Raw genomic sequence first — 57350 nt, forward strand, 5'->3', positions numbered from 1 at the left:
TTATGATCATCGATGCGGTGGTCGCCATCCCCTACGCCCGGATCCGACTCGAAAAACGCCCCCGGAAATTTGTCGCCATTCGCGTTTCCAATATCCTTCTCAACGTGGGGCTGAATTTCTATTTTCTCTGGTTCTGCCGGAACATTCACGAAGGCAATTTTCTACCTTTTCTAAAAGGTACCTGGTTCTTCAACTACAATCCCGCATTGGGAGTGGGTTATATTGTTTTTGCCAATCTCATTGCCAATCTGGCCACGATTCCCATGTTATGGGGAGAGCTTCGGGATTTTCGCTTTCGCTGGGACTGGAACGCCTTCAAGCCCATGTGGATCTACGCGTACCCCATCCTTATTCTGGGCCTAGCAGGTAATTTCAATCAGCTTTTTGACCGGCTGGTGCTCGAACGCTGGTTGCCCGCAGGATTTTATCCGGGTCATACCTCGAAGGAAGCGTTAGGAATCTACGGCAACGTATACAAGCTTTCCATTTTTATGAGCCTGGTGATTCAGTCATTTCGTTACGCGGCTGAACCCTTCTTTTTCTCAAAAGCAGAAGATAAAAATGCTCCGGGTGTATTTGCGGACGTCATGAAATGGTTCGTAATTGTCTCAGTATTAATCTGGGTAGTTGTTTCGCTGAATCTGGATGTAGTGGCCCATTTGTTCCTGCGGCGGAAAGAATACTGGGAGGGCTTGCCGGTCGTACCTGTGTTATTATTGGCGAACCTGTTTCTGGGGGTGTACTACAACTTAACGGTCTGGTTCAAACTTTCGGATAAAACGCAATACGGTACCTTACTGACATTCATCGGAGCGGCGGTTACATTAGTCGCCAACTTTGCACTGATTCCCTGGCTAGGCTACATGGGCTGTGCCATTGCCTTTGCTCTTTCCTGTCTGGTCATGATGGTCACCTGTTATGTACTGGGCGACAAATATTATCCCATTCCGTATCACGTAACTTCGGCCGTGGGGTATATTACAGTAGGTGGATTATTAATTGGACTTTCTTCCTTGTATACGTTCGCTAACCTCTTCGTTTCTGCCTTGGTGCATGGCCTACTCGTGGTGGTCTTTTTGGTGGGTATACTGGTTGTGGAGCAAAATGCGTTACCACCCGCCATCCGGAAAAAATTAAAGTTTTTACCCGTCAAAAATGGTTAAAAGTCTAACTAATGAATTTATTGTACTATTTTTGTGACTCTTCACAAAAAAATAATACAGAGATTTCAGGCTTGTCTTCCGAATATGATTTGGTGAAGGAGGGATTTTCAGCTCTATTTTTGGAAAGTATTGTTAAAATCTGTTAAAACCGCGTCAGACGGGCTCAGACACGGCTTGGCGTTTTTGGTATTTTGCTGGAAGAGATTAATTTTGAATGCTACAATAAAAAAAACACGGATAGGAGATACTACATGAAGCACAGCTTTACGTTAACTAAACTGGAAAGTAAATGGCAAAAGTCCAATTTAGCGACAGTGAGCTGGTTTCGCTGTACATCCGTGGAAATGAGCGTGCCTTTGAACATTTAGTCAATCGCTATAAATCGAAGGTTTACACGACTATTTACCTCATCGTTAAGGATTCATTCGTTGCAGAAGATCTTACGCAGGATACCTTTATCAAGGCCGTAGATACGCTGCAATCGGGGAAGTACAACGAAGAAGGTAAATTCCTTCCCTGGATCATTCGAATCGCACACAACCTCGCTATTGATTACTTCCGCCGGGAGAAACGCTACCCTGAAGTGGTGTTCGAGGACGGCAGCAATGTGTTTAATACGTTAGAATTTGCAGACGACTCCATTGAGGCGGCTACCATCCGAAAGGAAACGTATGAACACCTGAAGGAACTCATTACGCGGCTTCCCGAGCCACAACGCGAAGTGCTGGTGATGCGGCACTACGAAGACATGAGTTTCCAGGAGATTGCTGACGCCACGGGCGTTAGTATTAACACCGCCTTAGGCCGTATGCGTTATGCTCTCATTAACTTACGGAAAATGATGAGTAAACACGTTCGGACGTATGATACAAACCTTTACACAAAATGACATTCTTCGGTACGCATACGAAGAAACAAGCACGGAAGAAAACCAGCAGATCGAAGAACTGCTCATGCACGACCATGAGTTACTGCTCTTCTATCTGGATATCATGGATCTGAAAGCCGGCTTAACTAAAGTAGAGCTGCAGCCATCCACCCGCGTTACGGATACTATTCTGGAATACTCGCGAGCGAGTCGCCAGAAGAACCAATCCCGTCAGGAATCGTACTGATTCAGCGGGATTGGTTTTTTATTATCTTCGCGTACCCCCTCTCTCTTCGGGAGTCGGGGTTTTTTTGCTTATGACTAAGAAAGAACGTTACGCTGGTGTATTGGCGTATTTTACCGAACACTTCCCCCAGCCCGAAACCGAGCTGAGTTACCGGAATCCTTACGAGTTGCTGGTATCCGTAATCTTATCGGCCCAGTGTACCGACAAACGGGTCAATCTCGTGACGCCTGCGCTGTTCGAGCAGTTTCCGACGCCTGAACTGTTGGCCCTAGCCACGCCCGATGAGGTCTTTATGTACATTCGATCCATTTCGTATCCAAACAATAAGGCCAAACATTTGGTTGGAATGGCAAGGATACTGGTCGAAGCGTTTGGATCGGAAGTGCCCGTCCGGATTGAAGATTTACAGAAAATGCCGGGGGTAGGTCGGAAGACGGCCAATGTGATTGCTTCCGTTATTTACAATCAGCCAACCATGGCGGTCGACACCCACGTATTTCGGGTATCGCACCGGATAGGGCTGGTTAGCAAAACGGCTACGACGCCTTTAGCCGTTGAAAAAGAGCTGATGAAGTACATTGCCAAGGAGCTGGTACCGAGGGCTCATCACTGGCTGATTTTGCACGGGCGATACGTTTGCGTAGCCCGTTCGCCCAAGTGCCTGGAATGCCCGCTAACGGAATTCTGTCAGTACTTTCAGAAAAATCTCCTGGTACCTGGCGGAAGGAAGTTAAACGAATAATTACTAAAGGAGAACGGTTTTTTGTGCACTTTTGCCGAAGTCCGATTTATCTACAAGCGTACGCATACATCCTATGTTCAATCTTACACCGGCCGTACGAGTTATCCTGATTCTTAATGTAGCGGTATTTGCCGCTCAGAACCTGCTAGTACCCAATTTGGATGAATGGCTAGGACTGCACAATTTCAGTTCTCCTCTCTTCAATCCGATTCAGATGGTTTCGCACATGTTCCTTCACGGCAATCTGGGTCACATTTTCAGTAATATGTTCGCCCTGATTATGTTTGGTCCCGGACTGGAGCAATTGTGGGGTACCAAGCGGTTTACCTTTTTTTATCTGTTTACGGGAATCGGGGCAGGGTTACTGTATTCGGGAATCAATTATTATGAGATAAGCCAGTTGAAAGAAGCGGCTCTATTGTTCATTCAAGACCCGGATCCCACAAACTTCGTAGGTTTTGTCAATGATTACGCCCCTCAGCTCAATTCAATACCTGAAGTACGACGGTACCTGGAAAATCCGGACGTAGCTCTGTACCAAAATCAGTGTATTTATTTGACGAAGCAGTACGTCGCTTTAGCCTTAAATGCTCCGATGGTAGGGGCTTCCGGAGCTATTTTCGGATTACTAATGGCCTTTGGCATGTTGTTCCCCAATACTACGTTGTTTTTGTTGTTCATTCCCTTTCCAATCAAGGCTAAATATTTTGTAGCTTTATATGGAATATTTGAGTTATACTCTGGTTTACACCGCACTCCCGGCGATAACGTGGCACACTTCGCTCACATCGGCGGAATGCTTTTTGCTTTTATTTTAATTCGGTACTGGGCCGGACAACGGAAAAATTTCTATTGATCAGGCATTATTTTTTTTAAGATTTACAGGAGCCGTATGCGTTAGCTTTCATAACTAAGTATAGGGTAACCATGGGAACTATTAACGCTATTTTTTAGCTATGAGCGGCTTTGTCGACGATATCAAGGAGGCTTTTTCCAGAAGAGACAATGGGTTGATTCAGTTGATTCTGATCAACGTTTTTGTGTTCTTGGTTTTGTTAGTAATTCAGGTAAGCTTCAGTCTGGCCGGAAAACCGGGTATCTACGGGATGATTCTCGACCAGATAGCGATGAAACCTAATCTGGGCCACATTCTGTATAAACCCTGGACCCTACTGACGTACTGCTTTGTCCATCAGCAGGTACTGCATATTTTATTCAATATGCTGTTTCTCTTCTGGTTTGGTCAATTGGTACAGGAGTATCTAGGGAGCCGTCGGTTGGTAAGTATTTACTTGCTGGGCGGCATTTTTGGTGGATTGATCTATCTGACCTTATACAACGTAGTTCCTTACTTTCAGGCCAATCTGGAAGAACTCAATATTGGAGCTTCGGGAGCCGTATACGCTGTCATGCTCGGAGCAGCCACGCTACTACCAAATTATACCTTTCACGTACTGATTATTGGTCCCGTTCGGATCAAATACATTGCAGCCTTCTGCGTTATCGTTTCTTTCGCCCAGATTCCGGGTACGAATGCGGGCGGGAACATTGCTCACCTGAGCGGAGCTTTATTTGGTTATCTGTACATCCGAATGCTACGCCGGGGAATTGATCTGGGCCAGCCCGTTGAAGCCGTACTGGATTTTTTCAAACGCCTGTTCGCCCGCGAACCGCGACCAACGATGCAGGTCAAGTACCGTTCACAAACGCGGACGAGCTTCACGACGTATAGCACCACTACCGAAGATTATCCCGGCGATGAAGAAATAGACGCGATTCTGGACAAGATTTCGAAATCCGGCTACGAAAGTCTTACGCGGGAAGAAAAGCAGAAGCTTTACAAGGCCAGTCAGAAGAATTAAAGGAAGCACCCCTCGCCTACCGAGGGGTTTTTCAATGCGGGATATACAAGGAATATACGGTACCCAACCGGTTTTTACCGTACCTTTGTCCTCGTTTTACCAAAACCCACAGAAGGCTGCGAAACATTTCGTGACTTTCAAGGGTTTAAGACTCACAGTTCATCTATGAATCATGGAATGAGCGAGTGCTAACGAGTAACTCATTCAGTTCCTGAATCCCCTTATGCAATGCTTATTACGCCTGGTCCTTTGCTAGCTCAAATTGACACCCCTGAGGAATTGCGGAAGTTGGATAAATCGCAATTGGTTCAGGTCTGCCAGGAGTTACGTCAATTCATTGTTGATAATGTCTCCGTCTACGGCGGACACTTTGGAGCTAGCTTAGGGGTGGTAGAGCTCACAGTAGCCCTGCACTACGCCCTGCATACGCCCGAAGATCAGATTGTTTTTGATGTCGGGCACCAGGCTTACGGCCATAAAATTCTTACCGGTCGCCGCAATCGTTTTCATACCAACCGTTTCTACGGGGGCCTTTCGGGCTTTCCCAAACGCAAAGAAAGTCCCTATGATGCCTTTGGTGTGGGACACTCTTCCACGTCGATTTCAGCGGCGTTGGGCATGTCGGTAGGAGCCTTGCACAACGGTAATACCCAACAGCAGCACGTAGCTATTATTGGCGATGGCGCTCTGACGGGCGGTATGGCCTTCGAGGCCATGAACCACGCGGGTTCGCTGAAGGATACGAATTTGCTGATTGTCCTCAATGACAATTGCATGAGTATCGATCCGAACGTAGGAGCCCTGAAGGATTATCTGACCGATATTACCACGTCTCATACCTACAATCGGGTGAAGGATGAAGTCTGGAACCTGCTCGGTAAAATGAGTAATTTCGGACGGACGGCTCAGGAAATCGTTTCGAAGATCGAAAATGGTCTTAAAGCGACGTTACTGCATCAGAGCAACCTGTTTGAATCGCTGAATTTACGGTATTTTGGTCCCGTAGACGGGCATGACGTCGATCATCTGACAGAAATCTTCTCGGATTTGAAAGCTATTCCGGGCCCCAAAATTCTGCACTGCGTAACCGTCAAGGGCAAAGGATACGGTCCGGCGGAGAAGGATCAGACCAAGTGGCACGCTCCCGGAAAATTCGATAAGATTACCGGGGAGATTTTCAAGAAAGTATACGAGAAACCCCAGCCACCGAAATACCAGGAAGTATTTGGTAATACGCTGGTGGAACTGGCGGAACAGAATGCTAAAATCGTAGGCGTAACGCCCGCCATGCCGAGTGGTTCTTCCATGAATATCATGATGAAAGCCATGCCGGAACGGGCTTTCGATGTGGGCATTGCGGAACAGCACGCGGTTACGTTTTCAGCGGGTATGGCTACCCAAGGCCTGACGGTATTCTGTAACATCTACAGTACTTTCATGCAGCGGGCCTACGATCAGGTTGTACACGACGTTTGTATTCAGGAGTTACCCGTCGTTTTCTGTCTGGACCGGGCTGGTTTTGCCGGAGCCGACGGACCGACGCACCACGGAGCGTACGACATCGCTTTTATGCGTTGCATTCCCAATATGATCGTAGCCTCTCCCATGAACGAACAGGAGCTACGAAACCTGATGTACACGGCTCAAAGTGACAGCGTACAATCCGGTACTCAATCCATCACGATCCGGTATCCTCGGGGCGAAGGCGTAATGCCCGACTGGCGTACACCCTTCGAACTAATCGAAATCGGTAAAGGTCGTAAGGTACAGGATGGCGAAGAAGTGGCTATTCTGACCATCGGACCGATTGGTAATTACGTACCTAGTGCCTGCCAACTGCTCGAAAAAGAGGGGTTGACGCCTGCTCATTATGACCTGCGTTTTGTGAAGCCATTAGACGAAGCTCTCTTACACGAAGTGTTCCAGAAGTTTGATAAAGTTATTACCGTAGAAGATGGTTGTGTGATGGGAGGTATGGGTTCAGCAGTGCTGGAATTCATGACGGAACATGGGTATACGGCTAAAGTAAAACGGCTGGGTATTCCGGATCGCATCGTTGAACACGGCGAGCAGCTTGAATTGCACCGGGAATGTGGATTTGATCCTGAAGGAATCGCCCGGGCCGTACGCGAACTGGCCGTTCTGACTTTAGCCTAATCGATAAGAAATTAGTAAAATGCTGTGAAAGCCCGTTCCATAGGAATGGGCTTTTTACTTGGTATTTTATACATTTGAAGGAGAAGAAGCTCAACTGCCATGGAACAATCACCCGACGAAAAACTGGAGCGTATCATCGAGGCCCGGATGAAGCTTAAAGCCCGGTTCGAAGAACGTATAAACAATACGCCCTCCATCGCCGACGAACGGCCCCAGGGGAAGGGCCCGACCAATCGTCACGGAATGCCGCAAGTCCCCGTTGGACAAACCATTACGCAAAAGTGGCCCGTACTGGACCTGGGTTATCATCCCGATATTTCACTGGACCGCTGGCGATTGACCATCGACGGTGAAGTAGAACATCCTGTGATTCTGAAATGGGACGATTTCATGGCGTTACCGCAAACCGAGGATACCTCCGATTTTCACTGCGTAACGACCTGGTCGAAGCTGGACATGGTCTGGAAAGGCGTTCGGCTCATGGATCTGGCAGCCTTGGTACAACCCAAGGAAACGGCTACCCACTTGTTATGTTACGGCTACGATACTTATACGACAAACGTTTCGCTGGAAGAAGCCCTGAAACCCGACGTATTACTAGCCCATACCGTATACGACGAACCGCTCGCCCTCGAACATGGTGGTCCGGTCCGGATGATTACACCCCAGCTGTACGCCTGGAAAGGATCGAAATGGATCAAACGGATTCAGTTTTTACCGCAGAATAAATTAGGTTTTTGGGAAGAGCGGGGGTATTCCAATACGGCCTATCCCTGGCGTAACGACCGCTATAGCTGATGAAACACTGGAGCCTGATGGGAGCCTTACTGCTCCTGAGTGTAGGAGCCTGGGCCCAAGGGCCGGGTAGATTAACGCTGGGAGTAGGAAATAGCCGTGAGATTCGTCTGGGAAGTAATCCTGAGATGGGTCATCAATGGACCTACGTGTTGAGCGACTCAAGCGTAGTGAAGATTACCAGTAAGTATCAGGCCAATAAGCCACTTCGCCCCGGTGCTGGTGGTGAACAGATCTATACGGTCAAGGGCTTACGCAAAGGAACGACGCTCTGGATTCTTAACTACGTTCCCTCTGACCCTAAGCAAAAGCCCGCTCGTACGGTTCATTATCTGATTACCGTACACTAAGGAATCGTGCTATTTTTTGTACCTTGCGGCCCCAACCGAGCCGCTTTGGCTCGGGTACACCTAAGAAAAAAAGCTGATTCGCTGTTACAGGGCGTACGAAAGCCCGGATAGTCGAAGTTTCTCAAGATTTAGCCCTATGACCATCCACCGAGAAGGTATTGCTACGTTGTCCCTGGCTCTGGCCATCTTGCTGGCCATTAATGCTACGATTGCCTACCTATTTCCAGCCCAGACTCTGACCCGTCAGGTCGTGATCGTAGTAAGTATCATTGTCTACTTAATCATTCTACAGTTTTTCAGAAGTCCCCGTCGTAAAACGGTTCAGGATTCCAAGCATATCATCGCCCCAGCGGACGGAAAAGTGGTCGTGATTGAAGAAACGGTTGAAACGGAGTATTTCAACGGTCCCCGCCGGCAGGTAAGCATTTTTATGTCGCCGATTAATGTGCACGTCAATCGCAGTCCGCTTTCCGGCATGGTCTCCTTTTTCAAGTATCATCCCGGAAAATACCTGGTAGCCTGGCATCCCAAGTCCTCGACGGAAAACGAACGTACGACCATCGTGGTACGACATGAATCCGGCGTAGAAGTGATGTTTCGTCAGATTGCCGGGGCTTTGGCCCGCCGCATTTGCTGGTACGTAAAAGAAGGCGATGCGGTCACGCAGGGTGAAGAATTTGGCTTTATTAAATTCGGTAGCCGGGTGGATATTTTTCTCCCCCTAGACGCTAAAATTCTGGTTAAACTGGGAGATAAACCCGTGTCTGGTCAAACGGTAATTGCCGAGCTAGCCTAGTTTCGCTTTCCATATATCATTCGAAAGAGCAGCTTCAGGCTGCTCTTTTTTTGTGCCTACGCCTGAAAAGCCGGGGTCTTAACGTTTTTTAAGTAAACTTTTTTGAAAAAACTTTTTTGCCTTTCCAACTTTCTGGTCTTCAAGAGGGTCTTTACCATACCTTTCCTGTAAAAGCCAATTTTTAAAATGAATAGTTATGAAACGCATACTCGCTCTGGGAGGGCTCTTGCTGGTTTTAGTATCCTGTGAAAAAGAGAAAATTTACCGGGATGACAGCGAGCGACTTCGTGGAATGGAGCAGGAGATCCTGGCCTTCATTCAGGACAAAGCCTGTCAGAGCGAGCGAGTGTGCGGTAGTATTGCCTTTGGTAGCAAACCCTGTGGTGGCCCCTGGAAATATCTGGTGTATTCGCTGAAGGCCGCCGACGTAGCCCGACTGGAAGAGAAAGTACGGAGCTATAACCAGTTAGAAAAGAAAGTAAATACCCGGGAAGGAAAGATCTCGGATTGCGTACAGGTAACTCCGGTAACGGTAGACTGCATTGATGGGCAATGCCTGCCTTATACAGTAAAGGACTGAGTGACAGGTAGGTAAGGTAAACCGGAAATCATCCAATAAAGAAGTAGTAATCGGCTGTTCCTGCTCGAGCAACCCGGATCGTCGCGTCTTTAACCCTTTATTCACCTTATATCCTACGACTACTCGATGAAAAAGCCTCTACTCGTATTCATTCTGGCGGCATTTGGCCTTAGCTCCTGCGAAGACCAGTGTCAGCAAACCCGTGTATACCGCCAGCTCTCCCCCTTTCAAGTTTCCTTGAGTGAATTACGTCAGAATGGGGTAGCCATTAAGGAAGCTACGGGTTTAGAAAATCCTGGCAAAATTTACGCCAAGGATAACTTTCTCTTCATCAATGAAGTAAAGAAGGGGATTCACGTCATTGACAATACGGACCCGGCCAATCCCGTCAACCTATCGTTTATCAGTATTTTAGGTAATGCCGATATGGCGGTGAAGGGCAACACGCTGTACGCCGATAGTTATACAGATTTTCTGGTTTTTGATATTTCCAACCCCCGGCAACCCCTACAATTGCAACGGATTACGAATGCTTTTCAGAGCGGTATGGTAGAAGGGATTAGCTGGTCTACAAACGCGTCGAATTGGGGAAATACCCAGCAGGAGGCTACGGTGATCACGGATTATACCCCTAACCTGGTCACTCAGGTGACGGAAACGGACTGCGAAGGCAATGCAACGAATCCAGGGGGTTGGGGCGGCTGGCTAAATAGTTTTGCTTCATCTTCGCTGTATTCCGACAGTAAAAGTTCTGGGGGAAGTCAAGGAAGCGGTACTGGTGGCTCGATGGCTCGTTTTGCGATTGTGAATAATATCCTGTACGCCGTCACCAACCAGAATATGCAGCTTTTCGACATTACGCAACCTAAAAATCCGCAAAAGGGTAATGCCGTTACGCTAGGCTGGGGCATCGAAACCATTTATCCGTATAAAGACCGCCTGTACGTAGGTTCGACGACGGGTATGCATATTCTTTCCAATGCCGATCCAAATAACCCCGTCCGCGTATCTACGCTAAGCCACGTACGAGCCTGTGATCCGGTGGTAGTACACGATAACTATGCTTTTGTGACCTTACGGGCTCAGCAAGGCAGTGCGATGTGTGGACCTTCCCAGAACAATCAACTGGATGTGATCGACGTCTCGAACATGTACAGCCCGAAACTATTGAAAAGCTTTCCCATGCAGGAGCCTTACGGATTGGGCGTGGACCACCCGACCTTGTTCGTTTGCGAAGGAAAATACGGTCTGAAAAGCTATGATGTGAGTGATCCTTTACAACTGGATAAGAAAATGCTCAACCACTTCAAGGGCATGGATGCGTACGATGTGATTCCGCTCAGTACCAAAGTGCTGATGCTGATTGGAAAGGATGGTTTCTATCAGTACGATTACAGTAATCGAAACAATCCCAAGCTGTTAAGCAAAATTCCCGTACGACGTAAAGATCTCTAATTAGCCTTATGAGACATCTAGTGTGGCTAGTACTGCTGATTACTGGGTTTGCTCAGGGGCAGACGAATCAGTTGTACCTACGCGGCGGCTTGAGCCGATCGCACTTTACGGGAGAAAGTGCTTCTTCAGAAACGCAACTCTGGACGAGTAACGAAATAAGTTACCCCGGTATTTGGCCTGCTCAAACGACCCGTGCAAGCAACTTTCTAGGACGTAGATTTCAATCCGGATTTACGGGCGGCTTGGGCTGGCGGCATCGGTTGAGTACGCACTGGGCCTTTCGTACGGAGTTGAACTATGAGCAAGGCGGGGGAAGAATTGATCCATTGCGGAACACGCCAACGAAACAGATCGCCTACGGCCCGCCGATTCGTTTCCTCCGGGATCTCATCAGCCTGCCCTTACTGGCCGAATACAATCAGTCCCTGAATTCCCGCTGGCGGCTCTATGGATTCGCAGGCCTACAAGTAGCGTATCAGTTAAAGGCTTTGGAAAAAGGAAGAATTGATGAGCCCTGGAGGTCCAGTCTGCCTACTTTTTACGAATACACGTACAACCGGAATGAAACCTACCGACAGACGGAGCTCGGCGGCCTACTGGGCCTGGGTACCCAGGGCGAATGGTTTGGTCAGCAGGTAGGCCTGGAAATTCGGTACCAGACTGGTTTGTTAAACGTAGTTAGTCCCACCATGATCGGACGGGGTCGTATGGAATCCTTTCAAGCTTCTGTCCTTTACTATTTACCCTTATGAAGCAAATTTTATTCTTTATGCTGTTGAGTAGCTCCGTGTACGCTCAGGTCAACCAACGCCGGGGGTATACGAACCATACGGAGATGGGTATTTTGCTGGGCCGGGTAGCCTTCAACAACCAGCCGGCCATAAGCAAAGCCAGTTTTTCAGCACTGACTTTTAACGGATACCGGTTTATTCCCGCTCTGGCCGTAGGACTTACTGTCGGCGTGGATGCGTACCGAACCCAAATGATTGTACCGCTATCGCTCGGCTTACGGGGCGATTTCCTGAAGAATCAAAAAGTAACGCCTTTCTACGCCATTGACATTGGAAAGGGCATGACCGGACTCATCAAAAACAATACGCTTTCGTATAAACGAGGCGGTCTTCATTTGAACCCGGCTCTGGGCTTACGCTTTGCTACGGGAGGTAGTTCGAGTTTGAGCTGGAGTGTAGGGTACAAACGCCAGTTGTTATCCAGTGGTACTGAAAACGGCTACGGCGAAGGTGTATATTATGATTACGCGTACAATCGCTTCTCGATGCGAATGGGAATGAGCTTTTGAATAAAAAAGAGCCGGCATGAACCGGCTCCTGTTGACTTTTTATTTGGTGTTAAGGCGAACAAGCCCGGAGTCTTTGCTCCGGGTTTTGTGTTTCTTACCAACGCCATTCCTTGCCCAGCATGAGTTCGTCCTTCAAACCCTGTTTTTCCAGAAACGCTTTCGTTTGTTCGGAAGTGAGCTTACGAGCGGGCAGTTCGGGAGTATTCGCCAGGGCGTACAACATCATGGCGGTATAACGAACCGTATTCCGCAAGCCTTCTTTATCCACTTTATCAAACGTATCGAGGTTGGTGTGGTACGTACGACCTACCGTTGGGGGCAAGTGACCCAGCGGCGTTAGCGTGGGAATACCTTCCAGCATAAAAGGCTGATGATCGGAATGCAAACCAGCCCGGTTCATGATTTCATTTTTGTAGTTAGGCTCTACGGCTTGAATCTGACTGCCGACCTGATTGCAAAAAGCTTCCATGGCATCCCAGCCAGAAATATTCATCCCGGAAGGCTGATTGGTCATATCCAGATTGATCATGTACTGAATACGGTCGAGCGTATTGGTTTGTTTGGCGGCCTTCACGTACGCTTTAGAACCCAACAATCCCTGTTCTTCGCCCATGAATAAAACGAATTCAATCGTCCGGCGAGGTTTCAGGTTGAGTTTTTTCAGGGTACGGGCAATGTCCATAATGGCAAACGATCCCAGACCGTTGTCGATGGCTCCCGTAGCCAGATCCCAGCTGTCGAGGTGGGCTCCGATGACGATTTTATCTTTACTTCTTCCCTTGAGCGTCGCTACGATGTTTCGGGCCTGTACTTTCCGGCTGTGGTTTCGCATATCCACCAGAGCCATGAGTTTTTCTTCCGTCATCCATTCCCGAATCCGCTGACCGCTTTCCAGTGAAATACAAACGGCTGGAATGGTAATCAGCGAGCCAGTTACGGAAGCGGTGCCCGTCAGCAGGACATTTCCCGGAACGGTGTTCACCATTACGATGCCCGCGGCTCCGTAACGGGTGGCCAGAGCCGTTTTTTCCGAGCGGTGCAAGTTTTTCGTTCCTGGAGCGGCTCCCAGTAAACCAAGGTTAGCTAGTACCACCCGACCCGAGATGCGGGCTTTTTGAGCCTCAAAATCAGCTTCCAGGCCGTTTCCAACGTCGACGAGATCCGCACTTACATTCGCCTCCAGGGGTGAGTGAGCCAGGGCTACGACGGGAATGTCCTGGAAATTGTCGCTTTTGCGGGGAGCAATAGCTAGGGTTACGGTATCACGACTCCAGGCTTCCAGGTCGAAAGGCTGGTACGATACATCACGAAAGCCGTAACTTCTGAGTAGATCGTAGGCATAGGTTTCCGCTTTTTGTCCATTCGGACTACCCGTAAGCCGATGTCCGATCAGACGAGTAGCCTCGCCCAGTTTCTCGTAAGCTTGGGAACGCTCGTCAACTTCACTATTGATTCGGCTAAATACGCTACCAAGCTCATCGGGAAGAAGAGTGGAAGTAAGACAAGCCAGCACCACTGCGACCAAGGCGTAGCGGTATAAAAGGGATTTCATCGTGGGTATACAGTTCAATCGTTAAGGAATGAGAGTAGGCTTGTGACAAAAACCGTGCTTGCGGATAGGAAAGTTCACTAATTTGCTCCCATGGACGAACAAAAATAAACATTACAACTAGCTTATACAGAGGTTTGAAGGGGATTGTCAAAAATAAATTTTCAAAAAAAGTAAGCAAAATCTTGACGAGGGTACCTCTTTATGCTACTTTTGCAATCCCAAAGCCAAAGATACCGAAGTGGTGGAATTGGTAGACACGCACGTTTCAGGGGCGTGTGTCTTTACGGACATGCGGGTTCGAGTCCCGCCTTCGGTACCACTTTACAAAAAGCCGGCTCTAAGCGGGCTTTTTGTGTTTTATGCCCCTACCCTGCGTGCAATAAAAAAGCTGTCAGCGAGAAGCTGACAGCCTAGTATATGTATTGCATCAGAGACTTCTTCCTATACTTCTACGCCATTTAATCCTAACGCACGAGCCGTCCGATCGCGGGATTTTTCCAACAGAGCTGCATCTTTAGCTAGCGATTTTCCGTAGGAAGGAATCATTTCCCGTAGCTTCGACTGCCAAGCTTCGGAGCTTGATTTTTCGGCGAAACAACGCTTGAGTAAGTCCAGCATGATGGCAACGGACGTAGAAGCTCCCGGCGAAGCTCCTAACAGGGCGGCAATGGAGCCGTCAGCGGCACTAACGACCTCCGTACCAAATTCCAAAATTCCGCCTTTCTTGGGGTCTTTTTTGATCACCTGTACCCGTTGACCAGCCACTTCGAGTTTCCAGTCTTCCAGACGGGCCGAGGGCATATAATCTTTGAGAGCGTTCAGTCGATCTTCCGGTGACTGACGTACCTGATCAATCAGATATTTGGTCAGCGGAATATTCTGAATACCTGCCGCCATCATGGGGCCAATGTTATTCAGCTTGATTGATTTGGGTAAATCGAGGTACGACCCGTTTTTCAAAAACTTCGTCGAGAAACCGGCGTAAGGTCCGAAAAGCAATGCTTTCTTCCCATCAATCACCCGCGTATCCAAGTGAGGTACCGACATCGGAGGCGAACCTACGGCTGCTTTGCCGTATACTTTAGCCTGGTGACGTTCGATAATGGCCGGATCGGTACAAACCAGCCACTGACCGCTTACCGGGAATCCACCAAAGCCTTTTCCTTCCTTGATTCCTGATTTTTCCAGTAAGTGCAGCGAACCACCACCCGCTCCAATAAAAACAAAAGGCGTTAGTAAATCACGCTTTTTACCACCTTTCCGATTCTTTACCTCCACTTTCCAGCGACCGTCGCGTTGGCGATCAATGTCGCGAACTTCGTGATTGAGTGAAAGCGATACGCCGGGCAAACCCTTCAAATAGTTAAAGATACGCCGAGTAAGTTCACCGAAATTGACATCAGTACCAATGTCCATTCGCGTGGCGGCGATTTTCTCATTCGGGTCACGACCCTCCGTGATGAGCGGGGCCCACTCGCCGATCTCCGCAGGATCTTCGGAGTAGAGCATGCCTTTGAAGAGGTGATTCTTCGTCAGGGCCTGATGCCGTTTCTTCAGGTAATCCACATTGTCATTGCCCCAAACAAAGCTCATGTGCGGTGTATTGACAATGAAGTCCTGCGGTGAAGTAACAATATTTTTTTCCACCAGATACGCCCAGAATTCGCGTGATAATTCAAACGACTCGGCGATCTTAATGGCTTTGTTAATTTCAACGGAGCCGTCGGGTTTTTGCGGCGTATAGTTCAATTCGCAGAAGGCCGAGTGACCGGTACCCGCATTGTTCCAGGCATCGGAACTCTCCGCAGTCACTACATCCAGGCGTTCAAAGATTTCAATCGTCAGGTCGGGTTGCAATTCTTTGAGCATCATCCCCAGGGTGGCACTCATAATCCCGGCACCAATCAATACGACGTCAGGGTCATTATTTACAGATTTTTTACTGGTATTCATAGGGAAATACGGTTACTTTCAATGGAATGAATCGGAGCCTTTCCGTTATGCTAACAAGTTTGTAATCAATCAAATAAAGAAGTTTGTGCCAGGTTTTAGCCTTGCTAATTACTCCTCTGGCAGAAAGCACTTAAAATGGGCTTTCAAAAATATCGGTTATCCACAAAATTTTAATCCTTTTACCGCAGGATGTTGGTATTTTGTTATAGTTTCTCCTGAAAAAAGGCTTGTAGACCCTTTTGAATACGGTTTGAATTAGACGTACACACGCGTCAAAAGAAAAACCAAGTATTCAACTTTCCTTGGTAAGGAAGAGTTTTCGAAAACGCTAATAAATACATACCAGCTTCCGGTGTGTACCCGCGGATCTTTACCCACAAGCACCTGATTATCACAAATTGTAGACGTTGAAAGTTCCGGGAAACCCTGGAAAAAGAGAGGAGTTTTCAGTTTAGAGCTTACCGATTGTACCAGGGGTGTAACCCATGGCTAATCATATTCAACCCCTTTGGGGTTAGCATGCTCAGTTGTATCGCATTACCCAACCCTGAAGGAGTTCAATAGGATTAGCCCCGTATGCAATGCGGGGATCAAGGGTGAATTTAAACCTGAAATAAAAAACTCCCTTTCAAAGCGATTTGAAAGGGAGTTTTTTATGGAATGCAAAAGCAATCTTATAAGTCGATGGCTTCGCCGTAAGCTGCTTCGGTAGCACCTTTCACCGCTTCCGACATGGTCGGGTGCGGGTGAACCGTACGCAGGATTTCGTGAGCCGTTGTTTCAAGCTTACGAGCCGCTACTACTTCAGCAATCATTTCCGTAACGTTGGTACCGATCATGTGAGCACCCAGCCACTCGCCGTATTTAGCATCGTAAATAACTTTTACGAAACCATCGCGGGCACCGGCTGCGGTTGCCTTACCAGAAGCTGCGAAGGGGAATTTACCCACTTTCACATCATAACCCAGTTCACGGGCTTTCTTTTCAGTCAGACCTACAGAAGCAATCTCGGGTGAGCAGTAGGTACAGCCCGGAATGTTACCGTAATCCAACGCTTCGGTATGGTGACCGGCAATGTGCTCAGCACAGATAATACCTTCAGCAGTAGCTACGTGAGCCAAAGCCTGACCAGGTACACAGTCGCCAATCGCGAAGAAACCAGGAACATTGGTTTCGTACCACTGATTGACCGTGATTTTACCTTTATCCGTAGCGATGCCTACGTCTTCCAGACCAATATTCTCAATATTAGCTACGACACCAGCCGCAGAAAGTACCACGTCAACGTCGAAGAATTTCTCTCCGTCCGGCGTTTTTACTTTCACTTTGCAACCTTCACCGCTCGTATCCACTGATTCAACGGCCGAGTTGGTGTAGATGTCGATACCAAGTTTTTTGTATTGCTTGGCCAGTTCTTTCGATACGTCTTCGTCCTCCACGGGAACAACGCTCGGCAGAAACTCTACGATGGTCACTTTCGTACCCATGCTGGCGTATACGTAAGCAAACTCCACACCGATAGCTCCTGAACCAATGACCAGCATTGATTTAGGCTGCTTTTCGAGGGACATGGCTTTGCGGTATTCGATTACCTTTTCGCCGTCGATTTTGATGTTGGGCAACTCACGAGCCCGACCACCCGTAGCGATTACAACGCCTTTGGTAGCTGTGTAGTCCGTTTTCGCTCCGTCAGCGGCGGTTACTTCAACCGTTTTGTTGGCTTTTACTTTGCCGTAACCCATGATGACGTCGATTTTATTCTTCTTCATCAGGAAAGCTACGCCTTTGCTCATGGAAGTAGCAACACCCCGTGAACGGCTAATGACAGCACTGAAATCAGCGTTGTAAGATCCGTCCTGAATCGTAATGCCGTAATCTTTGGCGTGTTTAATATATTCAAAAACCTGAGCAGACTTTAAAAGAGCTTTTGTTGGAATACAACCCCAGTTGAGGCAGATCCCTCCGAGGCTTTCTTTCTCTACAATTGCGACTTTCATGCCCAGTTGGGAAGCACGTATGGCAGTAGGATAACCGCCAGGGCCACTTCCTACTACGATCAAATCATACTGTTGAGCCATTGTTGCGAAATCTTTTTAAAAGGTTTGGGCCGAAGCCACACAAAAATAGAAGAAAACCCGCTGGAAAGAGTCTTCCAATTGGAAGTTTCCCAGGAGAGCAAAATCAGAGATATGGTATAAAGGCGTTTTTTGGTAGACAAACCCCTAGAAAATATCTTCCCTTTTAACAGCAAAAGTAGGTAAAAAGGTTTCCTTTCCTCACCCGTACAAGGTAAGGCGATCCGTGCTGAAAACCATCGACTTAGGTAAATCGTCAGAACTTGGGACAGGCCAGTTCCCGCTTGCGTTTACGCGGATAGGGCTTGGGATCGAAGAAGGCGTCGAGCGTATACGAAATGGACAACTCGTGGGCTCCACCCGAAGCCATACTCAGGGTGGAAATGGTGGCGTCGTAACTGTAACCAATGGAAAAGTTGTCCTGCCGATAACCTACCAGAAAGACCAGGGCGTCGTGATTGTTCAGACCGCGATCGTACTGTTTGATGGGAATACCCCGGTACCAGATACCCAGCGTCAGCGGATCGTAGGTCATGTACAGCCCTAAATCCAACTGATCAAATTTCCCCTGTTTTTTGTAGAGAATGGCGGGGGAAAGACTGCGTTCACGTCCCATGTCGGCTCCGAGGCCATTGCCCAGCTCCCAACCCATCAACGGAATTTTGAAACCACCCTGCAAACTGATCTTCATGGGTAACCGCTCGGGTGTAGCCGAGAACGACTGATTTGGTCGGTTAAGGTGGTGAACCGATATACCCGCCCAGAACTGATCGGAATAAGTTAGTAAACCACCCGAAAAATCCAGGTAGTTGATCCGAGGACCCGTATCGGCTACGGGGTCATTATAGATGGGCGTAACACCGCCGGTACCGTTAAGTTCGTAGTTAAAAACCAGGTTGTAATAATTGACGCTCCGGTTCACGTACGAAGCCTGGATCCCCGCCCGTAACCGTACCGATTCGCTCAGGCGAGCCTGGTATGCGTATTGTAAGCCTACATCCAGGGTACGGAGGTTGCTAAACTGGGCGTCGTTCATGACCATCAAACCCACGCCGGAATTGATCTTGTCCAGATACGTATCCACACTGGCAATGGTCGTTACGTAGTTGGCATTAAGGGCTGGCCACTGATTACGGTAATTGAGGGTAGCACGCGGAGCCAGAGCCGAGCCCGCAAATGCCGGATTCAGGTACATCGGAGCCGCGTAGAACTGCGACAGCTGCGGATCCTGGGCCTGCGTTTGCAGTATACTCAACAGCACAACGGCGACTATAAGGAGATGTTTTATCATGGCGTACAACCAAAAACCAGACTCATCAGATTAAGGGGTCATTCAGGTTCGGTAGAAAGTTGGGGCGTGCGGGGAAATCGGTTTCCTAAAAATTCCGATCTAGCGAAAAATTTTCAAAAGTTCGGCAAGTTGCATAAACCTTCACAAAATTTGTAGTAGAAGTTTCCGTTAATTTCCAGGAAATTGATCCACGAAAAAGTAGCCGTTCGAACCAACCTCTCACCGAGCGTGTCTTCTTCATCGAAGGTTAAGAAACCAACGTCGAAATATTCAACGTACTCATCTCGTGATTCGTCTCTTGCTACCGCCACCGCAAAGACCTTTCCCGATCTACGTCGTTTAAAACGTAAATAAAGCCACATCGGGTATGATTCGAAAGATATATTTTACGGTGCTTCTATGGATTACCTGCTTTCTGGTCGCCCAAGCTCAGACGGTCAAGCCGTCGATTCGGGTAACCGGTCGCAAGTGCGAGCCCGAACAGGGCTGCGGTGGGGATTCCACTCGCTTTGAAGTAACGGGCGTGACGGCTACCAGCTGGCTGTGGACCTTTGAAGATCCCAATACTTCCGATCCGCAGGCGAAGAGTTCAACGAAAGCCAAACCCGCTCACCTGTATTTGCAGCAGGGTTCGTACCGGGTTTCGGTACGGGGAAAACTAGCTTCCGGAGACGAGTATTCAACGGATACAACCATCAAAATTTCTACCCTGCCCCCCGCTTTCGAGTTTTTTCAGGGCAAAGAAGATACGACCATTTGTAAAGGCAGCGAGTTAGTACTCGATCCTTACGATTCACGTTTTTTTCAGGGTACGCCTCCGGCTGAAGGTTCCGTCAAGTATTTATGGTATCCCACGGGAGATACGACTCGTACGATAACGGTGACGGAAAAGGGCTGTTATTCAGTGGAAGTAATGAATCGCGATAGCTGTACCGTAACCGACCGAATTAACGTCAAGATTTGTGGTGAATCCGATCAGCAGGCTTCTAAATGGTACTTTGGTTCGAATGCCGGCATTAGCTTCGAAGGAGGTCAGCCGACGGTCATTACGGACGGAAAGATTAATACGCCCGAGGGAAGTTCATCGATTTCCGACCGGAAAGGCAACCTACTATTTTATACCGACGGACGAAAAATTTACGACAAAGACGGTAACGTCATGACGTCCCGGGATGCCAGCGATACCACGAGTTTGAGCGGTAGTCCGAATTCGACGCAAGCGGCACTAATCGTTCCGCAACCGAGCTGTCGGGGTTGCGAGACTATTTACTACGTTTTTACTACCCGGGATGTAAACGATTCGACCCGATGTCTGCAATACACGCGAGTGGATATGCGGGGCAATGGCGGAAAAGGGGTGATTCTGGACAAGAATATACAGACGGGAGACTGTAATGTAAGTGAACGCCTCACCTCCATCGAAAATCCGAAGGATTCTACCTATTGGGTGCTTTCACACGGGCTTGGTAATAACAAATTCATTCTAAAGCGGCTGACCAAGAGTGGTCTGGAAGATGCGGATTCGCCGGAAATTGGTATTCCGCATACCTCGAAATATCAGGGCGAAGGCCAAATCAAATTCGCCAGCTCGGGCGGTAAAATGGGCGTGGTCATTCCGGGTTCCAACGGCAGTAAGAACTACGCAGAAATTTACAACTTCAATGATTCCACGGGAGCGATCACGCCACCGCCGATTACGCTGGATTTAGGCCCTGCTCCACCTTCCGCTTACGGGATTGAGTTTTCACCCGATGGGAAGCAGGTCTACGTTTCATTACGGGGCAATGACAGTACCGAATCCATTCTGTATCAGTACGACATCAGCAATACGGATTCAACCATCATCGCCTCGACCCGTATTGAAGTAGCTCGTTCTGAAAAGGAATTCGGTGCCTTACAGTATGCTCCCGACGGTAAAATCTACATGGCCGTCAAAGGCAGTCAGTACCTGGGTGTAATTACACCGCCTTCGGCTGATTCGACGGACGTGGAGTTTGAATTGGATGGCTTTAACCTCGGGGGAAAATTAAGTCAACTGGGTTTGCCAAACTTCGTACAAAGCATTATCGAACCGCCTTCGGGTCCGGGAATCAGCGTCGCAGATGTCTGTTTTGGCGACCCCATTGAGTTCGGTACGGGGCCCATTTGTGATCCGCTGAAAGATAAGTACGAATGGGATTTTGGCGATGGAAAAGGAAAATCGACCCAGCAGTCGGGTCAGTATACCTACGCTGCTGCGGGTACGTATACCGTTACGCTACGACAGTACAACGCCTGTAAAGATACGACCATGACGCAACAGGTGACGGTCAATCCCACGCCCATTGCCAATCTGGGGCAGGATCTGAATGTGTGTGCTAAAAGTGTGGTACTGGATTCCAAAAATAACTTCCCCAATAGTCAGTACATCTGGCAACGTAATGGTCGGATTCTGGCCGTGGATAGTACGGCTTCCAGTATTCGGGTGGATTCTTCCGGACAGTATGTCGTGTTCGTACTCATCGGCGATTGTTTTAGTGCTGATACCATTCAGGTAACCCTGGAAACGCCACCCAATTATAGCCTTGGGCCGGATCAGAAGCTTTGTACGGGCAAAACGCTGGAATTGGATGCCCTGCCGGGCGGTTTGTCATACCTCTGGAACACGGGAGCCAATACGCAACTGATCACGGTTGATCAGGCGGGCAATTACTCGGTAGTCGTTACCATTCCGCGAACGAATGCGATTAGCTGTGAAGTATCGGATACCGTACGAGTGGACCTATTACCGCTACCCAATGTAAGCGTGATTCCTAAGACGTCGTTGTGTCAGCCAAATAACCAGACCATTACGCTTACCGGTGGGCCCAACGATCAGTTCCGTTATCTATGGACGCCGGGCAACGAAACGACGCGGGTGATTTCCGTCAATCGAATCGGAACCTATACCGTGGAAGTAAGTACGCAGGATGGCTGTAGTGAAGCTCATAACATCGAAGTCATCGACTTATGCGATCCGCAGATTCTCGTACCGGACGCCTTTTCGCCTAATGGCGATGGGCAGAATGATCGCCTGCAGGTCGTGACTAATCATATTTCGGATCAGGATTACGAATTCCGGGTGTACGACCGCTGGGGTGAGATGATTTTCCGTACTACGGACCGCAAAGAAAGCTGGGACGGAACCTACAAAGGCCGTACCTATCCGCCACAGAGTTATGCCTGGGTGGTGCAGTACCGCAGTACGTATTACCCCGAGCGAGGCGTCAGTACCCAGCGAGGAGCGGTACTACTTGCTAAATAAGTTTTCAGAAAGCCTTTTAGAAACGGTCAGCTTTTTCGCTGGCCGTTTCTATTTTTGAGTAAAACATCTACGCCTGTTAAACCGATGAAGTGTATTCTTTCTTTGCTGCTACTGATCGTCATTAGTACGTCTTTTATGCCCGCCCGAAAACTGGTATGGGCCGACGAATTTAATACGGATGGAGCCCCCGACCCTAAAAACTGGACGTTTGAACAAGGTTTTGTTCGAAATGAAGAGCTCCAGTGGTACCAGCCCGAAAATGCTTATTGCAAAAAAGGGTTACTGATTATCGAAGCTCGGAAAGAAAATAAGCCCAATCCGAACTACGAAGCAGGTAGTACCGAATGGCGAAAAAGTCGCAAGACGATTGACTATACCGCCGCCTGTTTGATTACCAAAGGTCTTCATCAATGGCAGTACGGACGTTTTGAAATGCGGGGAAAAATTAACGTAGACCCGGGGCTATGGCCCGCGTTCTGGACACTGGGTGTCAAAGGCGAGTGGCCCTCCAACGGTGAAATCGATATTATGGAATACTACCGCAATACGTTACTGGCCAATGTGGCCTGGGCTACGCCGACGCGGTACAAAGCCAACTGGAATTCAACGAAAGTACCGCTCAGTGATTTTAAGAAAAACTGGGCGAATCAGTTTCACATCTGGCGAATGGATTGGGATGAGAATTCGATCAAACTGTACGTCGACGATCGCTTGTTACTAACGTCCGACTCGCAGAAAACCGTCAATCCCGACGGTTCTCATCCCTTTGATCAGCCGCATTACTTGCTACTGAATTTGGCTATTGGAGGCCAAAACGGCGGCGACCCTTCCCAGACGTCCTTCCCGGCCCGCTTTGAAGTGGATTACGTGCGGGTGTATCAGTAGCGATTTGTAAGGGATCCGGACGCAAAAGATCACGTCCGGATTAGAAAAGTAAACCCATGCATTACTGGTGCAAGCTCCAAACGTGTACCTACAATCCAGCCGTTGAAAACTGCCCAATGATGGGTACAGGTTTGGAAACCGGCACCAGTGTTCGCCGCTTCAATCGTATATCCTAACTCCGAAGGAGTTCAATATACTTAGCCCCGTATGCAATACGGGGAATCGAATCGGTATCTATCCCCCCCACAGGCATCGCAACGCCCACAACAGAACTAAAATCCAATCGAATTTCCTCCATCTACTGGTAGGGATACACCCGTGATGTAGGCAGCCGCTTCGGAGGCCAGAAAAACGGCGGCATAGCCAATATCGCTGGGTTTACCGAAACGATTCATGGGGGTACGGCGTAAGGCCCGGTTCATGCGATCCGGATCGCCACTCATGGCCGTTTTCATCATGGCCGTTTCTATGAATCCGGGAGCAATGGCGTTGATCCGGACGTTATGCGGCGAAAACTCCGAAGCCAGAATTTTGATCAGTCCCGATACGGCCGTTTTCGAAGCTCCATACGCCGCTACGCGGTCAATGCCGTAATACGCGGCCATCGACGTAATCATAATGATGCTACCGCTCCCGCGGGCAATCATTCGGCGGGCACATTCGCGGGTAAGCGAAAAAACGGCATTGAGGTTGGTTTGAATGATTCGCTGAAATTCCTCATCCGTAACTTCCAACGCCGGTTTTTTCATGTTGATACCCGCGTTGTTAACCAGAATATCAATCGGCCCTACCTGGGCCTCAATGTCCGCTACTAATTGAGGAAGGTTGCTCAGGTCGGTTACATCATTCACAAAGTAATACGCTCCCTGGCCCAATTCCTGGATGGTCTGGCGGAGTACTTCTTCTCGCCGTCCGGTAATGACTACGGTGGCTCCGGCTTCTTTCAGACAACGCGTAATTTCCAGTCCGATGCCACTGCCGCCGCCCGTAATGAGGGCAATTTTATTGCTTAATGAGAAAACCTGCATACTTGAGAACGAATAGAGATGATAAGGTAAAAAGAACGAACGTTTTACTGCCTGGGCAGCGACTGGAGAATGGCGTACTCCACGCCGCGTAATTCAGCCAGTCCGCGTAATCGGCCAATGGCCGAATAGCCCGGATACGTTCGTTTATTCAGGTCATCCAGCATTTGGTGCCCGTGGTCCGGTCGCATGGGTAGAGCGGTTTCCCCCTGGCCCGTTTCCTGACGCTGCTTTTGTTCCAGCGTCAAGGCCCGAATAACCGCTACCATGTCCACGTCCCCCGACAAGTGATCGGCTTCGTGGAAATTCAAAGGGTTGTCTTCGCGTTTCGTAGCCCGTAAATGCACGAAATGAATCCGTGAACCCAGCCGCTCAACGATTCCTGCCAGATCATTATCGGGGCGTACCCCCAGCGAACCCGTACAGAAAGTAATCCCATTCGCCACGGAATCGTAGGCCTGGCAAAGCTGTACCAGGTCATCTTCGGTACTTACGACCCGGGGTAAGCCCAACAAGGGTTTTGGGGGATCGTCAGGGTGAATACAGAGCCTAATGCCTACTTCTTCGGCAACCGGAGCTACTTCCCGAATGAATTCGTAGAGATTCGTCCGTAGCTCGGCATCACCAATGCTTTTATATGCATCGAGTTTGCTTTGAAAAGTCGTCAGTTCAAAAGCTTCTTCAGAACCGGGTAAGCCCAGCAAAACCGTATTAGTCAATCGGATACGCTCTTCAGCCGACAAATGCTGGAATCGTTCGTAGGCACGTTGCCGAACGTCAGGTTCGTAATGGTTTTCGGCTCCCGGTCGCTGCAGAATATATAGATCGAACAACGCGAAATCTTCCCATACGAAGCGTAAGGCTCGCGAGCCGTCGGGCATCTGGTAATCGACATCCGTCCGTGACCAGTCGAGTACGGGCATGAAGTTGTAACAAACCGTCGTAATCCCGCAAGCCGCTAGGTTTCGCAGCGAAGTCTTGTAATTTTCAAGAAACGCATGACGGGAAGGTAGGCCTTTCTTGATGTCTTCGTGTACGGGCAAACTTTCGACAACGGCCCAGTGTAGCGGGGTAAACCGATCGTTATCCGCTTCAATGCGTTGTTTTCGTTCCAGAATCGCCTCCACCGTCCAAACTTCACCTACCGGAATCTGATGCAGAGCCGTGACAATGCCCGTGCAACCCGCCTGCCGGATGTCCATGAGCGAAACGGGATCCTGCGGCCCGAACCACCGCATGGTTTGTATGAAAGCCATAACTGAGTTTCTGTTTATAGCAAAGACCGGTTTTTCCAGTCTTCACCTTACTCTACAATACACCGGAAGAATGAAGATCCCCTACAGAATAGCTAGAATCCTAGTATAGCACTAGTCCCCTAGTCCGTAAATTTCTGATAAAGAAACAGGGAATAAGCCAAAGTTAACTGGCAAAAGCAGGCATTACAAAAGAAATAAACTAACTATATAATAAGTATTATATATGCTAAAAGTATTGATGTTCGTATCACTCGTAATTAGAGATTTAGCGTAAGAAATTTACTCAATCCTTAAGTCGTATTTACGCAGCAATCCGGCTAAACTTTCGGATAAAAATCTAGCTTTTTTAACCACGTTCTGTTCGGGATCAATCGTGAAGTTATACGCCGTTAAAAAGTTTACCTGATCGAGTTTGGTTTGTGAAAAAATAGCATTCTCCAGATCGCATTCCTGAAAATGACTACCCGTTAGTGCACTCCCCGAAAAATCAACACTTTTTAAGGAACATTTGCTGAACAACGTCTTGATTATCTTCTTGTTAGTAAATAAAGCGAAGTCTAGTTTACACCCTTGAAAGCTTACACTAAACATACTGCTTTCGCAGGCACTAAAGTTTACGCCAATCAGCTTACAATCCCGAAACGTAACGCCATTTAATACCGAACGATTCAGCGGTACTAAGGCCATATTACAACCCGTAAAGGTACAATCGGTAAAGCGATTCCCCGAAAAATTACTTTCTGAGAAATCACATTGCTGGAAAACACAATTTTCAAACTCTTTATTACGTATCTCCTGGCCCGAAAAGCTGCGTTTTTCAAAAATTTCGTCCTGATAAAAATCTAAGTCCATTTCAAAAAAAAATTTCTTGAAGCGAAGCTTCAAAGTTCAGACATAAAAAACCCGCAACACGGGGCTGCGGGTTTTTCTATACAATCAAACAGGTGATACGCTTAGAAATCTTCGTCTAGGGCGAATTTGTTCGCATCTTTTTCCTGCTGGTTGGCCATAACGCCCGCTTTCTGGTACTCACCTACGCGTTTTTCGAAGAAGTTGGTTTTGCCTTGCAGCGAAATCATCTCCATGAAATCAAAGGGATTCGTCGCGTTGAACTGCTTCTCAAGTCCTAAGGCTAACAGTAAACGATCCGCCACGAACTCAATGTATTGATTCATCAAGACCGCATTCATACCGATCAGCGATACGGGCAGAGCGTCAGTTACGAACTCTTTTTCGATCGCTACGGCGTCCAGAATGATGTCGTAAACACGTTCTTTCGGCAGCTTGTTGATGATGTGATTCGTGTAAAGCATACAGGCGAAATCACAATGTAATCCCTCATCCCGGGAAATCAGCTCATTGGAGAAGGAAAGACCCGGCATCAAACCCCGTTTCTTCAACCAGAAAATGGAACAGAACGAACCCGAGAAGAAAATCCCTTCTACGGCTGCAAAGGCAATCAGACGTTCCGTAAAATTGTCACTGTTGATCCACTTGAGTGCCCATTCCGCTTTCTTCTGCACGCATTCAATCGTATCAATCGCCCGCAGCATCTTATCTTTTTCGGTGGGGTTCTTGATGTAGGTATCAATGAGCAACGAATAGGTTTCTGAGTGGATGTTTTCCATCATGACCTGAAAACCGTAGAAGCACTTGGCTTCCGCGTATTGCACTTCGCTAAGGAAGTTAACGGCCAGGTTTTCGTTGACAATCCCGTCGGAAGCCGCGAAAAAGGCCAGTACGTGTGAGATGAAGTGACGTTCGCCGTCGTTCAGGTTCTCCCAGTCCTTGAGGTCCTGGCCCAGGTCAATTTCCTCGGCTGTCCAGAAAGAGGCTTCGTGCTTTTTGTACATCTCCCAAATGTCATGATGTTTGATGGGAAACAGTACAAATCGCATGGGATCTTCTACCAGTAGCGGTTCATTACCAATATGCTCCTGAGCCATAGTAGTTCAATTAAATGTTTAAGAAGTTTTTATCAGACGTGTTACATTATGGCGGCAAGTAAAACGCTGATAATCAGAGTTGGACTATAGCCATTAAAAACGGCCTGAATGAGGCCGTCAGGGTTCAGCACCGGTGCTGAACTGTCAACAAAATTAGGGCTTTCAGCGGGGGATGCAAGGTTTTTTTTTAAGAAGAAAAACGCTTATTGGGGAACCTTTTCGCAAGGGCCAAAGGGTGTGGGAATTACTCCCATCGTTTCTCCCCATAAACGTAAAAATATCTTTTTCGTACGTGTTTGACCAGCCAGGGATAATCCTATACGAAGGGCCGGTACGCTCCCTGGGTATAGACGCCCTGCAAGACAAAATTCGGATCAAACAAGACAAAACTGGCTTCGTACCCGGCCGCAATACGTCCTAACTGGTGATCCTTACCAATAATCTGGGCAGGATACAGCGAGGCCATCCGTAAGGCTTCTTCCAGAGGAATACCCACGTGTTCTACGGCGTTAGCAACGGCCTGCATCAGGGTAAGCGACGAACCCGAAAGGGTACCGCTTTCGTCCTCAAATCGCTGCGTAATTGGATTGAAGCTAAACTTGTATTCACCCCGTGTATCTTCTGTAACCGCGTCCGTAATGAAAAACAGCCGATCGCCCATGATCTTATGGGCAATGCGTACGCTAGCAAAATCGACGTGAATGCCATCGACAATGATACTAGCCCGTACGGATGAATCGAAAGCCGCTCCGAGCAAACCGGGTTCGCGGCTATTGAAGGGCGACATGGCATTGAACAGGTGCGTTACAAGTCCTATCCCTTGTTGAAAAGCCTGCATCGCCTGTGGATATGTAGCATTGGAGTGCCCTGCGGAAAGAATAATGGGACTCTGCAGCAGCCAGTCCAGTACATCCGGAGCCGCTTCTTCCGGAGCCAGCGTCAAAAAGAGAGGTAGATCACCCGCAGCTTCGACGAGTTGTTCGAGTTCGGCAATGGTTGCTTGGCGGATGTAGGAAAGTAAATGGGCCCCGCGTTTGACCGGATTGAAGTAAGGGCCTTCCAAATGCAGCCCGAGTAGACCCTGACCACCTTGCTGCCGGTACGTACGACAGGCGGCAATGGCCGCCAACATGCCCGTTAAAGGGCCGGTATGGTAGGTAATCTGAAACTGAGTGGTTCCGCCGGCGAGATGTTCTTCGTAGTTTTTCTGGATGGCCTCGGGCGTCGGTTCGGTTGTGAATAAAGTGCCTTTCCCACCGTAAACCTGAAGTTCAACAAAACCCGGAGCCAGTACGGCCTGCTTACCGTCGATGACGATGGCTGTTTCAGGAATGGAATCGCTTAACCCAAGAATGATTTGGTCTTCGACTAGCAGATGTTGATGCTCAATAAAGGCAGAACCCGTGAAAATACGGACGTTTGTAAAGGCAAAGAGGCTCATAACCACTGTGTAGTTGAGCCTCAAAGAACGTAAGGAAACTGGGTTTTTTAATCCAGGAAATTAGAAAATCATATAAATAAGGTACGTCATCAAAGCAAGCCATAAAAAAGTAGCCACAGGAACTCCAACGATCCAAACAATGATATTAAGCCAATTGTACGAGCGAGGCTTTTTTCTTGCTTTTTTCATTGGAATACGAACCGATTGTGTGTTTTCAAGGTCGATGTAGGTGGGTGCCGTTACCATAGTAGAGCAAAACTAAAACGTGAAAAAAACAACTTCGTATGTCAAGGTTACCCGGTTTTTTAGGTATCCGGAATTGCTTTCGATGAATTACTACTTTTTCACGTAAAACGTCAGGAAACGCCTTCCAATGGAAAAGTTGCGTAAAACAGCGATTACCAAATGAAGATAAACATATGAGTGAGCGAGGCGAAAAATCGTCTCGTCAAAGCCCCGGAATGCTACAACTGAGTGGCGGCCAGTAAATAGAAGAAAAGCCTCTGCAATATACAGAAAATTACTTAATAGAAATGACGGGACTTAAGGAAGAGATGCCATTTTCATTGAAAGCCTCAATCGCGAAACTGTACGAAACACCTACGTTCAAAGCCCGCAGCTCCAGCGTACTAGGCTGATCACTCCAGATTTGATAGGTCTGATACAACTTACCGGGAGCGATGCCCCAGCGAATATTATATCCCACCGCTCCGGGTACTTTTTCCCAGTGGATATCGGCATTTCGCTCATCTTTTTGCCGAATTACTCGAAAATTTCCGGGGATGACGGGTTGTTTTTCATTCCCTTTTCCGAACACTCGCATATCACTGATGGCCAAATTAGGGCCGGCCGTATAGCCATGTTCGTACCGAATGTACCGCGTGCGAACAGGCTGAGACAGCTCAATGTATGCACAAGCCCGATCCCGTTTCTTTTCTTTTGATAAATCCGTGAGCAATTCCCATTTTTTCCCATCGAGCGAATGGAGTAGTTTAAACTGCGTATAAACCGTTGAATCGCTGTTATAGACGTTGTTTTTATAGTCGGTATAATTGACCTGAACGGCCCTTACCTCGGAGGTTTGTTGCAGATCAACCGTCAGCCATTCACCGGCCCGATTCTGGCGAGCTACCCAATACGTACGCGGATTTTCATCCGTAACGTGCTCGGCTCGTAGCGTATCCTGTACTGAAGAGGCCGTTACGGGTTTGCGGTACGAAAGCAGCATCCAGCCCGTAAAAAGCTCGTCTTTGTTATGCCATTTCTTGGTAGGTAAGTAATGCGGAAAATCACCAAAACGCGTATTGGCGTACATCTGATCGTCCGCATCAAAGCCCGCCGGAAACATCGCTAGCCGCCGCTCCATCGGCCAGTTTACCCCAATCCAGGGCGTGCCGGTATTCCAGTAATTGCCGTAGTTATCCTGAAAGGTATTGCCGTGCCCCGCTCCGTTCATGAAACCACCGGGTTTGTACGAAATCGGATTGTAGGGAGCGTACTCCCAGGGGCCTAGTGGATCTTTGCCCACGTACGTACCCGTAGCGTATACATTGTATTCGGTGCCGGGTGCTCCGTACTGCAAATAATACTTTTTATTGTACTTGGTCATCCAGGCCCCTTCCACAAAGGGTTTCATCAAATCGGCGTGATTCGGGCCAAAACGTTCCCAGCCGTGCTTCCAGGGATCGAGCCAGAACATGGATTGGTACGGACCCGCGTAAGTCAACCGTCGTTTGGGATCGAGTTCGGCTCCGAAAATGGGATACACATTCGAAGAACCCCAGTACATGAACCACTGATCCGTGTCTTCATCGTGAAAAATGGCCGGGTCCCAGGGACCAATGTCTTTGGGCAAACGCGGTAACCAGCGGTTATAAAACTGAAGCTTTCCTTTTTCAGGGGCTACGGAATACAGAATAGGCCGCTGTTCGAAGGTCGACTGAAACAAGAAAAGCGTATCCCGGACCGACAGGGCCGCCGGAGCACACATATCCTCAAACGGCCATTTGTCAGGCGTTACAAACTCCCAGTGCGACAAATCTTTGGAATGCCAGTACCCGCCCGAGATGGTTACGAACAGATAATACTCACCCTTATGATTAACAATCACCGGATCGGCTCCCGAGCGGTACGAAATCTGTTCGTTGAGCTGCTCGAAATTGTAGCGATAACCAATGTCCATCGGATTACAGTACGTACGCTGGGCATCACTCGAAAAGCTACTGAACAGCAGGAACGTTGTAGCGAGCAAAACGACGAAGAGGCGAAGCATACGTATTGGTATTCAAAGGGTTTAGTTTTCGAAATTACGAATTTTTTAAATTGAATCCGTTTCAAAGAGCAGTCGCCAGCGTCCAGATGTGTACTTCCCGACAACCATTTTCCAGTAATACCTGAGCACCGGCTTCCAGGGTAGAGCCCGTAGTCACGACATCATCAATGAGGGCAATTCGTTGATTTCGTATGGATTCAGGCTGCGTAATGGTAAAGACATTGGCTACGTTCTGAACGCGTTCCCAGCGGGTTTTACGGGTTTGACTGGCCGTAGCCGTTTCTTTTTTCAACAGTTGATTCGACCAGGGAATTTGCAGTACCTGTGAAAGCCCTTCGGCAATGCTGTCACTCTGGTTGTAGCCCCGCTGTCGCTGGCGACTTTCGTGTAGCGGAACGGGTAGTAGTAAATCAGCAGTCAGGCCCGCCGCTTTCAATTCCACGCCGAACAGACGGCCCAGCAAGGCCCCAACTTCGGGTTCGTTGTTGTACTTGAGCTGGTGTAATAGATGCTGGACTTTCCCTCCCTTGCGAAACTTGAGGTAGGCATGAGCACTGGCCACGGGAATTTTTCCGGCGAACTTGTCGGCTACAACCGAATCACCCGTTTGCCAGCTACGGGTGACGGGCAAGTCGAAGCGGCAGGTAGTACAGAGCAGGTCTTCACCTTCGGACAGCGTTTGCTGACAGCCCAGACAAATGCGTGGAAATAACAAGGTCCAGAACGCCTGCCAGTAGCTTTTCATGATCGGGGTGAGTTTTTCGGCTAACTTCGCCGGGAAAATCAGAAGGAATTGCACCGTTTAGTAAATGCATCGCGTAGCCTTCTAAGTAGCACGCTTCACAATCAATCAACAGACATGGCATTAGTTGAACAATTCGACGAATACCGCAGCCGGATGAACGAACGCATTTTGGGCTCGGATAATTTGATTATCAAACGCTTATTCAACCTCGATACGAATACTTACGCCGAAGGAGCGGTCAGCAGTAAAACTAAGGAACTCATTGGACTGGCCTGCTCGATGGTACTGCGTTGCGATGATTGCGTAAAGTACCACCTGGGCAAGTGTCACGAACTGGGGGTTACCGAGGCCGAAATGCAGGAAGTCTTTTCCATCGCTACGGTCATCGGTGGTACGATCGTCATTCCGCACCTGCGGCGAGCCGTTGAATACTGGGATGAACTGCAAAAAGGTACCGAGTAACGTTTTTCCGAACGTTTCGAGCCGTTTTTACTGTTAGCAAGGGTATGAAACAAGAATTAGAAGATCAGGATTGGGAACAGTTGCTGGATCAGCTGGAAGGCATGATTGGCAAGCGTCCGGCGGATTTGAATGGCGTTCTGTTTTTGATTGGCGTGCAGGAATTGGGCAAAGGCCATCAGTTCTTTACGAAAGAACAAAAGCAGGATTTGATGCACATCGCCGTTTGTAAAGTGTTGAGTTATAGCGGCTATTACGAACTCGAAGGTTTGGATGCGGATGGCTGGCCGCACTGGAAGCTGGTACAGCCCCTACCCTTTGTCGACTTGCTTAATCAGGAAACCCTGCTCAAACAGCACGTACTGGAATACTTCGAACGCGAAGGCATTATATAGCTACGGAAGAGAGAAATCTCTTCCGTTCTCCATTTTCCCCTATGAAATTACTTACGTACAACGTCAACGGCATTCGTTCAGCTCTGACGAAAGGTTTTGCGGAATGGCTTGAGAGTACCAACGCCGATGTGGTAGCTCTACAGGAAGTAAAATCGGAGATTCATCAGTTTGATCGTACTATCTTCGAAGACCTGGGTTATCAGTTGTACTGGTATCCGGCGGTGAAAAAAGGGTACTCCGGCGTTGCCATTCTGTCTAAGCACACGCCCAAGCACGTGGCATACGGTTGTGGAAACGCGATCTATGACGACGAAGGACGCATCCTGCGGGCCGATTTCGATGATTTTTCGTTTATGAGTCTGTACCTGCCTTCGGGATCGAGCGGGGACATGCGGCAGGCATTCAAGATGGAATTTTTGTCTGATTTTCAGGATTACATTGATGAGCTTAAAAAAGAGATACCTAACCTGATTATTTCCGGCGATTACAACATTTGCCACCAGCCGATTGATATTCATAACCCAAAGTCCAACGCCAATTCGTCCGGCTTTCTGCCCGAAGAGCGGGCCTGGATGGGGCGTTTTCTGGAAAGTGGATTCATTGATACCTTCCGGCATTTTCATCCCGAGCCACATCAGTATACCTGGTGGAGCTTTCGGGCCGGAGCCCGAAGTAAAAATCTGGGCTGGCGGATTGATTACCAACTGGCTACGGAACCGCTACGCGAACGATTGAAAGACGCAGCCATCTGGTCAGACATTAAACATTCTGACCATTGTCCCGTCATGCTGGAGTTAACGACGAATCACGCGTAGCTAACTAGTATCCATCCACAACGGTTAAGGCCAGAGCCGCCGTATACGCAAAGCCAATGGTGAGCAGTACGATGCCCGTACCCGCCAGCAGGCCCGTAATCAGTCGAAGCGGGTTATTGCTTTCCCGCCACTGCCAGTATTGCGTGAAGCTATCGATGAGCAGGGGAATGATCAGTACTACCGACCAGAAGGAAGCGAGCGGTCCCAGCCAGAGGCTCAAGAGAAGACCTATTCCGTAACCCACATATAATCCTGTACAACGGGCACATACCGGAAAAGGACGACCTTTCCAGAAAAAGGAACGATCAGGGCGACGATGGCAGGCGAACCACATAGGATGAACAAGACTTTTTAGAATCAAACGTTAAGCAATTAAAAAATCTTTGGTGTAGAATGGGTTTACTGCAGAAAAACTTCTATATCGCCAATGGTTCCTTTGCTCTAGCCCGTTATGAATCGTACCGCATTTTTCAGTCAGTTACCTACGCAAACCTTTGATGTTTGTATCATTGGCGGAGGAGCCACCGGAGCAGGCTGTGCTCTTGACGCTGCTTTACGGGGCCTCAGCGTGTGTCTGATTGAAAAAGAAGATTTCGCTGCTCAGACGTCCTCCAAATCTACGAAACTGATCCATGGCGGCGTTCGGTATCTGGAACAGGCCGTCAAGCAATTGAGTCCGGACCAGTTTCGAATGGTTCGTAAAGCCCTGCACGAGCGGCGTACCCTCCTGCAGAATGCTCCGCACCTGACCCGATCCCTGCCCTTACTGACACCCTGCCGAAGCTGGCTGGAAGGCATGTATTACAGCATTGGGCTGAAAATATACGACTGGATGGCGGGCTCGCGAAATATTCAGCCGAGCCGCTGGTTATCCAAAACACAGGTACTCGAGCACGTGCCCCAGCTTCAAACCGAGCATTTACACAGTGCCGTCCTGTACTACGATGGTCAGCTGGACGATGCCCGTTTTGCCCTGGCTCTCATCAAATCGGCGGCAAAAGAAGGAGCGGTCGTACTCAACCATACCGAAGCTCTGGCCTTTGGTTATTCAAAATCCGGTAAAGTGCGGAAACTGGAAGTCAAGGATACGCTCAACGGTCATACCTACGACATTCAGGCGAAGGTATTCGTGAATGCCACAGGGCCTTTTTCGGATCAGATCCGTACCATGGCGAATGCGAAGTCACGACCCCGTATTCGCGTGAGTCGGGGTTCTCATATTGTACTGGAAAAAAGCCATTTGCCGGGAAATACCGCTATTCTGGTGCCTAAAACCGACGATGGTCGGGTACTATTTCTCATTCCCTGGAAGGATCAGGTTTTGGTGGGTACTACCGATCTGGAAGATGAATTGAGTGATACGCCACGTCCGACGCTGGCGGAGGAGAACTATCTGATGAGTTACGTTAATCGCTATCTGAAGACACCCATTACGGAAGCAGATATTCGGGCGGGTTTTACCGGCCAACGTCCCCTGATTGAAGCCATCTTTGCCAAGGATACGAAATCACTGGTACGCGATCATGAGGTAGAGGTGGATGATAAAACCAAACTCATCAGTATTTTGGGCGGTAAATGGACGACCTACCGCCTCATGGCCAGCGATACAATTGACGCAGTTTGTGAGCAATTGAAGGTGAAGAAAGACTGTTCCACCGAACAATACCGTCTAGTGGGTGGCGAAGCCTATACGCCCGATTTATTTCTGAAACTCCAGCAAATGTATGGGTTGGAAGAAGAAGTGGCCCGACATCTGGCTCGTACCTACGGAACGGAAGCAATGGATGTACTAGCTCTAACGCAGGAGAATCCCGCCTGGAAACAACCGCTGGTAGCTCCACATCCGTTTATTCAGGCCGAAGTAGTCTTTGCCCGTAGGCAGGAAATGGCCTGTACACCCGAAGACCTCCTATACCGTCGCCTGGGCCTGGGCTTAATCGATGCGGAAGCTACCCGACGCGTGTACCCATTAGTCGAGCAATTGTTGCAATAAAAAAAAGGCCCGAATCAATCGGGCCTAGCAATACCTATGTTTCAACAAAGCATCAATATTCGTCTTCGTTGAAGAAGAAATCATCTTTTGTCGGATAATCCGGCCAGATTTCTTCAATGCTTTCGTAAGGTTGACCGTCGTCTTCGAGTTCTTGAAGGTTCTCAACTACTTCCAGCGGAGCACCTGTCCGAATGGCATAGTCAATAAGCTCGTCTTTCGTTGCAGGCCACGGAGCATCCTCCAGATAGGAAGCAAGTTCAAGGGTCCAGTACATGCGTTTTCCCTCCTATGGAATAATGGGTTCAGAAAAATGACTGCAAAAGTAAGTCTTTTTTGCATTGCTTGGAGACTTACCGCTATTTTTCGCTTGAATAAAATAAAAAACGCTCCAAAAAAGATCGTTCTTTCGAAAAAAAATATAACTGATTTTAATTTTTACCCGTAATAATCTGACTATGAGTACATTGGGAGGTGAGATGGAAGGTGTTTTGAGAAAAGTTGAAGTTTGTTCGTATTCACTGGAATCGTGTCTGGCGGCGGAAAAAGCCGGGGCCGACCGAATTGAGTTATGTGCTTCCCCTTTTGAGGGCGGAACGACCCCATCTTTGGGCGTAGTACAGGCTTCTCTAAAGCATGTTTCTTTGCCGATTAACGTCATGGTACGGCCTCGAGGAGGTGATTTTTGCTACGATGACCTTGAGTTTGAGGTAATGAAAGCCGAAATTGAGACCTTTAAAGTAGCAGGCGTACAGGGCATCGTGCTGGGTATTTTGTTACCTAATGGACGCGTAGACGTCGAGCGTACCCGTGAACTGGTGCAATTGGCGGCTCCCCTGCCCGTTACGTTTCACCGGGCCATCGATTTTGCCCAAGACCTTGCCCAGGCCGTTGAAGACGTTATTGCAACGGGTTGTCGAATTATTCTTACCTCGGGCGGAGCTGATAAAGCTCCGGACGGTACAGTAGCATTAGAACGAATGGTACAGCAGGCTGCCCGTCGGATCGAGATCATGGCGGGTAGTGGAGTCAATGCGGCCAATGCCGATGCATTACTGGAAACGGGCGTACACGCCTTGCACCTGACGGGCAAAGTGAGCCGGGATAGCCGAATGGAGTACCGAAAAGAAGGGATTGCTCTAGGAGGCGTAGCCGCTGTACCTGAATACGACATTGCCTATACCGATTGGGAACGCGTAGCTCAAGTCGTTGAGCGGGTAAAAAAATAGGTTATTTCGGCTTATATTTCGTTAGAACCACAGACCGGATACTAGCATTTTCAAACCTAAAACCCTTTTTCCACTCAAAGTTTGTACTTTTGGCATGGGATCAACAAACACTACTGCCATGTTTGTGGTTCGTACCAATGGAATGTGCAAGGGGAATAGCCGGCTATCTTAAGGGCCGTTTCTGCTTTAACCGAATAAATTCTCATGATAAAACCGATTCTTAATCAGTTCATTACGTATCGGGAACAAGGTCGAAAGGCATTTGCGGTTTTGATTGATCCGGACGATGTACGCCTGGATGAATTTCCTCTATTATTACAGCGAGCTCAACACGAGCAAGTGGATTTTTTCTTTCTCGGAGGGAGTCTGATCACTCAATTTCAGATGGGTGATATTATTGCTCTCATTCGAGAATACACGACCATTCCGGTCGTATTGTTTTTAGGAAGCAATATGCACGTGCATCCGGCAGCGGATGCAGTTCTGTTTTTATCCCTGATTTCGGGTAGAAACCCAGAATACTTGATTGGACAACAGGTGGTCGCGGCTCCGATGCTGAAAAAATCAGGTCTGGAAATTTTACCGACCGGCTATTTACTCATCGATGCGGGGCAGCAAACCACGGCTTCTTATATGTCGCATACCACCCCTATTCCCAACAATAAACCAGCCGTAGCGGCTTGTACAGCTATGGCGGGAGAAATGCTGGGATTGCGACTGACGTATCTGGACGCGGGTAGTGGAGCACTTAAAAGTATCACGCCCGAAATGATTGCCGCCGTACGCCAGAGCGTAGATACGCCGATTATTGTAGGCGGCGGTATTGATTCAACGCAAAAAGCGAAAATGGCCTTACAGGCCGGAGCCGATGTAATTGTGGTGGGGAATGGAATCGAAAAGAATCCGGATTTACTACCCGAGATCGCGGCTACGGTACGAAAATGCAACGAAGCCCTGGCCATTAATTGGTAAGCGGCGTAAGTAATAAAAAGCCCGAATGCTTTACAGCGTTCGGGCTTTTGCTTTCTTGGGGAAAAGGAAAGTCTGAAAATACACTGGTTGGTTATACGCCTTCGGCTTCAACCAGTTTTACTTCCGGAACCATGCGGGTCAGCAGATTTTCAATCCCTGCTTTCAGCGTCATGGTAGAAGAAGGACATCCACTACAGGAGCCCTGTAATAAAAGCTTAACGATACCGGTATCTTCTTGGAACGAAGAAAACGTAATAGCTCCACCGTCCATTTCTACGGCAGGCTTCACGTATTGATCCAGTACCGCTTTAATCTTGATAATCGTATCACTGTCCTGCTCAGCATTGATGGCTTCGTGCTGCGTTTCGGCAGCGGCCTTCGTCAGCACCGGCTTACCACTGTCCATGTACCGCTTGATCAATTGCTTGGTATCAAACATCACTTCTTCCCATTCCGTTTCGTCGTTCTTGGTGACGGTAACAAAATTGTAGGAAATGAATACGCGTTGTACCCAGTCATATCCAAACAGCTCAACGGCCAGTGGAGAGTTTTTCTCCGGTGAAATAGCTTCAGAAGGAGAAGCAAAATCAAATGAAACGCCTTCGGGTACCAATTCGAAGTTAATAACAAACTTCATTGAATTTGGGTTCGGAGTGGTTTCCGTATAAATAAGTACCTGCGGTCGGAGCATAATGCTGGGAGTTTCTAATGTATAGCTTTTAATCGAACACAAAAGGGGAGCGTTGAGTTTCCCTAATCATAGGTTTTACGGGAATAAAGGGTAGGGCTTCAAATTTATAATGCTTAGTAATTGCCAAGCCACCTGCCTTTTATGCGGAAAACTGCCTTCTATGCACGGAAGACAGAAAAACACAAACTGAAAACTAAAAAAGCCTGTCCGAACTAGTCAGACAGGCTTCTTTAATGATTTTACCGGATGGTAAACTACGCTTCCGCTTCAACAGCTACGGGAAGTACGCTAACGAAAGAACGACCTTTCAGGCCTTTCTTAAATTCAACGACTCCGTCGGTTAAAGCAAATAGCGTATGGTCTTTACCAATACCTACGTTGCGACCCGGATTGTGTTGGGTTCCGCGTTGACGAACCAGCACGTTACCAGCGATGGCTGCTTGTCCGCCGAAGATCTTTACGCCGAGACGTTTACTTTCCGATTCCCGGCCGTTTTTGGAGCTACCGACCCCTTTTTTGTGTGCCATGATCTTGTTTGGTTTTTAGTGGATAGTTTTCAGTTGGTGGACCTGCCAGCAACCAATTACAATCAACTAATTACAATGAAATTTCTTCGATTAGGATTTTCGTCAGGTCTTGACGGTGGCCGTTTTGCTTCTGATACCCCTTGCGGCGTTTCTTGCGGAAGACAATGACCTTTTCTCCACGAACGTGGTTAAGGATCTTGGCAGAAACAGTGGCACCCGCTACGGTGGGAGCACCTACTGTAATTACACCGTCATTGTCCACCAGCAGAACCTTATCCAGCACAAGGGCAGCACCCTCCTCACCCGCTAAACGATGCGTGTAGAGGTAGCGGTTTTTTTCGACTTTAAATTGCTGACCTGCGATCTCGACAATTGCGTACATTTCTTACTTATGTTTGGTCCTGAAAAATGGACTGCAAAGGTAAGAAAATCTTTTGAAAATCAGCAATCTCTGAAAAAAATGTTGATGATTATTCGTTTTTCGTTAAGGGTTGTTAGTAAACGCTTGATGCTCTCATCGGCAATCAACCCGTAAGGCAAGCACCTATACACTAACCTCTATCAACCTATAACTAACAACCATCAACTAACCGCTACTCCAGAATTCGCTGAATATCGTTGGCTTCTTTCAGATAACTCTGGAATTTTTCGTAGCTGTCCGATAACATTAATCCCTTGAATTTCAATAAATTATTAATGTATTCGTCCAAGACATCCAGGATATTTTCCCGGTTTTGCCGGAAAATGGGAATCCAGGTTTCGGGCGAGCTTTTAGCCAGACGGACCGTACTGGCAAAACCTGAACTCGCCAGTTCGAAGATGCGATTGGCTTCTTTTTCTTTCTCCAGTGTCGTCAATGCCAGGGCGAACGAACAAATGTGCGAAATGTGGGAAATGTAAGCCGTATGCACATCGTGCGAGACGGAATCAAACTCCGTAATCTTCATACCGATGGCTTCGTACAATTCCTTCACCGTAGCTACGGCGTCCGAATCCGAGTCGGCGGCGTCACAGATGACGTTGTATTTTCCGGTGAATAAACCCTGGACGGCTGCTTCAGGCCCGGAATACTCCGTACCCGCCATCGGGTGCGTGGCCACGAACCTACGTCGGTTGGGATGATTCTTAACTGCTTCAACGATTGGGCGTTTGGTAGAGCCCACGTCGATCACAATCTGTTTATCAATCCGATCCAGTACGTAAGGAAGCAGGCTCAGCAACCCATCGACGGGTACGGCCAGTATAATAAGGTCTGACTGGTTAATGGCATCATCGAGCAAGGCCACTTTATCAACTAATTTCAGCTCAAGAGCCTTCACGACGTGCTCGACCTGTTTATCCACCCCAATGATGGTTTGAGCATAGCCGGATTCCTTGAGAGCCAGAGCCATCGAGCCTCCAATCAATCCGATACCCACAATTGCAATCGTCATCTTCGTAGTTTTCAGTTTACGGTTGAACCTAACAAATACCTTTTATTTGCCGAATGCGTAAAATTGAGGCATTGAAAACCTCTACTTCCGCACACAGCGAAATTCGAATGTACCCATTGCCCTGGGAGCCAAAAATGCCGCCTGGCGTAATAAAGACATTGGCTTTGTACAGAATTTCATCCGACAGAGCGTAGCCATCGACGTACGACGCCGGAATTCGGGCCCAGACAAACATGCCCGTCTGTTGGGGATCGTACGTGCAATCCAGCAAATCGAGTAATTCAAATACTTTCTTCTGCCGTTCGCGGTAAATCGCGTTCAGGTCGTCGTACCAGGACGGCGGATTTGCCAGGGCCTGAATGGCCGCTTCCTGCAAGGGCAGAAACATCCCCGAATCCATATTCGATTTAAAGCGAAGTACATTCGAAACGTGTTCGGCTCCACCCGCTAGCATACCCATTCGCCAGCCCGCCATGTTGTGCGACTTGGAAAGGGAGTTCAGCTCCAGAGCCACTTCCTTCGCACCGGGTACGGACAGAATGCTTTGGTAATTTTCATTGAGTACAAAACTATAGGGATTGTCATTGACAATCAGAATATTATGCTCCTTTCCAAAGGCTACTAATTCTTCGTACAAGGTAGGGGTCGCCTGAGCACCCGTCGGCATATGGGGGTAATTTACCCACATCAGTCGTACGCGGGAAAGGTCGGTTTGAGCCAAGGCTTTTAGATCGGGCAGCCAGCCGTTTTCCGCCGACAATTCGTAATCCTGTACTTCCGCACCCGTCAGTAAGGAAGCTGCCCGGTAAGTGGGATAGCCTGGATTGGGCACCAGAGCGATCGTACCCGGTTCAAGGTAGCTCATGGCGATGTGCATGATTCCTTCTTTCGATCCAATCAAGGGCAGAATTTCGTTCGCCGGATTAAGCTCCACGTGGAAATACGTTTGGTACCAGCCCGCAAAAGCCTGACGCAGAGCCGGAAGCCCGACGTAACTTTGATACGCGTGATGCTTGGGGTTGTGAGCGGAGTTACTCAACGCCTCGATGGTTTCGGGCGAAGGTGGTAAATCCGGACTACCAATACCAAGGTTAATCACATCGAGGCCGCGGCTCTTCATTTCGGCGATTTCCTTGAGTTTCGTCGAAAAGTAGTACTCCTGTACCAGGTTGAGCCGCTGGGCGGGCTGAATCGTTGCCATGTTGTTGGGTATAAAACAAAAAAACCGACTCCATACGGGCCGGCTGCGGAATGTGACGATGCTTTCTGAAAAGACAATTTCCTACCCGGCTCTACGCGTTGGCGTAGTAGTAATAATAAGAAGCCGTGTACAAAAAAGTTGCCATCGTGTTCAATAGACCGGGCAAAAGTATCCGGGAATTTTGAAATCGCCAAAGAAATGACTGAAAATGTTACGGGCATCGGGAAGCACTGCTAGCTAACGCTAAACGTTCTCAAGAAGACCGCGTCTAAGCGTAGGTGGCTGGCAAAAATTTTTTGAGTTACTTGGGTTCGTACTTCTAACTAAATCATGCATTATGGCTAACCTTCAGCGAACGTTTATTAGTCAGGAAGAATACCTGCAAATCGAGCGTACCACAACCGTACGAAGCGAGTATTTCAATGGCCAGCTCCTGGCCATGAGTAGTTTGAATGAGCGAGTGGCCGACACCGTTAGCGTACACGATGCTATTCAGGCCAACCTGAGTCGGGCTATCCAGGAGCAGTTAAGCGAACGGGGAAGCGGGCACTGTTTTACGGACGATCAGCGAGTCTTCGTAGCCGACAAGAATTTCTACACGTACCCCGACCTGGCTATTACGGCGGGTGAACCCCAATTTTCGGATGATCAGGTTGACACGCTACTCAATCCGACGGTACTGATTGAAGTGTCTTCGGCGGGCAGTAGTAATTATGACCGGGGGAGTAAGTTTGAAAACTACCGGAGTCTCGAAAGTCTGCAGGAATATCTGGTCGTGGATTCCCGTCGCATCTACGCCGAGCTATGGCGAAAAAATGAGTCGCAGCACTGGGCTTTAGTACTCCAGGCCGAGCACGGTTCGGATATGGTACACCTGCAATCGATTGATGCCTATCTGCTGATCGACGACGTGTACAACCAGATTGAAAATTTACCGGAAGAAGAATTTACGATCCGGTAATCCTTTTTTTGTAACGCTTTGAGGAACAGAAGGACGGCGGCAAATCTTCGCAAAAAACGGAGCCTTGCCGCCGCTTTTTTTGAGGAACAAGCTGGCCCTTTCCCGAAGGACAAACGAAAATCCGTTCGTAACTTCACGGCATGGAAGATAAGCAGTTTGTGGTTTCGGCACGGAAGTATCGTCCGGTGACATTCGATTCGGTAGTGGGACAGTCGCACATTACAACGACGCTCAAAAATGCCATTCGGACCCATCACCTGGCTCAGGCCTTTTTGTTTTGCGGTCCACGGGGCGTAGGCAAAACGACCTGTGCCCGTATTCTGGCAAAAACGATCAATTGCCTTCGTCTGGACGATCACGTGGAGCCCTGCGGGGAATGCGAAAACTGCGTGGCGTTTCAGAACAATGCTTCGCTGAACGTACACGAACTGGATGCGGCATCCAACAACTCCGTCGAAGACATTCGGAACCTGATCGATCAGGTACGCTATCCGCCCCAGATGGGTAGCAAAAAAGTGTACATCATTGACGAGGTGCACATGCTTTCGACGAGTGCCTTTAACGCGTTTCTGAAAACACTGGAAGAGCCGCCAAGCTACGCCATTTTCATTCTGGCGACGACGGAGAAACATAAAATTCTGCCCACGATTCTGAGTCGCTGTCAGATTTTCGATTTCAATCGGATTCAGATCAAGGATATGGCTGATCACTTGGCCTCGATCGCTCAGCAAGAAGACATTACGGCGGAGTACGATGCTCTGGAACTGATCGCTCAGAAAGCCGACGGCGGATTACGCGACGCTTTGTCGATGTTCGATCTGAACGTGACGTTTTCCAAGGATGGTCAGATTCATTACCACGATGTACTGAATAACCTGCACATTCTGGACTATGATTATTACTTCCGCCTGACCGACGCCTTATTGGCGGGAAGTGTACCCCAGACCTGGCTCCTGTTCGATGAAATTCTGCGAAAAGGCTTCGACGGACACCAGTTTGTGGTCGGTTTGATCGAGCATTTTCGGAATCTGATGGTCTGTAAGGATCCATCGACCGTACGTTTATTACAGGTTTCGGAATCAGTACAGAATCGTTATCTCGAACAATCGGCGAAAACCTCGCTGTCGTTCCTGCTGTCAGCGATGAGCCTGGGCAGTCAGTGCGACATCAATTACAAGCAAGCGAAACAACAACGGCTGCACGTCGAGATTACGCTGTCGAAGATGGCTCACCTGCCTTCCGTACTGAATCTGGCCGGGTTGCCTACGCCGCCCGTTACGGAAGAAGCCGAAAAAAAAAAGTCAACTGAACCCGTAACGCCGCCCGTAGTTAGCCAAACGACCGTTACTCCTTCCCCGGTTGTTCCGCCTGCACCTCCTGCGGTAGTAGTAGAAACGCCAGCCCCCGAGCCGACGCCAGTGGTTCCACCTGTTGTAACTCCACCCGTGGTGGCAGAAGTGCCCGCGGAGCCGGTCACGCCTCCCCCGCCTGCTCGGCCAGTAAAAGCGGTGAACGGTAGTTCCCGGTTGAAGGTTACTATTGACCTAAATAATTTCGAGGAGAAATCAGAAGCTTCTTCGGAACAGAAAGAGGCGATTATTCAACTTCGACAGCCGTACACGGAAGAAGACCTCCACAAAGCCTGGGCGGAATTCGTAGAAATTCGTCGGGGAAAAGGATCGATGACGGAAGTAGTTATGCTGGATCGTGTTTTCACCATTGAAGGACACGTTATTCAGTTGGGGCTGGACAATCCGGTACAACTGGAACTACTCAGCGATTTGAAAACGGATCTGTTGACGTACCTCCGGCAGACGCTAAAGAACGGTCAAATTCAAATTCACGGCTTTCTGGTTGAACATCAAACGAGTCGCCAGCCCTATACGCAGGCCGAAAAATTTAATTATCTCGCTGAGAAAAATCCCGCTCTGCTCGAATTAAAAAATAGTCTGGGATTGGATTTCGACTGGTAAAGTCTGGTTAATCCCGGTATTGTTAGCCAGATGTACCGCTTCCCTCCTAACATTCAGTATCTTTGCCGCCGCTAATTGGAGTAGATGACTCCGCGTGGCCCATCACGAATGAAACAAATAGACGTCTGCCTGACTCCCGAGTTGCTGTATCAGCACAAAATTGATAATGCTATTGTTGTGGTTGTGGATATTTTTCGGGCCACTTCCTGTATGGTTACTGGTTTCGCGTATGGTGTTCAATCCATTATTCCAGTGGCCAGTATCGATGAGTGCGTCAAACTACGCGATCAGGGCTACTACGCCGCTGCTGAACGCAATGGCATGACCCCCGATGGTTTCGACCTGGATAACTCGCCCTTCAGTTACATGAACGAAAAGTTTGTCGGTTCGACCATTGCCGTAACCACTACGAACGGTACGCTGGCGATTACTAAGTCGCGGGCCGCAGTGAAAGTGATGATTGGATCGTTTCTGAACCTGGAAGCGTTAGCGGCCTACCTGCGAACGCAGCAGTACGACGTGCTGGTTTTATGTGCGGGCTGGAAAGGCAAGCCGAACTTAGAGGATACCTTGTTTGCCGGAGCGTTGGTAAATCGGTTACAGAATGATTTCATGATTTCTGAAGACGCCGCCATGATGGCTCAACGCCTGTACGCCGGAGCTCAGAATGATTTGCTGGGCTTTGTAGCCAATTCTTCTCACGTACGCCGCTTGCATCGATTGGGCATTCACAAAGACATTTCGTATTGTTTACAACATGACTTGTACGATGTACTGCCGGTTTTACGGGGCAATCAACTCGTACGGATGTAATAGTTCTTATTTTTTTATACCTGACGCAGACAGAGCCTAGCTTTTGTCTGCGTTCTTGTTTCAAACCCCTTCTGCTGTCGTGTATGAGAAAATCCTTGCTATTACTCGTACTGAGCATGCTAGTGTTTACCAGCTTCGCTCAGCAATTAAAAAAGCGTAAGCCAGTCCGTAAGAAAGGAACGGTAAGCATAAAGGCTCCTGCCGCTTCGCAAACCGCTCTTGATGCTCATCTCTTGCAGGCTGGGCAGGCGTTTGCCTATGATGTAGTGAAAGGTACGCTGAGCAAAACCGATGCAGTAGATACTGAAAAACGCTACGCGGATTCCTATACTCTGACCCTAAACGCTGGCGAGGAAGTACGGCTGGAAGTGGCTTCGGATTGGTACCGCGTTTCCTTTTCACTGGAATCGCCCGATAAACAAGTAACGACCCAAACGGATACGGAAGAGTTTCCGGGCTTTAGTATCCAGAAATTAAAATATACAGTACCCGCATCCGGTACGTACACGTTACGAATTTCCTCAACCGATGCGAACCAGACGGGAGATTATCTGATCCGAAAATACCTGCTTCCGGCGGAATCTTTATTGCCCGCAGAAACGGCGAGTTTCTGTGATCGGATTCACTTTTTGCTCGCCCAGCACCAGGATCATTTTTCGCGAATCAAAGGAAAGAAAACGCGTACGGATAAGAAAGCGGGCATAACGGAACACTACCAGACCGCGTTTGCCTTTCTACCCGGAAAGTCTTCCGAAATTCTACTGGAAACCGAACAGGAAAAAATGAAGTATCAGACGATTCTGGCAGAATTCCCTACGAAAGAACAGGCTCTGCAAGTTCATAAAGAGTACATACAGCAAGTGAAAACCTGCCTGGAGGGCTGGCAAAGTGATGAATTCTCGGGTGAGAAATTTCAGGAATTTAGTATGTCGAGTTATACCGACTTTTTAACGCTAACGTTAAAAGAAGTAGGAAAGAAAAAATATCAGGTTGTACTAGGTTTGGACTAAGGGGGTAAAATGAAAGCCCTAGTTAGTAGGTTAATAAGAAAAAGTATTCATAAAAATACTCTTTTTTATTAACACATGGTAAGAAAATGAAAATAGGGAGGAATAATCCTGTTTTCAGGCTATTCTCTCCCTAACTTTGTCGTTCACCGATTAAGTTAAAGGTGTGGGTTAATTCTTGAAAAACCGTTTGGCCTTGCCGGACGGTTTTTTTATTACAAGGCATCTTGGGCGGCGTGGAAGTCGTATATGACTCCAGCCGCGATCTTTTCAAACGATGATACCCTCTCTTCTAACGGGAGGTATGGGGCCCTGGTGAAGAGGCATGTATTTGTGTATGACTTTCGAGTAAGCCGCCGATTACCCCCAGGACAATAGCCATAAGCAGTAAATAAATAATCTTTTTCATAACGGAAATAGACCTACAGATTTTGCCGGTATAAACCAGACAAAGTCTATACGTATTAAAGGTGGGGTTAATTCATTTCCCGTAGCGGCTGGGAATAATGAATATCAGTTATTTACTTTTACAGAAACAGAGTCAATACTGAATGGTAACCGTTTCACAAGAGGGCAGGACGAATACGGATTACCCAACAAAGCACGCAAAGAGGCCAAAAAATATCGGCACTATTCGTTAATTGGTATTCTTTGCCCGATAAATGGACTATTTTTCTCGATAAATGGAAAGCGTAAGCGATAAGTAGTCGTCTTTTTAGCGGGCATTTACAAGATCGTCTAAGCAAATTTACAGATAAACGTAACTCGTTATGATACGCAAATTCGAAGTAGGCGAAAAAGTAAAATGGTCTAAAGAGCTGGATATAATCCGGGAAGTATTAGAAAACCGGATGGATCAGGATATGAACCGGGAACTCATTGAAACGAGAGATCTTAGTAGTATTGAAATGACGCCTCGTCCCCGCGTATTTAAAGGAATGGTTCGTTGTGGTTGGAATGACTTACAGGGTAATTGGCAAAGTGGCGTATTTCACCAGGATGAACTCATTTCTATAGGATGAAGAAATGCAGCTACTGTTGATGAGGAACTCTTAAACTATACTAGTTATACAAGGGAAGTTGCCCACCTCAACTTTGAGAAATGTTTGCTTTTTCTATAGTCCGATTCCTAGGAATTAAACTTACTACTTTCCAGTAATTTATATACGTATTCCTTATAATTTGCTCCGATCGGAATCTCGATTTTCCCCAGTTGAATCTCACTGGCGTTATAAGAAGTAATCTTATCCGTGTTGATGATAAACGATCGATGTACCCGTAAAAAAGTCCAACTCTTTATTTCTGATTCCATGACTCCAATTTTGTACTTGGCCGTGATGGTATGATCATCCATGTGAAAGATTAAATAATCCTTAACACTTTCAATGAATACAATCTGATCCAAAGGCAGACGGTGAATTTTACCCGCGGCACGTACATGCAAAAACGGTTGACTGGCTACAGATTCAACCGGATTGACCACTGCTATACGTCTCAGGTAACGGTCTATTGCGTTGATGAATCGAGTGAAAGTGATGGGTTTTAGCAAATAGTCCACTACATCGAGGTCATAGCCGTCCAGTGCATATTCCCGATAGGCGGTCGTAATAATCACGGCAGGCGGATTCTTTAAGGCTCGAAGAAACTCCAGACCCGTAAGTTTAGGCATGTTAATGTCCAGAAACAAAAGATCCACGGGTGTTGACCGAAGTACTTCCAAGGCCTTAACCGCATTTGGACAGCTGGCTACTACTTCAAAGCTATCCAGATGGGACAAGTGGTTTTTGATTAGGTTGATGGCCAAGGGTTCGTCATCTACCAGAAGACATCGTACTTTCATGGTCTTAGCAATAGTTTCTCAAATTGATTTGTAGCGTAACGTCGAAGTGATTATGCTCGGTTGAAACCAGCAGACTATGGTCATCCTGATAAACTAACGTCAACTGCTTTCGAATATTCGCCAGTCCAATTCGATCACCGTAAGTTTGGCCCGGCTCCGCTACAAAATCATTGGTAATTTTGAAACGAAAGATTTGATCGCTGAGATCAAGTGTAATATCAATTACCGGATTTTCTAGGTCATCGCTTGTTCCATGCTTAAATGCATTTTCAACCAGAGATAACAGAATCAGCGGTGTAATACGGGCATCCTGATCGATATAATGGGTAAAGTTGATCCGAAGTCGCTCATCATACCTTAATTTTTCCAGAGCAAGGTAGTTTTTAATAAGGTTAATCTCTCCGGAAATGGGTACGAATGGCTGATTGCAGCGATAGAGTACATGATCTAGTATTCCGGAAAGATCTGCAATGGATTGAGAAGTTACGGGCGAATTAACCAGGGATAACGAATAAATATTATTAAGCGTATTGAAAAGAAAATGTGGATTAAGTTGTGCTTTCAAGGCGTATAACTCGGCCTGAGCTTTTTCCTTTTCTAACACTAAACGTCGCTTTTGTCCGATGTACTGATCCTTAATTAACTTGGCAAAAGCGAAAATCCAGGCCATGGAAAAAGATAAAGCGAAATAATGCGTAACCAGCTTCGGAATATCGGTCATAATCTCCCCGATCGATTCCTGCTTAAAAGGAGGGGTCCTAATCACCGGTTCGACTAAATAAATGACGGCCATCCGGGAGAGTACTGAAATTAGATAGCTTCCCGCAAGCAATAACAGAGGGATCATGTAATAACGATCCGGATTAAGTAATTGAGGAATGATAAGGTAGGCTACGAAATAAGAGGCAATCATGGTAACCGTTATGTAGTAACAATGCCGATACAGAATTTTATCAAGCTCGTTAAACTCCTCGATATCGTAACGATTGAGGAAGATGACAGCGACTAACAGCCAGAATACGATATGGCTCAGCAATCGGTGCGACGAACTATACGCAATGATTTTATCCAGTAGCGACATGCCCAAAAGTAAGTTACTCGAATATAGCAATCAGCTTTCGGCGTTCAACAGAAAAGAAGCGTCGATGTAGGCTGGAAAAGTAACGTCGGTACGCTTCTATCAACCATTGTAGGTCATTCGTCGTCGTTTAGGCGTCGTCTATGGGTACAGCGATTTTTAATACGATCTCCGTATTTTCTTTACCGGAAATAGGTTAGAGGGTTATCAGGTAAACGGTTTTCTGCCCCCCTCTCGCTTCTGTGAAAAGAAATAAAATCTTCGAATTACCTCATGAAGTCCTTGCGATTGATCTTCAGCTCAGCACTTTTTTTGCTGTCTTTTGTTCCCGGAATCGGCCAAATTTCAAGTTCTCAAGGGACGGCTCATGAGTTGGATGCACTAATTGAAAAAAAGAGAAAGGAGTCCGGGACAGTGGGTCTGGCGGCTGCCATCATCATCCACAAAAAAGTAGTCTGGATGAAGGGCTATGGATATGCCGATCTTGAAAAAAAAACACCTTTTACGCCGCATACGATTATCAACCTCGCTTCAATCAGCAAAACGTTCACCGGCGTTTGTATGATGAAAGCAATCGAAGATAAAAAGCTGTCTTTAGATGAGGATATTAATACCTATCTGCCTTTCAAAGTTATCAATCCTTATTACCCTACGCAGAAGATTACGCTTCGCAACCTGGGTACGCATACGTCAGGTATTACCGACCGAACACCCATTTACGACAGTACGTATTTTTACGGAGGAGATCATCCCACCCCTCTGGGAGAATTTTTAAAAAGCTATTTTGATCCTCAGGGCAAGTTCTACGCGAAAGAAAACTTCTTGAACCATAAGCCAGGCTCTTACCGGGAATATTCCAACATAGCCGCTGCACTGGCGGGTTATATCGTGGAGCAGGCCGTAGGAATGCCTTTGAATGAATACAGCAAACGATGGATTTTCAAGCCCTTACGAATGAAACAGACCGCCTGGTTTCTTCGGGAAATCGATCAATTCAACCATTCTAAACTGTATGATAACCAAACGGATACGTTAAAATTAATTCCCTGGTACGGGGAAGCTACGTATCCTGACGGGGGCGTCCGGAGTTCGGTAGCGGATCTGTCCAAATTTTTCATTGCCCTCTTGGGCGACGGTTCCTATGAGGGCAAACGAATCCTGCAAAAAACGAGCGTTGAAACCATGCAACGCTACCAGTTTACGCGGAAAATAAGCCCGTCAATGTGGACCTGAGTAGACTAAATTCCGGAATATTTTGGGCTACCAAAGATAAAGCCACAAAAATTGGCCATGGTGGTACGGATCCCGGTGTAAAAACAGAAATGCTGGCAGATTTGACCAAAGAGGTAGCCGTCATTCTTTTTAGTAATACGACCCTAACCGACAAAGCTCTGTTCAAGTACTACTTCGGAATCTACGAGGATCTTTGGACCTATGCCTACGCGTTAAAAGATCAACAAAGACGATAAAAAGAAACCGCTAGACGGCATGACGTAGGCCTGCTGAACAAGGAGGCTCACCCCTCTGATTATCTACTGCTAGTTATCGTATTTGCAGGAATTTTAGATGTAAATAATTTATCTTTTCAGTCGAATTCTCTTTCCATTCATTTTCTCTCTCCATTCATTACGCTCATGCGAATCCCCTTCCTAGTTTTTAGCCTAGTTTTTACGCTGTCACGACTGCAGGCCCAGGTCAAGCCCTTGCGAACCCAAATTGAGCAACTCCTCCAAAGCAAAAAAGCAACCGTTGGAGTGGGTATCTACGATTTTGATACCAAACAGACCATCCTCCTGAATGGCGACAAACACCTGCCAATGCAGAGTGTGTATAAGTTTCATGTGGCATTAACTGTACTCAAGGAAGTCGATAAAGGACGATTCAAGCTTGATCAAAAGATGCACGTAAAAAAGAGTGACATCGTACCCGGTTTGCACAGTCCGATGGGAGAAGATCACCCGAACGGTGACATGGATTTGCCCTTGTCTGAGATCATCCGCTACATGGTCGCCGAGAGTGACGGTAGTGCCTGCGATTACCTCTTTAGGCTGCTGGGTGGACCCACGCAGGTCAACACCTTTATTCACCAGTTGGGTATTAAAGAAGTGGCTATTCGGGAGACGGAAGAAACCATGCAGGCGAAGGGAAACTGGGACGTTCAGTATACTAACTGGACCACACCGGCAGCGATGCTCGATCTGCTGAAGTTATTTTATCAGCAAAAAATTCTTTCGAAGCCTAGTCATGATTTCTTATGGAAAGTAATGACCGGAACGGTTACGGGTGAAAATCGACTCAAGAAATTACTGCCTGCGGGTACCTTAGTGACTCACAAGACGGGTACCTCGGGTACGAACAAGGAAGGAATGATGGGTGCCGTTAATGATGTCGGCTTTATTGCCTTGCCCAACGGCAAGCACATCGTCATTAGCGTATTCGTCGCAAACTCAACGGAAGGCATTGACAAGAATGAGCAAATCATAGCCGACATTGCTAAGTTGGCCTATGATCATTTTGCTAAATCCAAGTAAGGATCAGGGCGAGTACAGCTATTCTGGGAGAATTACTCTGACCGTTACATGCAGGCTTTCAAAGCCTGCATGTAACGGTGTTGCTTTAAAAGGGTTCTTTCAACTTTTAAAGCAACTCTAGGGCTTATACGCTAACCAATCACTCTGTACCTATGAAAACTGCCGTTTGGCTCGTTGGCCTGCTAGTCTTTACTCTATTCACTTGTTCAAAAGATAAAGCGGAAGTTCGCGGCCCTAGTAGGTGTGTAGCCGTGCAGTATAAGCTACCCTACTGTCCGGTCAAGGCTTCAATAGTTGCCTTTCTCGAACCTCAGCCGGGCCTTCCCAATCCGTATCCCGAAAGAGGTGATATGGTTTATGGAGCCGCAGTGCTTGATCTTCCAGACGAATTCAAAAAGACCGATACTATCTTCTATTTGACGTATCATTACGATTCTGTACGAGAGAAGCGGGAAAATGCGGAGGCTATTGAATACTGTCCAATGAATATCGGTCTCAGTCCGTTAATTGTTAGTGAATCAGCTTCTTTGCAACCGTGTCAATAAACGGCTACTCAAGTAGTGTATACCTTCGAGCGTTAAAGGGTACTTGGCAAACCCTGCCCGCTAGTTTAAGGCGATTGATTTTGCAGCCTATCTGCTTACATAAACAACCTAGTATTCCTTTGAGGCATCGCTTTTACTGCTTTTTGGCGATCTAACCATTGCCAAACCTGGAAAGTTAGTTCTTTAAAGTGTTTGATTTTTTCTTGTTCCAAAGGACTATAGCTGCAATCATCCAAAAAGTGGACTTTTTTACCGATCCTTTATAAGTAATAGTTAATTCTATTGGGAAATTAGGTTGAGTAGCCGCTTCAATACATTTAAATTCATTGGGGAAGTTCAAGAAGTCAGCTTGACAAAAGGTCCGATAAAAAGCCTCTTTTTCCTTCCATGACATAGAAATCATCACGGTCGAATCTGCTCTATCCGAGTATGATTTGGTGAAAGTGCCCTGATCTAAGTCATAGCGATCAAGAACTTTTGTAGCACGAAGGAAAAGTCAGCCGGCATTTCTTTATCATAATTTATCTTAACGGTAGAACCAGTATCTTTTTGGCAGCTAAACAACGAAAGAGATACTAATAAGAGAACGGTATGTCGTAAACGAAACATTGGATAAGGCAATGGATTAGAGGGCCTAAAGCTACAAAATCCCGGCTTCGCTCGAGTAGAGTCGATAACTATACGCAATGGGGAACTGCAAGTAGATAGGACAGCAGGCCAGGTTTCATAAAAAGACCTTATCAGGTACGAAGAATAACTCCTAAAAGTTAATCCCAAACTGGAAGCCGGGTGTGAAGGCCGCTCCGTGACTGTTCCCAAAACGTAGGGCCAAAGGCACGGCTACAAAGTAGCCGTGATGTTCTTTCTTTATAACCGTCTTGGAGAGAACAGGAGTGAAACCATACCGGCCCGACGTTTCAAAGGCTGCTCGTAGGGCCATTACATAGCCTTTGGGGAAACGCAGCAACGCTCCCGGATGAAAAAGGAAATTAGACATTCGGCTCCCGCCGGATTCAGCCCGGATGAAGGGTACAAACTCCGCAGAAAAGCCTACTTTCTCACTCTTCCAGAGATTAAGTCCCATGGGAAAGCCTACCTGATAATAAGTTTTAAAATTAGGCGTCACCTGACCTTCGCTGAAACTGACAATCGGGTGCAGCACGCCCACGTACCCGGTAACTTTAGCAGGCTCGGTAGATTGGCCCAAAGCCAGACCTTCTAAAAGTAAGATAAGTTTCACGAGTAAGAGCAATCGTAGAATCGAAGACAGGCTTCGCTTGAAAACGTAAGTAGATAGCATGAGCAGGCAACGGGTTTTAATAGCGTTACCCTGCAAGATTAAGCCTCCTACTGAAGCTAAAATAGAACGCGTATGTGCTTTGGAACCAGCTTTACTTTTTAGCCTGCTTTTTTCTGAATTGGTTAGGCGTTACGTCCATATACTTTTTAAAAACTCGGGTAAAGTGACTCTGGTCGGAAAATCCGGTTAGATAAGCAATCTCGGAAAGGGAATAGGTACTAGAGCGAAGCAGATGCAGAGCTTTATCAATGCGTTGTTGTTGCAAATACTCGGTAAAGGAGGTATTTTCAAAATAACGGGAAAATTCACGGGAGAGATAACTCGGATTGACGTTCACGTTTTCGGCTAACGCCTGCAGCGTAAGCGTAGAATCCAGCTTGTTATCAATCAAATTTCTTAACTCATGTACCCAATCGGGTACTTTGGTCTTCTTCTGATGATCCAGATAGGTATGATAAATCTCCAGTAAGAGCTTTTCCGCTGGGGTTTGAATATGCTTCTGCTGGTAGAGCTGACTAGCCCAGGTATATAATGCATCGTAAAGAATAAAGCCCTGAGCGAGTAACGCTTGATCGTCAGGGATATTGAAAGCCAGACCAGCGGATATAGCCCATAGCCCCGGAGATTGACTGGCTAGGGAATGATCATCCGTATCAGCACCGCGAATAATGGGAGCCATGCGGGAAAGTGCGGGGTCCGTGAGCTGATGTTTTTTAAGGATATAGTCAAACGTGCAGAATCGTTCATAATGCGTATACTCCGCCCCGGGGACATCAAAGGGAATGGCATCCAACGTTGAAGCCATCGAAAGTACCTCGGATTCAGCAGCAAAAAGAAATTCAGCTTCTGGGTCGATGAATCGGCGAATGAGCCAGGGGCAGGCTAAACGATCGATTTTGGGCCGTTCACGGGTAATCCATTTCATAGGTAAGTTTTGGGGCAAACCTATGACAAATGTTTAATCTCACCAATAATTTACGCTAACGGCTTGCGGTACTACACTTCATAAATTTTAAAAGTTGCCCATGAAATAATTAAGAAGAGCGATAACTTATAACGCAATTATTCACTAGGATAATGATATGGCTAATTCCCGCATGCATTAATCTGTGCAGGTCGCAATTATAGGTTGGGTTAAAACGAGTACTTAACCCCAGTCAAGCGTTCCCCCAGCTCCCATAACCTGCGTGCCGCTATTAAATCTTTTGCCTGTTTAGGAATGACTGCCGGTCCAGGCAAGCCCTTAAGCTCCATAAATCCCGAAGGACCCCAGTAACTCCCGTTCGCTACGGCAGAGTCTGTTGCTGCAAGCAGGGAAGGTAAAGCGGCTTTGTCGGCAGATTGCGAAATCAAAGGCGTGATGATTTTTTCAGTTAGAAAGCCGCTGGTCCGCTGCAGGTTAGTCGGTGATACGCCCGGGTGAACGGCGACAGCGATGGTCTCAGACCGGGACGCCTCTAGCTTTCGTGCCAGTTCTAAGGCGAAAACCAGATTAGCCAGCTTTGCCTGACCGTACGCCTGGTAAGGCTTGTATTTTTTACGCTCAGTCATGATATCGTCAAAATCGAACTTTGCGTAGTTAGCGGCTGAGCTGGATAGGGAGACGATCCGGGAACTGGGCGTTACCAGCAGCAGTGGTAATAGCAAGCCGGTCAACGCGAAGTGTCCCAAATAATTGCTTCCAAATTGCAATTCAAATCCTTGCTTTGTTTGGGAGTAAGGCGTGGCCATCACTCCAGCGTTGTTGATGAGCACATCCAGCCTGGGATTCATTTTAATAACGGCTTCCGCACAGGTTCTGACCGAATCCAGGTCCGCAAGGTCCAATCTAACCAGCGTGATTCGGGCAGCCGGGACGATGCCGATCACCCGTTTTTTTGCTTCCTCTGCCTTTTGCTGGTTGCGACAGGCCATGATGATAGAAGCTCCCTTTTCGGCCAATACTAGACTGGTTTCGAAGCCGAGCCCCGAATTGGCTCCGGTAACGAGGATAGTCTTCCCGGACAGATCCGGGATATTATCTGTGGTCCACTTTTTCATGAAAGTATTGATGGTAGGCCAGCAAAAAGCTGACGGGTAGGATGTTAATTAAAACTGCCCCGGAATTCCAGCGGAGTCTGGTTCGTTTTATTTTTAAATAACTTATTGAAGGACTGGGGCCGCTCAAAACCTAGTTCATAGGCTATCTCGGCAACGGAAAGGCCGGTGGTCGAGAGTTTCTCTTTTGCCTTTTCAATCACCACTTCCTGAATGTGCTGCTGGGCACTCTGGCCAGTTAAGGTACGCAGCATATCGCTCATATACCGAGGCGAAATGTTTAACTGCGACGCTATATCCTCCAGGGTCGGCAATCCGTGATCAATGGCAGTATTTGAATCGAAGTACTGGTTTACGATCTTTTCGAACTGAACCAACAAGGCGTTACTGGCCTTTTTGCGGGTAATGAATTGTCTTTGGTAATAGCGTTCACAGTATTGCAATAGCAGTTCAATCTGCGTTAAGATAATGTTCTGAGTATGGGCGTCGATAAATTGGTATTCACTTTCAATTTTCGCGAAGAGCTCAGTGATGGTCTGCTCTTCCTTTTCGGAAAGATGCAGGGCCTCATTGAATTCATAGGAAAAGTAGCCATACCCTTTGATGGTACTGCCCAGCGAATGCCCGTATAGAAAATCGGGATGAAAGAGTAGCATCCAACCACTTCCCAAATCCTGAATCGTCGTGTTCAATGCATCGCGTTCAACCGCCTGCACCTGCTTGGGAGAAGAAAAGCTCATGATCCCTTTATCGAAATCATAGTACTGTTGCCCGTATTTTAGTTTGACTTTCACCTCATGTTTGATGGAAACCAAATAAAAATTAGCAGCAAACCGGGCCCAAACGGTGCTGTCCAAATGCTTTACATCGTTGATGTTGATCACACTGACCAGGGGATGCAAGGGGGCCGGGAGCGAAAGCAACCGGTGAAATTCAGAAATGGATTCGATGAGCTGCATCATTGACAAGTTTACCGAATAACTAATTGCTCGATCTTACGTATGGCAGCAATGACCTGCCTGAAATAAGCTAGCGGTAGCTTTTCTACCCCTGATGAAGGACCAGTACTAAAACTTGTTTTTCGCATGATTTTTCGTTGATCATGCAAAGTTGTGCTGTAAAAAGATACCAGATGTTTCCAAATCGAGGAAGGTTGTTTCCGAATTGACGAAAAGACAAAATTCCAATATTGCTTAGAACTAGATAATTCTATTCGTACAACCTATGGAGGTAGTGAGTATTCGCGTTACTAGGCTACGTAACACGCGAAGGACTCTATAGAAAAAAACCTTTTTGAAAGTGAAGCATTTCAGAATGAGAATCAAGCGTAGTATAGCAGGGCTTATCTAGTTCTATCTTTGAGAGCGTATAACTAAACAATACCTCAATGGGACGTTTAAATCTGGCCTGTGATGCAGGCTCCTTGACTATTTTTGAGCCTGGCCTCGAAGGGGTGCCCAGTGAAGTAGACTTCGTGGAGGTTCAAGTAGAAGACTTTGAATTGTCTACTGATG

At 47.6% G+C, this 57350-nt stretch carries 56 protein-coding genes and 1 tRNA gene (1 of these 57 running past the window's edge); 33 read left to right on the forward strand and 24 right to left on the reverse strand.

The genetic code is table 11. The features are described from left to right. The 14 genes from ACOJTG_RS19385 to ACOJTG_RS19450 all read left to right on the forward strand — a co-directional run. On the forward strand, window positions 1-1163 hold a 1163-nt coding region (locus ACOJTG_RS19385), incomplete at its 5' end, for a lipopolysaccharide biosynthesis protein (RefSeq protein WP_420155337.1). Between the two features lie 289 nt (window positions 1164-1452). Then, window positions 1453-2052, forward strand: coding sequence for an RNA polymerase sigma factor (locus ACOJTG_RS19390; protein ID WP_104715905.1), 600 nt, complete (start codon window positions 1453-1455; stop codon window positions 2050-2052). Continuing rightward, window positions 2027-2278, forward strand: coding sequence for a hypothetical protein (locus ACOJTG_RS19395; protein WP_420155338.1), 252 nt, complete (start codon window positions 2027-2029; stop codon window positions 2276-2278). Before ACOJTG_RS19390 ends, ACOJTG_RS19395 begins: the two co-directional genes overlap by 26 nt. A 70-nt stretch (window positions 2279-2348) precedes the next feature. Further along, window positions 2349-3020, forward strand: coding sequence for an endonuclease III (nth, locus tag ACOJTG_RS19400; protein WP_420155339.1), 672 nt, complete (start codon window positions 2349-2351; stop codon window positions 3018-3020). 73 nt (window positions 3021-3093) lie between these two features. Continuing rightward, window positions 3094-3876: a rhomboid family intramembrane serine protease gene (locus tag ACOJTG_RS19405; RefSeq protein WP_420155340.1), complete on the forward strand. Its 783-nt coding sequence runs from the start codon at window positions 3094-3096 to the stop codon at window positions 3874-3876. A 100-nt stretch (window positions 3877-3976) separates the two neighbouring features. Further along, window positions 3977-4882, forward strand: a complete 906-nt coding sequence (locus ACOJTG_RS19410) for a rhomboid family protein (protein WP_094813073.1) — start codon at window positions 3977-3979, stop codon at window positions 4880-4882. A 228-nt stretch (window positions 4883-5110) separates the two neighbouring features. Continuing rightward, window positions 5111-7039, forward strand: a complete 1929-nt coding sequence (dxs, locus tag ACOJTG_RS19415) for a 1-deoxy-D-xylulose-5-phosphate synthase (protein WP_420155341.1) — start codon at window positions 5111-5113, stop codon at window positions 7037-7039. A 99-nt stretch (window positions 7040-7138) separates the two neighbouring features. Then, window positions 7139-7837, forward strand: coding sequence for a molybdopterin-dependent oxidoreductase (locus ACOJTG_RS19420; protein WP_420155342.1), 699 nt, complete (start codon window positions 7139-7141; stop codon window positions 7835-7837). Beyond that, window positions 7837-8184, forward strand: coding sequence for a protease inhibitor I42 family protein (locus ACOJTG_RS19425; RefSeq protein WP_420155343.1), 348 nt, complete (start codon window positions 7837-7839; stop codon window positions 8182-8184). Before ACOJTG_RS19420 ends, ACOJTG_RS19425 begins: the two co-directional genes overlap by 1 nt. 136 nt (window positions 8185-8320) lie before the next feature. Then, window positions 8321-8980 carry a phosphatidylserine decarboxylase family protein gene (locus tag ACOJTG_RS19430; protein WP_104715912.1) on the forward strand — a complete coding sequence of 220 codons (660 nt, stop codon included), beginning with the start codon at window positions 8321-8323 and terminating at the stop codon, window positions 8978-8980. A gap of 196 nt (window positions 8981-9176) precedes the next feature. Further along, window positions 9177-9560 carry a hypothetical protein gene (locus tag ACOJTG_RS19435; protein ID WP_420155344.1) on the forward strand — a complete coding sequence of 128 codons (384 nt, stop codon included), beginning with the start codon at window positions 9177-9179 and terminating at the stop codon, window positions 9558-9560. Between the two features lie 126 nt (window positions 9561-9686). Beyond that, window positions 9687-11015 carry an LVIVD repeat-containing protein gene (locus tag ACOJTG_RS19440; protein WP_420155345.1) on the forward strand — a complete coding sequence of 443 codons (1329 nt, stop codon included), beginning with the start codon at window positions 9687-9689 and terminating at the stop codon, window positions 11013-11015. Window positions 11016-11023: 8 nt separating this feature from the next. Next, on the forward strand, window positions 11024-11767 hold the full coding sequence (locus ACOJTG_RS19445) for a porin family protein (RefSeq protein WP_420155346.1): 744 nt from the start codon (window positions 11024-11026) through the stop codon (window positions 11765-11767). Continuing rightward, the gene (locus tag ACOJTG_RS19450; RefSeq protein ID WP_420155347.1) at window positions 11764-12315 is read left to right on the forward strand and encodes a hypothetical protein; all 552 of its coding nucleotides are present in this window, start codon (window positions 11764-11766) and stop codon (window positions 12313-12315) included. Before ACOJTG_RS19445 ends, ACOJTG_RS19450 begins: the two co-directional genes overlap by 4 nt. A 94-nt stretch (window positions 12316-12409) precedes the next feature. On the opposite strand, the gene ACOJTG_RS19455 is transcribed toward ACOJTG_RS19450, so the two are convergent. After that, complete coding sequence (locus ACOJTG_RS19455; protein WP_420155348.1) at window positions 12410-13867, reverse strand: M20/M25/M40 family metallo-hydrolase; 1458 nt, start codon at window positions 13865-13867, stop codon at window positions 12410-12412. Window positions 13868-14099: 232 nt separating this feature from the next. Between ACOJTG_RS19455 and ACOJTG_RS19460 the strand changes: the two genes are divergently transcribed. Further along, window positions 14100-14186, forward strand: a tRNA-Leu gene (locus tag ACOJTG_RS19460). Window positions 14187-14308: 122 nt separating this feature from the next. On the opposite strand, the gene ACOJTG_RS19465 is transcribed toward ACOJTG_RS19460, so the two are convergent. From ACOJTG_RS19465 to ACOJTG_RS19475, 3 genes are all read right to left on the reverse strand, one after another. Continuing rightward, on the reverse strand, window positions 14309-15820 hold the full coding sequence (locus ACOJTG_RS19465) for a malate:quinone oxidoreductase (protein ID WP_420155349.1): 1512 nt from the start codon (window positions 15818-15820) through the stop codon (window positions 14309-14311). 674 nt (window positions 15821-16494) lie between these two features. After that, complete coding sequence (lpdA, locus tag ACOJTG_RS19470) at window positions 16495-17898, reverse strand: dihydrolipoyl dehydrogenase (protein ID WP_420155350.1); 1404 nt, start codon at window positions 17896-17898, stop codon at window positions 16495-16497. A 253-nt stretch (window positions 17899-18151) separates the two neighbouring features. Next, window positions 18152-19186, reverse strand: coding sequence for a type IX secretion system membrane protein PorP/SprF (locus ACOJTG_RS19475; protein WP_420155351.1), 1035 nt, complete (start codon window positions 19184-19186; stop codon window positions 18152-18154). Window positions 19187-19553: 367 nt separating this feature from the next. On the opposite strand from ACOJTG_RS19475, the gene ACOJTG_RS19480 reads away from it, so the two are divergent. Next, entirely contained in the window at window positions 19554-22469 is a 2916-nt protein-coding gene (locus tag ACOJTG_RS19480; RefSeq protein ID WP_420155352.1) for a PKD domain-containing protein, read from the forward strand. 135 nt (window positions 22470-22604) lie between these two features. Then, the gene (locus tag ACOJTG_RS19485) at window positions 22605-23354 is read left to right on the forward strand and encodes a glycoside hydrolase family 16 protein (protein ID WP_420155385.1); all 750 of its coding nucleotides are present in this window, start codon (window positions 22605-22607) and stop codon (window positions 23352-23354) included. A 272-nt stretch (window positions 23355-23626) separates the two neighbouring features. On the opposite strand, the gene ACOJTG_RS19490 is transcribed toward ACOJTG_RS19485, so the two are convergent. The 7 genes from ACOJTG_RS19490 to ACOJTG_RS19520 form a co-directional block, all read right to left on the reverse strand. Continuing rightward, window positions 23627-24382, reverse strand: a complete 756-nt coding sequence (locus ACOJTG_RS19490; protein ID WP_420155353.1) for an SDR family NAD(P)-dependent oxidoreductase — start codon at window positions 24380-24382, stop codon at window positions 23627-23629. Between the two features lie 44 nt (window positions 24383-24426). Beyond that, on the reverse strand, window positions 24427-25635 hold the full coding sequence (uxuA, locus tag ACOJTG_RS19495) for a mannonate dehydratase (RefSeq protein ID WP_420155354.1): 1209 nt from the start codon (window positions 25633-25635) through the stop codon (window positions 24427-24429). Between the two features lie 279 nt (window positions 25636-25914). After that, window positions 25915-26487, reverse strand: a complete 573-nt coding sequence (locus ACOJTG_RS19500) for a pentapeptide repeat-containing protein (RefSeq protein ID WP_420155355.1) — start codon at window positions 26485-26487, stop codon at window positions 25915-25917. Window positions 26488-26588: 101 nt separating this feature from the next. Then, the gene (locus tag ACOJTG_RS19505) at window positions 26589-27581 is read right to left on the reverse strand and encodes a ribonucleoside-diphosphate reductase small subunit (protein WP_094813034.1); all 993 of its coding nucleotides are present in this window, start codon (window positions 27579-27581) and stop codon (window positions 26589-26591) included. Window positions 27582-27897: 316 nt separating this feature from the next. Beyond that, on the reverse strand, window positions 27898-29022 hold the full coding sequence (nagA, locus tag ACOJTG_RS19510) for an N-acetylglucosamine-6-phosphate deacetylase (RefSeq protein ID WP_420155356.1): 1125 nt from the start codon (window positions 29020-29022) through the stop codon (window positions 27898-27900). 520 nt (window positions 29023-29542) lie between these two features. Continuing rightward, window positions 29543-31294, reverse strand: a complete 1752-nt coding sequence (locus tag ACOJTG_RS19515) for a discoidin domain-containing protein (RefSeq protein ID WP_420155357.1) — start codon at window positions 31292-31294, stop codon at window positions 29543-29545. 61 nt (window positions 31295-31355) lie between these two features. After that, a complete protein-coding gene (locus ACOJTG_RS19520) occupies window positions 31356-32039 on the reverse strand; it encodes a ComF family protein (RefSeq protein WP_420155358.1) in 684 nt (227 codons plus the stop codon). A 114-nt stretch (window positions 32040-32153) separates the two neighbouring features. On the opposite strand from ACOJTG_RS19520, the gene ACOJTG_RS19525 reads away from it, so the two are divergent. From ACOJTG_RS19525 to ACOJTG_RS19535, 3 genes are read left to right on the forward strand one after another with little or no spacing between them, the layout of a single operon-like run. Then, window positions 32154-32501 carry a carboxymuconolactone decarboxylase family protein gene (locus ACOJTG_RS19525; RefSeq protein WP_420155359.1) on the forward strand — a complete coding sequence of 116 codons (348 nt, stop codon included), beginning with the start codon at window positions 32154-32156 and terminating at the stop codon, window positions 32499-32501. A gap of 44 nt (window positions 32502-32545) precedes the next feature. Beyond that, window positions 32546-32893 (forward strand): hypothetical protein, encoded by a 348-nt coding sequence (locus tag ACOJTG_RS19530; protein WP_094813023.1) that lies wholly within the window; start codon window positions 32546-32548, stop codon window positions 32891-32893. A gap of 41 nt (window positions 32894-32934) precedes the next feature. Next, entirely contained in the window at window positions 32935-33708 is a 774-nt protein-coding gene (locus tag ACOJTG_RS19535) for an exodeoxyribonuclease III (RefSeq protein WP_420155360.1), read from the forward strand. Between the two features lie 4 nt (window positions 33709-33712). Here ACOJTG_RS19535 and ACOJTG_RS19540 read toward each other — a convergent pair whose 3' ends face one another. Next, window positions 33713-34042 carry a DUF2085 domain-containing protein gene (locus ACOJTG_RS19540; RefSeq protein WP_104715934.1) on the reverse strand — a complete coding sequence of 110 codons (330 nt, stop codon included), beginning with the start codon at window positions 34040-34042 and terminating at the stop codon, window positions 33713-33715. 117 nt (window positions 34043-34159) lie between these two features. Here ACOJTG_RS19540 and ACOJTG_RS19545 point away from each other — a divergent pair, with 117 nt between their 5' ends. Beyond that, window positions 34160-35701 carry a glycerol-3-phosphate dehydrogenase/oxidase gene (locus tag ACOJTG_RS19545; protein ID WP_420155361.1) on the forward strand — a complete coding sequence of 514 codons (1542 nt, stop codon included), beginning with the start codon at window positions 34160-34162 and terminating at the stop codon, window positions 35699-35701. A gap of 52 nt (window positions 35702-35753) precedes the next feature. Here ACOJTG_RS19545 and ACOJTG_RS19550 read toward each other — a convergent pair whose 3' ends face one another. Beyond that, on the reverse strand, window positions 35754-35975 hold the full coding sequence (locus ACOJTG_RS19550; protein WP_093200032.1) for a DUF2795 domain-containing protein: 222 nt from the start codon (window positions 35973-35975) through the stop codon (window positions 35754-35756). Window positions 35976-36156: 181 nt separating this feature from the next. On the opposite strand from ACOJTG_RS19550, the gene ACOJTG_RS19555 reads away from it, so the two are divergent. Together ACOJTG_RS19555 and ACOJTG_RS19560 are read left to right on the forward strand one after the other, a co-directional pair. Further along, window positions 36157-36927 carry a copper homeostasis protein CutC gene (locus ACOJTG_RS19555; RefSeq protein WP_420155362.1) on the forward strand — a complete coding sequence of 257 codons (771 nt, stop codon included), beginning with the start codon at window positions 36157-36159 and terminating at the stop codon, window positions 36925-36927. A gap of 204 nt (window positions 36928-37131) precedes the next feature. Continuing rightward, window positions 37132-37899 (forward strand): geranylgeranylglyceryl/heptaprenylglyceryl phosphate synthase, encoded by a 768-nt coding sequence (locus tag ACOJTG_RS19560; protein WP_420155363.1) that lies wholly within the window; start codon window positions 37132-37134, stop codon window positions 37897-37899. Window positions 37900-37990: 91 nt separating this feature from the next. Here ACOJTG_RS19560 and ACOJTG_RS19565 read toward each other — a convergent pair whose 3' ends face one another. The 5 genes from ACOJTG_RS19565 to ACOJTG_RS19585 form a co-directional block, all read right to left on the reverse strand. Continuing rightward, window positions 37991-38536, reverse strand: coding sequence for a NifU family protein (locus ACOJTG_RS19565; RefSeq protein WP_420155364.1), 546 nt, complete (start codon window positions 38534-38536; stop codon window positions 37991-37993). Between the two features lie 308 nt (window positions 38537-38844). Next, window positions 38845-39117, reverse strand: coding sequence for a 50S ribosomal protein L27 (rpmA, locus tag ACOJTG_RS19570; protein WP_094811117.1), 273 nt, complete (start codon window positions 39115-39117; stop codon window positions 38845-38847). A 70-nt stretch (window positions 39118-39187) separates the two neighbouring features. Then, window positions 39188-39499, reverse strand: a complete 312-nt coding sequence (rplU, locus tag ACOJTG_RS19575; protein ID WP_094811119.1) for a 50S ribosomal protein L21 — start codon at window positions 39497-39499, stop codon at window positions 39188-39190. 211 nt (window positions 39500-39710) lie between these two features. Continuing rightward, complete coding sequence (locus ACOJTG_RS19580) at window positions 39711-40550, reverse strand: prephenate dehydrogenase (protein ID WP_420155365.1); 840 nt, start codon at window positions 40548-40550, stop codon at window positions 39711-39713. A 28-nt stretch (window positions 40551-40578) separates the two neighbouring features. Then, window positions 40579-41751: an aminotransferase class I/II-fold pyridoxal phosphate-dependent enzyme gene (locus ACOJTG_RS19585; protein ID WP_420155366.1), complete on the reverse strand. Its 1173-nt coding sequence runs from the start codon at window positions 41749-41751 to the stop codon at window positions 40579-40581. Window positions 41752-42088: 337 nt separating this feature from the next. Here ACOJTG_RS19585 and ACOJTG_RS19590 point away from each other — a divergent pair, with 337 nt between their 5' ends. The 5 genes from ACOJTG_RS19590 to ACOJTG_RS19610 all read left to right on the forward strand — a co-directional run bounded on the left by ACOJTG_RS19590 (window position 42089) and on the right by ACOJTG_RS19610 (window position 47527). Further along, the gene (locus ACOJTG_RS19590) at window positions 42089-42712 is read left to right on the forward strand and encodes a Uma2 family endonuclease (RefSeq protein ID WP_104715938.1); all 624 of its coding nucleotides are present in this window, start codon (window positions 42089-42091) and stop codon (window positions 42710-42712) included. 140 nt (window positions 42713-42852) lie between these two features. Further along, window positions 42853-44685: a DNA polymerase III subunit gamma/tau gene (locus ACOJTG_RS19595; protein WP_420155367.1), complete on the forward strand. Its 1833-nt coding sequence runs from the start codon at window positions 42853-42855 to the stop codon at window positions 44683-44685. A 108-nt stretch (window positions 44686-44793) separates the two neighbouring features. Next, entirely contained in the window at window positions 44794-45498 is a 705-nt protein-coding gene (locus tag ACOJTG_RS19600; RefSeq protein WP_094811123.1) for a 2-phosphosulfolactate phosphatase, read from the forward strand. Window positions 45499-45581: 83 nt separating this feature from the next. Continuing rightward, window positions 45582-46508 carry a hypothetical protein gene (locus ACOJTG_RS19605; RefSeq protein ID WP_420155368.1) on the forward strand — a complete coding sequence of 309 codons (927 nt, stop codon included), beginning with the start codon at window positions 45582-45584 and terminating at the stop codon, window positions 46506-46508. Between the two features lie 767 nt (window positions 46509-47275). After that, on the forward strand, window positions 47276-47527 hold the full coding sequence (locus ACOJTG_RS19610; protein WP_420155369.1) for a hypothetical protein: 252 nt from the start codon (window positions 47276-47278) through the stop codon (window positions 47525-47527). Between the two features lie 107 nt (window positions 47528-47634). Here the strand turns inward: ACOJTG_RS19610 and ACOJTG_RS19615 are convergent, their stop codons facing one another. Beyond that, on the reverse strand, window positions 47635-48345 hold the full coding sequence (locus tag ACOJTG_RS19615; protein WP_420155370.1) for a LytR/AlgR family response regulator transcription factor: 711 nt from the start codon (window positions 48343-48345) through the stop codon (window positions 47635-47637). Window positions 48346-48349: 4 nt separating this feature from the next. Then, window positions 48350-49426 carry a sensor histidine kinase gene (locus ACOJTG_RS19620; RefSeq protein ID WP_420155371.1) on the reverse strand — a complete coding sequence of 359 codons (1077 nt, stop codon included), beginning with the start codon at window positions 49424-49426 and terminating at the stop codon, window positions 48350-48352. Between the two features lie 270 nt (window positions 49427-49696). Here ACOJTG_RS19620 and ACOJTG_RS19625 point away from each other — a divergent pair, with 270 nt between their 5' ends. From ACOJTG_RS19625 to ACOJTG_RS19640, 4 genes are all read left to right on the forward strand, one after another. Next, a complete protein-coding gene (locus ACOJTG_RS19625; protein ID WP_420155372.1) occupies window positions 49697-50656 on the forward strand; it encodes a serine hydrolase domain-containing protein in 960 nt (319 codons plus the stop codon). 89 nt (window positions 50657-50745) lie between these two features. Further along, the gene (locus tag ACOJTG_RS19630; RefSeq protein WP_420155373.1) at window positions 50746-50892 is read left to right on the forward strand and encodes a hypothetical protein; all 147 of its coding nucleotides are present in this window, start codon (window positions 50746-50748) and stop codon (window positions 50890-50892) included. Between the two features lie 165 nt (window positions 50893-51057). Then, window positions 51058-51954: a class A beta-lactamase, subclass A2 gene (gene bla / locus ACOJTG_RS19635; protein ID WP_420155374.1), complete on the forward strand. Its 897-nt coding sequence runs from the start codon at window positions 51058-51060 to the stop codon at window positions 51952-51954. A gap of 152 nt (window positions 51955-52106) precedes the next feature. Next, window positions 52107-52499: a hypothetical protein gene (locus ACOJTG_RS19640; protein ID WP_420155375.1), complete on the forward strand. Its 393-nt coding sequence runs from the start codon at window positions 52107-52109 to the stop codon at window positions 52497-52499. A gap of 760 nt (window positions 52500-53259) precedes the next feature. On the opposite strand, the gene ACOJTG_RS19645 is transcribed toward ACOJTG_RS19640, so the two are convergent. The 4 genes from ACOJTG_RS19645 to ACOJTG_RS19660 form a co-directional block, all read right to left on the reverse strand. Beyond that, a complete protein-coding gene (locus ACOJTG_RS19645) occupies window positions 53260-53799 on the reverse strand; it encodes a hypothetical protein (protein WP_420155376.1) in 540 nt (179 codons plus the stop codon). A gap of 91 nt (window positions 53800-53890) precedes the next feature. Beyond that, window positions 53891-54724, reverse strand: a complete 834-nt coding sequence (locus tag ACOJTG_RS19650; protein ID WP_420155377.1) for a chromate resistance protein ChrB domain-containing protein — start codon at window positions 54722-54724, stop codon at window positions 53891-53893. Window positions 54725-54933: 209 nt separating this feature from the next. Continuing rightward, window positions 54934-55839, reverse strand: a complete 906-nt coding sequence (locus ACOJTG_RS19655; protein WP_420155378.1) for an oxidoreductase — start codon at window positions 55837-55839, stop codon at window positions 54934-54936. Between the two features lie 44 nt (window positions 55840-55883). After that, complete coding sequence (locus tag ACOJTG_RS19660; protein WP_420155379.1) at window positions 55884-56798, reverse strand: helix-turn-helix domain-containing protein; 915 nt, start codon at window positions 56796-56798, stop codon at window positions 55884-55886. Window positions 56799-57223: 425 nt separating this feature from the next. Here ACOJTG_RS19660 and ACOJTG_RS19665 point away from each other — a divergent pair, with 425 nt between their 5' ends. Further along, window positions 57224-57350, forward strand: the beginning of a protein-coding gene (locus ACOJTG_RS19665; RefSeq protein WP_420155380.1) for a hypothetical protein. The gene runs 173 nt beyond the window's last position; 127 of the gene's 300 nt are visible here — the first part of the coding sequence; its start codon is at window positions 57224-57226; the stop codon falls past the right edge of the window.

The sequence above is a fragment of the Siphonobacter sp. genome (assembly GCF_048595215.1).
Taxonomy (GTDB): Bacteria; Bacteroidota; Bacteroidia; order Cytophagales; family Spirosomataceae; genus Siphonobacter.

Coding starts and splice junctions, on each gene's coding strand:
- ACOJTG_RS19410 (WP_094813073.1), top strand. CDS start 3,977: ATGAGCGGCTTTGTCGACGATATCAAGGAGGCTTTTTCCAGAAGAGAC.
- lpdA (WP_420155350.1), bottom strand. CDS start 17,898: ATGGCTCAACAGTATGATTTGATCGTAGTAGGAAGTGGCCCTGGCGGT.
- rplU (WP_094811119.1), bottom strand. CDS start 39,499: ATGTACGCAATTGTCGAGATCGCAGGTCAGCAATTTAAAGTCGAAAAA.
- ACOJTG_RS19480 (WP_420155352.1), top strand. CDS start 19,554: ATGATTCGAAAGATATATTTTACGGTGCTTCTATGGATTACCTGCTTT.
- ACOJTG_RS19650 (WP_420155377.1), bottom strand. CDS start 54,724: ATGAAATGGATTACCCGTGAACGGCCCAAAATCGATCGTTTAGCCTGC.
- ACOJTG_RS19620 (WP_420155371.1), bottom strand. CDS start 49,426: ATGTCGCTACTGGATAAAATCATTGCGTATAGTTCGTCGCACCGATTG.
- ACOJTG_RS19580 (WP_420155365.1), bottom strand. CDS start 40,550: ATGACGATTGCAATTGTGGGTATCGGATTGATTGGAGGCTCGATGGCT.
- bla (WP_420155374.1), top strand. CDS start 51,058: ATGCGAATCCCCTTCCTAGTTTTTAGCCTAGTTTTTACGCTGTCACGA.
- ACOJTG_RS19440 (WP_420155345.1), top strand. CDS start 9,687: ATGAAAAAGCCTCTACTCGTATTCATTCTGGCGGCATTTGGCCTTAGC.
- ACOJTG_RS19405 (WP_420155340.1), top strand. CDS start 3,094: ATGTTCAATCTTACACCGGCCGTACGAGTTATCCTGATTCTTAATGTA.
- ACOJTG_RS19525 (WP_420155359.1), top strand. CDS start 32,154: ATGGCATTAGTTGAACAATTCGACGAATACCGCAGCCGGATGAACGAA.
- ACOJTG_RS19590 (WP_104715938.1), top strand. CDS start 42,089: ATGGCTAACCTTCAGCGAACGTTTATTAGTCAGGAAGAATACCTGCAA.
- ACOJTG_RS19425 (WP_420155343.1), top strand. CDS start 7,837: ATGAAACACTGGAGCCTGATGGGAGCCTTACTGCTCCTGAGTGTAGGA.
- ACOJTG_RS19430 (WP_104715912.1), top strand. CDS start 8,321: ATGACCATCCACCGAGAAGGTATTGCTACGTTGTCCCTGGCTCTGGCC.
- ACOJTG_RS19515 (WP_420155357.1), bottom strand. CDS start 31,294: ATGCTTCGCCTCTTCGTCGTTTTGCTCGCTACAACGTTCCTGCTGTTC.
- ACOJTG_RS19435 (WP_420155344.1), top strand. CDS start 9,177: ATGAAACGCATACTCGCTCTGGGAGGGCTCTTGCTGGTTTTAGTATCC.
- ACOJTG_RS19500 (WP_420155355.1), bottom strand. CDS start 26,487: ATGGACTTAGATTTTTATCAGGACGAAATTTTTGAAAAACGCAGCTTT.
- ACOJTG_RS19550 (WP_093200032.1), bottom strand. CDS start 35,975: ATGTACTGGACCCTTGAACTTGCTTCCTATCTGGAGGATGCTCCGTGG.
- ACOJTG_RS19565 (WP_420155364.1), bottom strand. CDS start 38,536: ATGAAGTTTGTTATTAACTTCGAATTGGTACCCGAAGGCGTTTCATTT.
- ACOJTG_RS19555 (WP_420155362.1), top strand. CDS start 36,157: ATGAGTACATTGGGAGGTGAGATGGAAGGTGTTTTGAGAAAAGTTGAA.
- ACOJTG_RS19645 (WP_420155376.1), bottom strand. CDS start 53,799: ATGCTATCTACTTACGTTTTCAAGCGAAGCCTGTCTTCGATTCTACGA.
- ACOJTG_RS19465 (WP_420155349.1), bottom strand. CDS start 15,820: ATGAATACCAGTAAAAAATCTGTAAATAATGACCCTGACGTCGTATTG.
- ACOJTG_RS19490 (WP_420155353.1), bottom strand. CDS start 24,382: ATGCAGGTTTTCTCATTAAGCAATAAAATTGCCCTCATTACGGGCGGC.
- uxuA (WP_420155354.1), bottom strand. CDS start 25,635: ATGGCTTTCATACAAACCATGCGGTGGTTCGGGCCGCAGGATCCCGTT.
- ACOJTG_RS19390 (WP_104715905.1), top strand. CDS start 1,453: ATGGCAAAAGTCCAATTTAGCGACAGTGAGCTGGTTTCGCTGTACATC.
- ACOJTG_RS19605 (WP_420155368.1), top strand. CDS start 45,582: ATGAGAAAATCCTTGCTATTACTCGTACTGAGCATGCTAGTGTTTACC.
- ACOJTG_RS19445 (WP_420155346.1), top strand. CDS start 11,024: ATGAGACATCTAGTGTGGCTAGTACTGCTGATTACTGGGTTTGCTCAG.
- ACOJTG_RS19475 (WP_420155351.1), bottom strand. CDS start 19,186: ATGATAAAACATCTCCTTATAGTCGCCGTTGTGCTGTTGAGTATACTG.
- ACOJTG_RS19520 (WP_420155358.1), bottom strand. CDS start 32,039: ATGAAAAGCTACTGGCAGGCGTTCTGGACCTTGTTATTTCCACGCATT.
- ACOJTG_RS19610 (WP_420155369.1), top strand. CDS start 47,276: ATGATACGCAAATTCGAAGTAGGCGAAAAAGTAAAATGGTCTAAAGAG.
- ACOJTG_RS19505 (WP_094813034.1), bottom strand. CDS start 27,581: ATGGCTCAGGAGCATATTGGTAATGAACCGCTACTGGTAGAAGATCCC.
- rpmA (WP_094811117.1), bottom strand. CDS start 39,117: ATGGCACACAAAAAAGGGGTCGGTAGCTCCAAAAACGGCCGGGAATCG.
- ACOJTG_RS19420 (WP_420155342.1), top strand. CDS start 7,139: ATGGAACAATCACCCGACGAAAAACTGGAGCGTATCATCGAGGCCCGG.
- ACOJTG_RS19585 (WP_420155366.1), bottom strand. CDS start 41,751: ATGGCAACGATTCAGCCCGCCCAGCGGCTCAACCTGGTACAGGAGTAC.
- dxs (WP_420155341.1), top strand. CDS start 5,111: ATGCTTATTACGCCTGGTCCTTTGCTAGCTCAAATTGACACCCCTGAG.
- ACOJTG_RS19560 (WP_420155363.1), top strand. CDS start 37,132: ATGATAAAACCGATTCTTAATCAGTTCATTACGTATCGGGAACAAGGT.
- ACOJTG_RS19655 (WP_420155378.1), bottom strand. CDS start 55,839: ATGAAAAAGTGGACCACAGATAATATCCCGGATCTGTCCGGGAAGACT.
- ACOJTG_RS19395 (WP_420155338.1), top strand. CDS start 2,027: ATGATACAAACCTTTACACAAAATGACATTCTTCGGTACGCATACGAA.
- ACOJTG_RS19595 (WP_420155367.1), top strand. CDS start 42,853: ATGGAAGATAAGCAGTTTGTGGTTTCGGCACGGAAGTATCGTCCGGTG.
- ACOJTG_RS19540 (WP_104715934.1), bottom strand. CDS start 34,042: ATGTGGTTCGCCTGCCATCGTCGCCCTGATCGTTCCTTTTTCTGGAAA.
- ACOJTG_RS19615 (WP_420155370.1), bottom strand. CDS start 48,345: ATGAAAGTACGATGTCTTCTGGTAGATGACGAACCCTTGGCCATCAAC.
- nagA (WP_420155356.1), bottom strand. CDS start 29,022: ATGAGCCTCTTTGCCTTTACAAACGTCCGTATTTTCACGGGTTCTGCC.
- ACOJTG_RS19660 (WP_420155379.1), bottom strand. CDS start 56,798: ATGATGCAGCTCATCGAATCCATTTCTGAATTTCACCGGTTGCTTTCG.
- ACOJTG_RS19600 (WP_094811123.1), top strand. CDS start 44,794: ATGAAACAAATAGACGTCTGCCTGACTCCCGAGTTGCTGTATCAGCAC.
- ACOJTG_RS19535 (WP_420155360.1), top strand. CDS start 32,935: ATGAAATTACTTACGTACAACGTCAACGGCATTCGTTCAGCTCTGACG.
- ACOJTG_RS19530 (WP_094813023.1), top strand. CDS start 32,546: ATGAAACAAGAATTAGAAGATCAGGATTGGGAACAGTTGCTGGATCAG.
- ACOJTG_RS19485 (WP_420155385.1), top strand. CDS start 22,605: ATGCCCGCCCGAAAACTGGTATGGGCCGACGAATTTAATACGGATGGA.
- ACOJTG_RS19625 (WP_420155372.1), top strand. CDS start 49,697: ATGAAGTCCTTGCGATTGATCTTCAGCTCAGCACTTTTTTTGCTGTCT.
- nth (WP_420155339.1), top strand. CDS start 2,349: ATGACTAAGAAAGAACGTTACGCTGGTGTATTGGCGTATTTTACCGAA.
- ACOJTG_RS19450 (WP_420155347.1), top strand. CDS start 11,764: ATGAAGCAAATTTTATTCTTTATGCTGTTGAGTAGCTCCGTGTACGCT.
- ACOJTG_RS19640 (WP_420155375.1), top strand. CDS start 52,107: ATGAAAACTGCCGTTTGGCTCGTTGGCCTGCTAGTCTTTACTCTATTC.
- ACOJTG_RS19545 (WP_420155361.1), top strand. CDS start 34,160: ATGAATCGTACCGCATTTTTCAGTCAGTTACCTACGCAAACCTTTGAT.
- ACOJTG_RS19630 (WP_420155373.1), top strand. CDS start 50,746: ATGCTGGCAGATTTGACCAAAGAGGTAGCCGTCATTCTTTTTAGTAAT.
- ACOJTG_RS19455 (WP_420155348.1), bottom strand. CDS start 13,867: ATGAAATCCCTTTTATACCGCTACGCCTTGGTCGCAGTGGTGCTGGCT.